This window comes from Chryseobacterium nakagawai, from assembly GCF_900637665.1.
GTDB classification, from domain to species: Bacteria; Bacteroidota; Bacteroidia; order Flavobacteriales; family Weeksellaceae; genus Chryseobacterium; species Chryseobacterium nakagawai.
In genome coordinates this window covers 2,594,973-2,652,643 of the sequence record NZ_LR134386.1, presented here as the reverse complement: position 1 = coordinate 2,652,643, position 57,671 = coordinate 2,594,973, and the positions used below count along the sequence as shown (strand labels likewise).

Here is a 57,671-nt window from a genome sequence, read left to right as displayed (position 1 = left end):
AGTTTAATTAAAGGGATATGATTGCTTAATACAACAGAGATCACGTCATGAAACCCTACCAAAGGAATATTTCCAGCCAAAATCAATCCTATTCTCTTGGAAATTTTTGAGATTGAATAATTTTTGAGCCAGTCTTTAATATTTTCTTCGGTAAGAAGATCCGACCATTGTTGCAAAGCAAATTTCTGATTATCAACAGTAAACCATGGATTTTCTATTTTAGATTTCTTTAATAATAATTCAATATTTACATCATCTTCATTGTGATCTTCCGTTTTGTTCGCTAAAAACGCCTTTATATAATCACTTAATTTAATAAGTCCTAAAACTTGATTTTCGGTATTCATAATTACTTTAAAATTGGGGAATATTTTGTAATTTTGTGCAAATTTAAAAAAAATTAGCGATGGCTATTAAAATAACTGATGAATGCATTAATTGTGGGGCTTGTGAACCGGAATGCCCAAACAATGCAATATATGAAGGAGCTGTAGATTGGAAAGCTTCTGATGGAACATCTCTTCAAGGGACGATTACAATGCCATCAGGACTTACTGTAGATGCAGATGCAGCACAGGAGCCAGTGAGTGATGATGTTTATTTCATTGTAACTGATAAATGTACTGAATGTAAAGGTTTCCATGAAGAGCCACAGTGTGCAGCAGTATGTCCGGTAGACTGCTGTGTTCCGGATGAGGACCATGTAGAATCTGAAGAAGCGCTTCTTAATAAAAAAGCATTCTTACACGGTGAATAAAAATAATTCCGTCTCATCATCTGTGAGGCGGCTTTTTTTGATCGAAACCCAACCTAACCAAAAAAAATAAAGCGACAGGAATTTAAATTTCTAAAGCAACCAAAAAATAAAAATATGAACAAAAAGCACAACTTCAGCGCAGGGCCATGTATCTTACCACAAGAGGTATTTGAAAAATCAGCACAGGCAATCTTAGACTTTAACGGTATCGGATTATCTCTTCTTGAAATTTCGCACAGAAGTAAAGATTTCGTTGCAGTAATGGACGAAGCACGTGCAATTGTAAAAAGACTGATGAACCTTGGTGATGATTATGAGGTACTTTATTTAGGAAGCGGAGCAAGCATGCAGTTTGCAATGGTGCCCTACAACCTAATGAAAGTAGGTGGAAAGGCAGCTTATCTGGATACAGGAACATGGGCATCCGGAGCCATAAAAGAAGCAAAGAAACTAGGAACTGTAGATGTAGTGGGTTCTTCAAAAGAAGAAAACTACTCTTTCATTCCTAAAAATTATACGGTAGGTTCGGAATATGATTATTTCCACTGTACCTCCAACAATACAATTTATGGAACTCAGATGAAATCTTTTCCTGATGTGGATACACTGATGGTATGTGATATGAGTTCTGATATTTTTTCAAGACAACTGGATTTTTCAAAATTTGATCTAATTTATGCTGGAGCTCAGAAAAATATGGGACCTGCAGGAGTTACTTTAGTAGTGATCAAAAAAGAAATCCTGGGAAAAACAGGAAGAGAAAACATGCTTTCTATGCTTGATTATTCTCAGCATATTTCCAAAGAATCTATGTATAATACTCCACCAGTATTTCCAATCTATGCATCTCTGTTAACCCTGCAATACCTTGAAATCAATGGTGGAATTGCTGCTGCAGAACAGAGAAACGAAGCAAAAGCTAAGCTTTTATATGATGAAATTGACAGCAACCCATTATTTGAAGCGTTCTGCGTAAAAGAAGACCGTTCATTAATGAATGTTTCTTTCAAAATTACAGATGAAAGTAAAAAAGAGGAGTTTGACAATGCCTGGAAAGCTGCAGGAATCAGTGGACTAAATGGCCACAGAAGCCTTGGAGGTTACAGAGCAAGCCTATATAACGCCTTATCAATTGAAAGCGTACAGGTATTGGTGGATGTAATGAAATCTATCAAATAATTAAAGCATAAAAATTCAAAGATTGAAAGATTTAGATGCGACAAATTTAAATTTCTTAATTTGCGCCTAGTTTTAAAATTTTGAAAGATCCAAATATTTCAATCTTTAAATCAAATAACACATGAAAGTTTTAGCAAACGATGGAATCTCAAAAGCAGGAGAAAAAGCTTTAAAAGATGCCGGAATTGAAATTCTGGACAATAGAGTGGCCCAAGATCACGTTATTAATTTTATCAACGATAATAATGTAGATGTTCTTCTGGTAAGAAGTGCAACAAAAGTGAGACAAGACCTGATTGATGCATGCCCAGGACTTAAGATCATAGGTCGGGGCGGTATTGGAATGGACAATATTGATGTTGAATATGCAAAAAGTAAGGGTATTAAAATAATCAATACTCCAACAGCATCTTCAAAATCTGTTGCAGAGTTGGTTTTCGGACACTTCATCGCATTAGCCAGATTCCTTCACGAATCAAACAGACTGATGCCTTTAGAGGGAGATACTCATTTTAGTGCCATGAAAAAGTCATTCAGCAATGCTTATGAACTTTCAGGAAAAACGTTAGGAGTAATAGGTTTTGGAAGTATTGGCCAGGAAGTCGTGAAAATAGGAATCGCTTTAGGAATGAAAATACAAGTTTTGACTAGAAGTCCAAAAACAGAAGTTCTTACACTAGACTTCTTTGACGGACAATCGCTGAACTTTGAAATCACTTCCACCAATGATATGGATGCATTCCTTAAAGAATCAGATTTCATCAGCATCAATACTCCGAAAACGAATGAATACATTATAGACACGCCACAGTTTGAAAAAATGAAGGATGGTGTTTATATTGTAAATACTGCAAGAGGCGGTGTGATAAATGAAGTAACACTAATTGATTTTATCGATTCAGGAAAAGTAGCAGGAGCTGCATTGGACGTTTTTGAAAGCGAACCCAATCCTGAACTTCCTTTACTGATGAACCCGGCACTATCGCTCTCTCCTCATGTAGGTGGGAATACGGTAGACGCGCAAGAGAAAATCGGTATCGAACTTGCAGAACAAATTATTAAGCTACAAAAAGAAACTATAAGATAAATATGCCTGTTTTTAAACCTTTCCGTGGAATAAGACCTCACAGAGACTTTGAGGATACTTTCCCTACCCATCCACTGGATAATTTTACCCAGGAAGAAATTGCAGAAAAAGCTCAAGTTGAAAATACTTACATCAACATGATAAAGCCTTATGTTGTAAGTAAATCTAAGGATGTAGATCGAAATCTGAGAAAGATCCGTTCCACCTTTGAAGAACTTCTGGACGAAAAAAAACTCGTTCAGGATAATTCTGCATACTATCTTTATGAACAAATATATCCTAATAAGCAAATTTTCAGAGGCCTCCTAGGTCTGGCGAGTATTGAAGATTTCTGGAATGGAAAAATTAAAAGGCACGAAAGTACCATTCCTCAGAAAAAAGAAAAACTAGCTCATTACCTTGAAAAAGTAAATCTTCAGGCTGAACCGGTATTACTAACCTACCCGGCCAATTCAAAAATTGAGTTGCTGATGAACCATGAGGAAAAGAATGTTCCAATCTTCAATCATGTAGATACTATTGGTATCAGACATAAAATCTGGAGAATAGACAATCGTTTAAAACTTCAACAGTTTAAGGAAGTAATTGATCAGATCGATTCATTCTATATTGCCGATGGACACCATAGAATTGGCTCTACAGCATTAAACGCAAAAAAACATAAGGACAAAAACAAAAGACACAACGGTACAGAACTTTATAATTTTGTATACAGCTTTATCGTTTCAAACCAATCCATCAAGATTCACGATTACAACAGAATTCTACATGATCTGAATGGCCTTTCCAGCGAACAATTTCTGAAAGAACTGGACAAGTATTTTCTAATTCACGAAAAAGGAGAAACATCATACTTCCCTTCTCAGAAATTCCACATTTCAATGTATCTGGATGGTAAGTTTTATTCTCTTCACGTAAAACATGATCTTCGCTCAAAAGAAATGTCTTTAGATAACCTGGATCACCATTTATTAGACAAATACATTTTTAAAGGTATTTTAAAAATAGATGATCCGGATAGCTCTGATCTTATTTCTTATGTAAAAGGAACCTCTAATATCAGCGGAATCAATATTTTAAAAGAAAAGGTAGACAGCGGAGAAGGAAAGGCAGGATTCGGAATTTATCCTGTAAGTTTTAATGATATGATTAAAATTTCAGACTTAAAATTAAGCATGCCTCCAAAATGTACATTCATTGAGCCAAAATTGATTACAGCACTGTTAATGTACGATATGAAACCTTAATAAATTCCTATTTTTTTCCTACTTTTATCATTGGAAAAAGAAAGGTAAATAAAAAATGAAAAAAATATTCATTATACTTCCACTCTTTTTGAGTGGATTTTTATTTTCTCAAAAAAAAATCCAGAAAAAGCCTGCCGGTAGAACAGCAATTCCTGTAAAATTAAATTATCACGATGAATTCAAAAAGATCTCAGATGAGATCATGACTAATGGTAGGGCTTATGAAAATCTTGGAGAACTCACAAAAGGTATCGGACCTCGTTTCAGCGCCACTCCTGGCTATACAAAAGCGGTAGAATGGGCTGAAAAAAAATTCAAGGAAATTGGTATTAATATGATCTGGAGACAAGAAGCTAAAGCTCCGGTCTGGATCAGAGGAAAAGAATCTTTACAGATAAAAACAGAAAATGGAGATTGGAAAAGCATCAGAATGCTCTCCTTCGGAAACTCTGAAGGAACAGCTGGAAAAGATCTGACAGGTGAAATTGTTTTAATTAATTCTACCTCAGAACTTAATGCCATGTCAATAGGACAGTTAAAAGACAAAATAGTCTTCGTCAATGTTCCTATGGATCCAAAAATCATTAACACCAGTGATTCTTATTTACAGACTGCAAAATCAAAATTAATTTCTGCTTCTGTCATAGCTAAAACAGGTGCAAAAGCTTTAATTATAAGGTCATTAACAACAGCTAATGATGATACGCCGCATGCCAAAATGATTTACTACGAACCCGATGATAAAGTTAAAATTCCTGCTTTATCAATAGGCGTAAGATCAGCAGATGAATTGGAAAAGACGTTAAAGAAACAAAAAGTTACTGCTAAAATCAACATGACTGCTGAATCCAAAGGCAACACCACTAATCCAAATATTATTGCTGAAATTCAGGGTAAAAAAGATGCTAAAGTTATTGTTTTAGGCGCTCAACTTGATTCATGGGATGTAGGTGAAGGTGCAATTGATGATGGAACCGGAGTTGCTCAGTGTATTGAAGTTTTAAGAACATTGAAAGCGCTTGGATACGAAAATAACCACACCATCCGGGTAGTTTTGTATGCTAACAGTGAAAACGGAGGACAAGGTCGTGAAATGTATGCTGCTTATGTGAAAAAGAGAGACGAAAAACACATATTTGCCTTAGGAACAGATGCAGGAGGATATTCGCCACGAGGTTTTTCTTTGGATATGTCCCCTCAAAGAAGAAGGCTTATCTCTCCCTGGAAAGAATATTTTCTTCCTTACGGTGTTTATGATTTTGACCAGACAGAGGCAATTCAGGACATCTCGCCATTAAAAAAATTGGATATTCCTTTAGCAGAACTTGTGGTAGACACTCAAAGATATTTTGATTATCATCATTCCGAACAAGATACTTTTGATAAGGTAAATAAAAGAGAACTTCTTCTTGGAGCAGCTGCAATAACACAATTGATTTTTATGGTTGATAAAAACTGGTAATATGAAAAAAATCATAAACATATCATTACTGACTTTAGGAATTACTTTTATATCAGGACAAACTAAAGAAGATTCTATACAGTTTAGCAAAATATCCACAGAAATTTTAAATAACGGAAAAGGATATGATGAACTGCAGGAACTTACTAAAAATATAGGTCACCGTTTAAGCGGCTCCGAAGCCTATGAAAAATCTGTGCAATGGGCTGCACAAAAGCTTCGTGAAGCAGGTGCGGATAAAGTATGGCTTCAGGAAGTAATGATCCCGGTATGGGTAAGAGGAAAAGAATCCTTGCACATCAAAACCTCCAATGGAAGCTGGAAAAGCCTTAAAATGCTCTCTCTAGGAAATTCCGAAGGAACAAATGGGAAAGATATCTTTGGAGAAATTATTATGGTTAAATCTCTGGAAGAATATGACAAACTCCCCGCTGAAAAGGTAAAAGGTAAGATTGTCTTCTTTAATTATCCTTTTAACCAAGGAAATGTACAGACTTTTATTTCCTATAGAGAATCAGGAGCTTATAGAAGAACAGCAGCTTCTTTAACAGCAAAGAAAGGTGGTAAATTTGCAATCATCAGATCTCTTTCTTCAGCTTTTGATGATGTTCCACATACAGGAAATATGCGATACGAAGAAAATATCGCCAAAATCCCAGCTGTAACCATCGGAAATACAACAGCAGATGAGCTGGAAGCTTTATTGAAAAATCAGAAAGTCACAGCAAAGCTCAATTCCCACTGTGGGATGAAAGGAGAAAAACTCTCCCACTCAGTCATTGGTGAAATTACAGGTAAGAAAGATCAGAGTGTAATTGTTGTAGGCGGCCACCTTGATTCATGGGATGTAGGTGAAGGTGCTCATGACGATGGATCCGGAATTGTTCAGAGTATTGAAGTGTTAAGAACCTTCAAAAAATTAGGACTCCAGAATAACCATACCATCAGAGCAGTCTGTTTCGCCAATGAAGAAAATGGAACTAAAGGAGGAAAGCAATATGGAAAAACAGCAAAAGATAACAATGAAAAACATCTTTTTGCTATAGAATCTGATGCCGGAGGTTTTTCTCCCCGCGGAATTTCTCTAGAAATGGATGATACAAACAGAAACCAGATCAAAAGCTGGGGAAAACTATTTCTACCTTATGGGGTGTATAACTTTGAAGGAAAATATTCGGGTTCAGATATTGCCCCACTTCATGAAATGGGGGTACCCACGGCAGAACTCGTTCCGGAACCACAACGTTATTTTGACATTCACCACACTGCAGAAGATACTTTTGAAAAAGTCAACCGTAGAGAATTACTTTTAGGCTCAACGGTAATGACACAACTTATTTATATGATTGATAAAAATTGGTAACCATGAAAAAGATACTAGGAACCTCATTATTACTTTTTGGAATGGCAGCTTTTGGCCAGGCTAAAGAAGATTCAATACAATTCAGCAAGATCTCCCTTGAAGTTTTAAATAACGGAAAAGGATATAAAGATCTACGCGAACTCACTAAAAATATCGGCCACCGTTTAAGCGGTTCCGAAGCCTATGAGAAATCTGTACAATGGGCAGCGCAAAAACTTCGTGATGCCGGAGCAGATAAAGTATGGCTTCAGGATGTGATGATCCCAGTTTGGGTAAGAGGAAAGGAATCCTTACACATAAAAACCTCCAACGGAAGCTGGAAAAGTCTTAAAATGCTTTCTCTCGGAAACTCTGAAGGTACAGGTGGAAAAGATATTTCAGGGGAAATCATTATGGTAAAATCTATGGATGATTACAATAAGCTTACTCCAGAACAGGTAAAAGACAAAATACTGTTCTTCAATTACGCTTTCAAACAATCATTTATAGAGACATTTAAAGGATATGGGGATGCTTCGAAATACAGAACAACTGCGGCATCATTAACCGCTAAAAAAGGAGGGAAATATGCTATTATTCGCTCTCTTTCATCAGCGTTTGATGACGTTCCTCATACAGGAGCGATGCGTTATGAAGAAAACGTTTCTAAAATACCAGCTGTAGCCATTGGAAGCACTACAGCAGATGAACTGGAAACCCTATTAAAGAACAAAAAAATTACAGCAAAACTGAATTCCAACTGTGGAATGAAAGGAGAGAAACTCTCCCACTCTGTCATTGGGGAGATTACAGGTAAAAAAGATCAGAGTGTAATTGTTGTAGGTGGTCACCTTGATTCCTGGGATGTAGGAGAAGGGGCTCATGATGACGGTGCCGGAATTGTCCAGAGTATTGAAGTTTTGAGAACATTTAAAAAACTAGGGATACAAAACAACCATACCATCAGAGTTGTTTGCTTTGCCAATGAAGAAAATGGTGTGAAAGGCGGTATCCAATATGGAAAAACAGTAAAAGAAAATAATGAAAAGCATCTTTTTGCCATAGAATCCGATGCCGGAGGCTTTGCTCCAAGAGGAATTGCTCTGGATATGGATGATGCCAAAAGAAAACAGATTCAAAGCTGGTCCAAACTATTCCTACCTTATGGAGTATATAACTTTGAAGAAAAATTCTCCGGAACAGATCTTTACCCACTTCATGATATGGGAGTTCCTGCGGCTGAGTTGATGCCAGATTCTCAACGTTATTTTGATATTCACCATACTGAAGAAGACACCTTTGACAAAGTTAACAGAAGAGAGCTTTTATTGGGAGCCGTAGCCATGACCCATATTATTTATATGATTGATAAAAACTGGTAGTGAAATGTCAGTTTGATATAAATGAACCCATTAAGTCTTGATAAGATTTGATGGGTTTTCTTTGTTTTAAAAACACAAATCCAAAATTTGATACCACAAAATTGCACCAAGATTTCCATTTAGACCAGGTCTGAAATTGAGTTACTGTTTTAGCAAAGTCTTTGTCCTTCCGTAGGAATCCAAATAAAGATATTGAATATGGTTGTTAAGATTCTTACAGAATGACAAACCAAGTTTTATCCAAGAATTAAACATTTAATATAAAAGTATTTATCCTGTACTTAATTTGACCAATAAAATGATTACAGAAATACCTTAATCCACCTGATTCCCAATTGACATCAAATTTATTATCACTCCTGCCATAATAGGGTTTTGAGATTTTAGAATGAAACATAGGTGGACTATCTTTCACCATAGCAAAATAGTTAGTTTTAAAATTTGATTTCCTGTAATACTGAATTTCAATTACAGTTTCTTTTTGACCCGCTTTAAAAATATATAATGTAACATCATAAAGATCATGATACTCCTTGTTTAAAATGTCTATGGCTATATCTAGAGCGAGTGTTGTTTTAGATTTATTTATTTTATTTCTTACCTTCCTTTGTGTAAAAAAATCTGGTCTTTCAAATTCATTGAAATCAGACACAATAAAAACACAATTAGGAGATATCTTATTCCAACAATTCATCTTTGCCAATCGTTGAAGATTCACAATACAAGTCTCAATCTTTTCTTTTAAATTTTCCTTGTTCACTTTTCGAAAATCATTCTTTTTTACAATTATTCTAATGCAGTAGTTTAAAATTTCACGTCCTAAAAGCTCAATAGAAATGTACAATCCTGAGCATAGTCGAAGGATAGCTCGTTCATATCATAAATTAATTTCCATTGATTTAAACCAAACCTATATCTAAGAATTCCACAATTAAGATTTATTTTTCTTTTATAAAAATCAGTTCATCAATATCAGGGATTTCCAATCCATTATCTGAACCAAAAGAACAATCCGAAATCTCAGAATGATAGCTAAAAGAAATAGCATTATTTTCAAGCTTTTTAAGGTCAATGACAGCATCTTTGATGGTACAATCTTGATACTTTTCAAAAGCAGCTTTAATAACTTTTAGTTGATATTCTGATGGTGCAGAGGAAGAAATTTTGCTTTCATTCACTATGAATTTTTCTCCGTTTATATTAATTAATACAATTTGAAAATATTCTTTCTCTCCTTTCTCCAAGCTTATGATTAAAGATAGTGAACTTCCTTCTACCTCAGTTTTCCAGATTCCTACTAATTCAGTCATTTTTCTTTCTGTTTCCGAAAGCTGCTGTCCATATCCTAAGCTGCTGAAAAGTAAAATTAACCCAATATATATTCTATTCATTTCAAACAATTATAATCTAAAAATAAAGCTTTTTTCTTCGTTTAAGGAAATAAATTAAAAAACACCCTAAAATACAACAGTATACACCCTTCAAAAATAAAGTGTTAATTGTGAAATAATCACTTTGGCATGATATTGGCATATCTTTTTGTGAGAAAAAATTAAAAAAGCACTAAGGATGAGAAAAAAGGTTTTCTGTGGATTTTCAGTTTTCCACTGATTCAAAGTTCATATCTTGTATATGAATCCTTTTTTTTCTACGATGCCGTAAAAGATACGGAAACGTGATTGATTAGCCCCTTGGCTGATCTTTCACAGCAAATTTATGCGCCGTATCTAACTGGTATCATCAATAAAACCGTGAGTCATTTATTGATTCTAAAACGATTATCAATCCCGGACTTTAAAGCCCGGTATCATAATATTGAATAAACGGCAAGTATCATGAACCTTAGCCCAGTAAAGAAGTATGCTTTCTTTATACCATGATCACTACACCCGATTTATTCTCAGTTAATTAATGTATAACCCTTAAAATGTTAGTAATGATGAGAGCCTTTTTTGAAATGATTTTTAAGAGAAATGAAGATGCTGCAAAAATGCATATCTGGAGCCTGTTAATGGTGTTGAGTTTTGCTGCCTTTTCTGTACTGGTATACAGTTCAAAACCAAGTTTTAATAGCTTAATAGTATATCTTACCGCCTTTGCTGCTTATATCGGCTTTGGTCTTGTGTTCATCAGCTCCCTTGCAGGAACAGGTATGAAAAAAAGATAAGGTAGAAACATATAACTTTTATTTCACTCTTTTACTGAAAAACCGCCCTTTTATTGAAGGGCGGTTTTTTTATACATTGCTTTTCTACAATTTCACAAATTATTCTTTAAAAATATCTTTCATCATTTTCTCAAGAAACTGAGTCGTTTCCTCTTCAACCATTTTTTCAGATTTCGTTACTAGTTCCTTATGAAAAGGTTCACAACAGGCTTTTATTCCAAATCCATCATCTGTTTTTACAAATTCCGGATGTAAGTTATGTTCTTTACAAACTTCAGCCTCTATTGTCTGTTTTATTAAATCGTAATTAAGATCAAACATACTTTTAATTTTTGTTTCATTGGTGAGAGATAAAGATAAGAATAATTTGTTTTTACAGAAAACCGTATTTTCACGGTATATATCATATATTCCCTAGTTATCAGCCTTTAAATAAACTTTCTTTTTAAGGTTTACATTCATTTCAGCTCCGCCTCTTTTTATTTTCAAATCGATAGCAACAGCATCCTTTTCTACTCTGTTCAAGAAATAATGACAAACACCTTCTTTGTCAAGATTATCAAGGTTTATATTATTAATACTAATGATAGAATCTCCCACCTTTAAAGGAAAACTTTCTTCCTGAAATACATAAGCAACAGTTGGTTTAGAGTCTATAAAACGATATCCAAAACCAAAAGATTCCAACTTGTGGGAAAATTCCTTAATCTGTTTCATATAAACCTTATGTCCTTCCCAATCCAGAACAAATACAAAGTTCTTCAAAAAATCATTTCCTATTAAACTTGAACTTCCTGTTGCTACCACCACATTGTTAAAAATCTTATTTCCAAAAGTGATATTGGAAGCTTTAAAAATATGCCCAAGCACAGGGCTTCCGGTACCAAAGGCCCCTACAGAACTATTTCCGTAAACATCTACTTTCTCTGTTATTTTTTTGAAGTTGTAATTATTATTGGTCATCTTTATATTTCCTGAAGATCCCGTATCAAATGTAAAGTTCATTTTCTTATCAAGAATACTGGCTTCAATAATAGGGGTTTTCTGATCTTTTACATCAAAAGGAATCACAATATCATAGCCTGTAAGATCAAACTTAGAGAGATCCTGGGTTGCTTCCAATGAATTTTCATTATAATTTAACCTCCAGAAAAGTTTAGCCATTTGATTAGAACCAAGAATTCCATCCACTTTAAAGCATTCGAATTCAGTTGCCGTAAGGTCCATCACCATAACTCCTATATTGTTAAAAGCTATATTATCTACAATCATTTCAGGTAATACTGTAAATATCTGGTCCTGTTTATTTTTCTGTGAGTCCTTCACTCTGCTTTTATGTTTCTTTTCAAGACCCAAATCTGTATAAATTGCCGTAGAAATGACAGTTGGAGCTCCGGTATCTAAAAGAAAATTATATATTTTTCCATTAATATTTACCTTCACAAAAGGTAAGTCCATGGAATATTTTAAATTTACTTTTTCAACTTTTGACCTTAACTGAACGTCTCCATTTTCAAAGAATTTTCTCCCCTGAGCAATAAGGCTAAGATTAGAAAAAATAAAAAGAGCATAAAAGAAATTTTTCATGAAGTAGTTTTCACTAAAATAGTCATTTTTAGAGTGTTGACAAAGTCACTATTAATAAAAGTAGCATTTACATATAATTTTACACCATTATCATTGGCTACGCCGAATCTTTAATTTCTAACGCAGGAAGAGTTTCATTCATGCATTTAGATTCTTCATTTCACTTCTGAACTACGTTCGCAGACCTTCAGTCTGTATTCAGAATGACAGAATGAAAAAATAGCTTAATCTAAAATTGTATATAGTTGCTATGAAATAAATAAAAAAGCCGTCCTTTTCAGGACGGCTTTCATATCTTAAAGATTCAATTATTTTACTTTTACAAGCTCAACATCGAAAACTAACCAAGAGTTTGGTGGAATTACTCCTCCTGCTCCTCTTTCTCCATAACCCATTGCTGGTGGAATTAATAAAGTAGCAGTTTCACCTTCTTTCAATAATAGAATTCCTTCATCCCATCCTTTGATTACTCTTCCCATTCCGATTGGAATATCGATAGGCTCGTTTCTTTTGAATGAAGAATCAAATTCAGTTCCGTCTACTAATTTACCTGCATAATGTACAGATACATTATCACCTGCTTTTGGAGCTTTACCGTCAGCAGTTTTAGTGATTTTATAGTAAAGACCTGATTCCGTTTTTTGCATTCCAGCTTTTAAGCTTTCCACTAATTTTTCCTGGTTTGCTTTGAACTCTTCTTCTTTTTTCTTTTTTTCCGCTTCTTCTTTAGCGATGAAAGCTTTATTATTTTCTGCGATTTTAGCTTTTCCTTCGTTAAAAGTTTTAGCTGCATCGTAGTTTTTGTATTCATCACCTTTACTGAAGATAGAAACTTTTTCTAAAACAATATCAGTCTTAGGCTTATCCTGAGCTCCTTTTTCAACATTAGCAATAGTATCAATTACATCATTCCCTTTTACTATCTTTCCAAAGATCGTGTGTCTTCCGTCTAACCAAGGGGTAGCTACTTCAGTAATGAAAAACTGAGACCCATTTGTATTCGGTCCTGAGTTTGCCATAGAAAGAACACCTTTTCCTGTATGTTTAAGATCGTTTCTTTCATCTTCAAATTTATATCCAGGATCTCCCATTCCTGTTCCCTGAGGATCACCCCCTTGAATCATGAAATCTTTGATTACTCTGTGGAAAATAGTTCCGTCATAATAAGGAACTCCCTTAGCCTTAGCTTTGTTGTCGATTTTCCCTTCTGCAAGACCAATAAAGTTGGCTACAGTTACTGGTGCTTTCTTGTCCTCAAACTTCACAATCATGTTACCTTTTGTAGTTTGAAGATTGGCATAAAGTCCGTCATTAAGACCTTCGTAAGTTTCTTTGTCTACGTTCATTTTTTTATAAATTGGGGTACAACTCATCAGCGAAACACTTGCCGCTGCCAGAATTATATTCTTGTTAAACAATTTCATGTATTATAAAGCTTTTAATTTTATGATTAATGGTATATCATTGTCTATTTTCTTTTCATCTCCAAAAGTTCCATAAGCCAAAGAAGATGGTACCAAAAGCGTCACTTCCTCTCCATCATGTATAAAACGCAAAGCATTTTCCACCGCTTTCAGTTCATCAAAATGCCCAAATTTAGCATCTCTTCTTTCAAAAGGCTGATCATAGATCTTGGTCTGGTCAAAATCATACAATTCATAAGAATAGGAAATCAGAGTATTATCTGCTCTTCTTTCTCTATGATCAAAACCATCAACTGTTACCCAATAATTAAGCTGTGTAGGATAAAATTTTATTGTTTGTCCGTTAATCCAATCCTGGATCTGCCCTCTTTCAATGGTATTCAGATTTTTCATCCTGTTCTTAGAAACATCCAGATCTTTCTGGCTCAAAACGCCTCCTACTGGAGGATGTGCCGTCTGTGCATTCCTATTACAGCTCAACAGGCTTATGGCTGATATGAAGAGTATTTTTTTCATAAACTTTTGCGAAAATACACATTTCGTGAATCAATTACAAAACTTGAGAGAGAAATGTAGTAATGTATTAATTCCGCAATATAACAATAATGTCTAAAATAATATTAAAACCATTTGAGTTGTTCAATATTTTAATGTATTAAAATAAAAAAACCGGGAAATTCCCGGCTTACTATAATGTATTTAGATACTATTAAACTGTTTCAAACACATGATCTACAACCACTCTCCATCCGAATGGATCTTCGGAAAGGTTGTTTTGAAGATCTACTAAATCTTTCTTAAGAATCGCTGCATAGCTTTCTTCGTCTGATAATCTTGGAAGGGCTAATTTTTCACCTTCATATCCTAAAGCCTGGAATTGAGTGGTTACCACTGCAGTACCTACTCCCCATACTTCTTTAAGAGAACCGTTTTTCAAAGCTTCAATTACTGTTTTTACCGGAATTGGCTCAACTTTTACTTCGATTCCTCTTTTCTTAGCCAATTGAAGGAAGCTGTCTCTTGTTACTCCGTCAAGGATTTTCTCAGAGGTTGGAGGTGTATAGATTGTATCGTTGATTCTTACAAATACATTCATTGTACCACTCTCTTCGAAATATTCGTGAGTTGCATCATCAGTCCAGATAATTTGCTCATACCCTTCTTCAATAGCCAATTGAGTTGGATAGAAAGAAGCCGCGTAATTACCTGCCGCTTTAGCAGAACCTACTCCACCGTTTGCTGCTCTTGAATAGTGGTCAGAGATTTTTACAGAAACCGGCTCTGAATAATAGCTCTTCGCTGGTGTTGCTACAATAGCAAACATATATTTTTCAGAAACTCTTGCTTTCAAAGCTTCTTCTGTAGCAAAAATTAATGGTCTGATATATAAAGACATTCCTTCTCCCTGAGGAATCCAGTCTCTGTCGATATCTACTAATGCTTTTAATCCGTCTAAAAACATTTCCTCAGTCACCTCAGGCATAGCAAGACGCTTCGCTGACTTGTTGATACGTTCAAAATTCTTTTCAGGCCTGAAAAGGAAAACCTGCCCATCTTTGTCTTTATAGGCTTTCATACCTTCAAAACAAGCTTGTCCATAGTTTACTCCCATCATAGCTGGGGTAAAAGGTATTGGACCGTAAGGAACTAATTTTACATCACCCCATTTTCCGTTTTCGTACTCACATATAATCATATGATCTATGAAAGTTCCGCCAAATGAAAAATTGTTAGGGTCAAATGTAGAAATTCTGGAGTTTTCAGTTTTTTGAATTATCATTTTTTAAAATTTTTACGATGTTCTACAAATTTAATATAATTTTCTAAATATAAAAATTTTAGAGTAAATTTGACAAAAAATTAGCTTGAAAAGAGAAATTAAGACCACAAACGACGGAAGTAAAACACTGTTTATCAATGATTTAAATGAAAATTATCATTCTCATCATGGGGCTCTTCAGGAAGCAGAACATGTGTTTATCAAAAATGGATTAAACTTAATCAATGATTGCGAAATTAATATTTTAGAACTAGGTTTTGGAACAGGTTTGAATGTTTTGGTAACAATTAATGAATATTTAAAAACTGACAAAAATCATGTCATCAATTATTTTTCGCTCGAAAAATACCCAATAAATGAATCCGAAGTTAACGATTTAGCCTATTTTGAACTTTTCGATAACCCAGAGTTTAAAAATATTTATCAGAAAATTCATCTGGCAGAATGGGAAAACTCAGTAGAAATCATTAGTGGATTCAACCTTAAAAAGATAGAATGTGATTTTTTTGATCTAAAGAACATAGATTTGCCTGAAATCAACCTTGTTTATTTCGACTGTTTCGGGGCACGAGTACAGCCAGACCTATGGGAAAAACCATTATTTGAACTGATATCTGACAAAATGGCCATTAACGGATTATTAACAACCTACTCTTCTAAAGGAAGCGTAAGAAGAATCCTTCAGGAGTTGAATTTTCAGGTTGAGAAAAAACAGGGACCTCCAGGAAAAAGAGAAATGATTAATGCAATAAAGCAGTAAATAACAAAAGATATAGAACGGTTTACTTTTTCAATATTTTCATCCTTTGAATCACTAAACTCCTCCCAAAATTGCTTACCTTAGCTATACAAAATATGATACATTATATATATGATAGACAAGATCAACATTAGAGTGTATGGCTGCGTGGTAAAAGAGAGAAAAGTACTCACTTTATTTGAAGAATATGCCGGCGAACCTTTAGTGAAATTTCCAGGCGGCGGATTAGAGTATGGTGAAGGGACCTTGGAATGCTTGCACCGTGAATTTGATGAAGAACTGAATGTGAAAATAGATTGTATAGAACATTTTTATACTCAGGAAGACTTTCTTGTTTCCCGATTCAGGGAAAATGAACAGCTTCTGACTATCTACTATCTTGTAAATATTGTTGATGAAAAGGAATTCCTTATTTTGGATCCTTGCATTGAAAAAACGGAATGGATGGATATTGACACACCGGATAATCCTTTCCCACTTCCTATAGATAAAATCGTATTTGATAAACTAAAAGAAAAATTCCTGTAAGATCACTTACAGGAATTTTTCTTTATTATTTCTTTACTTTAAAATCGCTTGCTCCGGGGTAAGGTTTCAAATACCCTGAATTCCAGTTAGACTGTAATAACGACTCTACAAATTCATCGGTTCTGTTTTTATGGGGATCATATCGCTCTTTCAAATCAATATCTGCCATTTTCCCTTTAAGATTCCACCAAAAGGCACTAAACCCACCTCTCATCTCTTTAATGATCTCATATACATTTTTACCGGTTGCCCGGTTCATGAGCTTCGCAAAAACCTGTCCTTCGGTAGTAGTTAGATCTCTCAATTGTTTCTCATATTGATCAGCAAGCATATTTTGCCTTTCTCTTATGAACTTTCGTTTGGCTTTATTATCCATATCATTCATGTCTACCTGAATGTCTCTGTATTGCTGTAAGGCAGTTACAAATAATGGATATACTCTATATAACTTCTTATTTAAGAAATAGTAGTAATTTTTATCCAACTGATTATTAAATCTCGGCTTATTAACCAAAACCAACTCATCCATTACTACTACAGGCTCTCCGTTTACTTCATAGATCTTAACCTTCTGCTGTTCGTCGTAATAATACTTATTGCCGAATTCATCTACTTTCAAAGATTCAGCGGGGTATTGATTCAATGGTTTTGCGACCACAGTATCATTCTGCCCAAAAACACTGACTCCAAAAAAGAACATAAAAAGACAGATAATCTTACTAAAATTCATTATTTTTACACTTATAAGAACAAAAATTAAACGCAAAAATCATTCCTTTTTATGAAATTTGAAAAGAAATCTTTAAAATTTTTAGAGAAATATTTAAACACTTCATCTCCAACAGGATACGAACACAAGGGACAGGAAGTTTGGATGGACTACATCAGACCTTATGTAGACAAGATTGAAGTGGATCATTACGGAACGTGCTACGGTATCATTAATCCTGAAGCAGAATTTAAAGTAGTGATTGAAGCTCATGCTGATGAAATCTCGTGGTATGTAAACTATATTACGGATGATGGATTGATTTATGTAATCAGAAATGGAGGCTCAGACCAAACTATTGCTCCATCAAAAGTAGTGCACATTCATGGAGAAAACGGAATTGTAAAAGGAGTATTCGGATGGCCGGCTATTCATACAAGAACAAATCAGAATGAACCTACACCAAAAATAGAAAACATCTTCATTGATTGTGGGGCAACTTCCAAAAAAGAAGTGGAAGACATGGGAATTTTTGTAGGATGCATGATTACCTACCCTGATGAATTCTTTGAAATGAACGACAGATATTTTGTATGCAGAGCTCTTGACAACAGAATCGGAGGTTTCATGATTGCAGAAGTAGCAAGGCTTTTAAAGGAGAACAAAAAATCGATTCCATTTGGTCTTTATATTACCAATTCCGTACAGGAAGAAGTAGGCTTATATGGAGCAGATATGATTGCCGACACAATCAAGCCTAATATTGCTATTGTAACTGACGTAACGCACGATACTACCACTCCAATGATTGAAAAGAAAAAAGAAGGAGACCAGAAGTGTGGTGCAGGACCAGTAGTATTCTTTGCACCAAGTGTTCACCACACTATAAGAGAGTTAATTATTGATACAGCAAAAACAAAAAAGATTCCTTTCCAAAGAGCTGCAGCAAGCAGGTCTACGGGGACTGATACTGATGCTTTTGCTCACTCTAACGGAGGTGTACCAAGTGCGTTAATTTCCTTACCTTTGCGTTATATGCACACAACAGTGGAAATGGTATCTAAAGAAGACGTAGCCAATGTTATTAAATTGATTTACGAAACAGTTCTGAAGATTAAGCCAGAAATGAAACTGAAATATCATTAAGATGAAAGCTTTCTTTTATCATTTAGTCCGAAAACCGACTTTTATATCCATTTTAAGTGCACTTTTTTTTAGTTATATAATATTTTTAAGTATATATAAACTGTTTGATCCACCGAAAATAGGTTCGGGATACAATATGATTCTTGAAATGTTACTTATTGTAAGCATTGTACCTTTAGGACTATTTATAATTGATAGAGTATTAGTTATTAAAATGAATAACATCAAACTAACAATCATAGAAATAATTCTTCTTGGGAGTATTTCCTCATATTATTTTTTAGTTGTTAACCCCTCTTAAAAGAGAGAAATCTAAGTAAAAGTATAAAAAGTAAAAATGAAAACGAAGCTTATTGCTCCATCCCTTTTATCTGCAGACTTTGGGAATCTGCAAAGAGATATTGAAATGCTAAACAGATCTCAGGCAGATTGGTTCCATATTGATGTAATGGACGGGAGATTTGTCCCTAACATTTCATTTGGTTTTCCGGTAATGAAAACTGTACAGCAGCACGCTAAAAAATTTGTAGACGTTCACCTAATGATCGTGGAGCCTGAAAAATATGTTGATGAATTCATCAATCATGGTGCTGACCTTGTATCTGTACATTATGAAGCATGTACTCATCTTCACAGAACCATCCACCACATCCAAAGTAAAGGAGCAAAGGCAGGGGTTGTTTTAAACCCATCTACTCCTGTTCTCATGCTTGAAGATATTATTGCAGATGTAGATCTTGTTTTATTAATGAGTGTAAATCCCGGATTTGGAGGACAGAAGTTTATTGAGAATACTTACAAAAAGATTGCCGAAACAAAAGACCTTATCTTAAGCAACAATTCTACAGCACTTATCGAAGTAGATGGCGGAGTGAATCTTGACAATGCTTCTAAACTTTTCGAAGCCGGAGCTGATGTATTGGTTGCCGGAAATGCAGTATTCTCTGCAGAAAGTCCGGAAAGAACCATTGAACTTTTGAAAATCTAAAAAAGATATAAGTTTAGACATATCAAAGGCAGCTCTATTAGAGCTGCCTTTTTCAATTTGAATCTGAGTCGTCCTGGTTATTAATTTTTTTTCAAAATTTCTATATGTCTAAAATTTCTTCTTACTAACAATACAAAGTTCTGTATAAAATAAACTCCAGTCAATCCGTAGAAATACGGAATTTAAATCCTAGTATTTTCACCTAACATAAAAATTACCTCTATAATTGTTTATGCCAGATACAAGCACAAACCAGTAATATTATACTGACTACTGAAAAACCAGTTCTTATATTGTTCAGAAAATTCCATCTGCTTTCAAAATTTTCACGCATTTGCTTAAGCGCTTCAACAGCAGAACCGGAAATATCAAATTGATCCAGTTGGTCATTCATAGGAACATTTCCTACCACTGTAACCCCAAAAACTCCGATCAGATAAGCCAATGTAGCCAATAAAAGAAAAATAAAAACCGTTTGTTCTCCCCGAAAAAAGAAAGTAGACACAGGGAGAAGAATTGCAGTCCCCATAAAGCTCATAAAAAATACAGGATTCAGTATTTCTCGGTTGATATTTTGCATTGCCTTCAGATATTCCGCATCAGGCAATTTTCCTAATCCTAAGACTACAGAACATGAATATGCATAGAAAAGCCCAGCGATAAGTGCTGTCAATACGGCTGTTATGATTAATAATAGAGTTGTCATTTTCATATAATTTGGTTTGTGGTTACTAGAGATCTTTTTTAATAGGGATTCCATTTTTTAATGATATTCTGAGCGGTAAGAATCATCTCCGGGTCCCAGTCTTTTGTTCTAAAGTAATGGAATTCATGATTTTTAATAGAGGCAACTCCAGCATTGTCAAATAAAAGTTTTGTTAACAATGTTTGTTCTTCATGCAGAATCATATCTTCTAAAGGAGCTTTTTGAAATTGCACTTTTTTCTTATTCCAGAGGTCTTCATTCTCTCTCTCCCAACCTGATGAATCAATCAGTGTTCTGACCTGCTCAAAATCATCCAGGAAACTTTTCTTTTTTTCTTCTGTATTAATAGTATGTCCCAGCCTTTCAATGATAATATATTCCAAATTCTTACACTGGAACACAACCGAAGAAAGTATAGACAAAATTTCTTTAGGAATTGCATCATCATGAGTATCTCTCCTTACTGGTGTCTTACTGTATACACTTTCCTGCCAGCTGCCTCCTGAGAGATGAATTTCCCTGACTTTATCCAAGGGATACAGTTTGATAATATCCTGCATATCAACATTGAAATTACAGGATTGACAATAGATATTGTGAAGATCAAGAATCAGGAATCCATCAATATTTTCCGTTAATTTATCAAGAAATACGCCTTGCTCAGTTACGTCATCTAATGAAAATGCAAAAGCAAGATTTTCTATTCCTACAGGAACTTCTACAGCATCTTGTAACCTGTACAGTCTGTCTTTTCCAATTTCTAATGTTTTAGAATGCAGAGATACCGGCAGTGGTACTCCCTGATGAAAATTTTCGGTATTCATGAAACCGAAATGTTCCGTAATATGTTTGTATTTTCTTTTATGAAACTCTTCTTTTAGTTTTTCAAGCCAAAGTTCTTGCCTTTCAGTCCATAGAGCATCAAATAATGAATAATAGACTCCATGCCCGACCAAACGATTGTTTTCAGAATAAAAATTAAGCAACTCACTCAGCCAAACGGGTTCTTCCGTATTATAGAATGTATCAAACGACCATTCAAGCACTTCAATAGAATTGCTTTGTAATAATGGCAAAACAGCTGAAATAAACTCAGATTCTGCCATCATGGATAATCCTAACAGTGGCCTTCCCATATTTTACCCCATTCCACAGGCTGGACAAGAAAAATGACTGAGCTTAACTGTATCTTTTTTAACAATAGCTTTAGGGGTAGTTGGTTTAGGTTTTTCCGGGCTTTCAGGAGCCGGAGCCACTTTTTTAACTTTCTTTATGGGCTTTTTAGTTTTTGCAGCAGGTTTTGTAGTTTGCGCAGAAACCCCTACCGCTAATAAACTTGCCATTAATAATGCTGGAATTTTCATAATGCTTTTTATTAGAAGAATTTTACAATAAACGTTCCATTTATAAAAATACAATAATAAGAAACGTTTTAATAACAATTATCAGTAAATATTAGAAACTATTCTATACTGTAATGTTTTCTTTATTTATATTTAATGGTAAAATAAATCTATATATGAGAAACAGTCTGATTAAAGCTGTTTTCCTGGGATTGATATTATCTGCAAATAGTATTGATGCACAGGACCAAACAGTGGACAACAGCAAAAAAATGGAATGGTTTAAAAATGCAAAACTGGGCATTTTTATTCATTGGGGCATCTACTCTGTTAACGGAATTTCCGAATCCTGGTCATTTTTCAATAATTATATTAATCACGAAAATTACATGAAACAGCTGAATGGTTTTTCAGCTTCAAAATATCAGCCAGAGCAATGGGTAAATCTTATTAAGGAATCGGGAGCAAAATATGCTGTCATTACCACCAAACATCATGATGGAGTTTCACTTTGGAATACTAAAGCAGAAAAAGCAACAAGCATTCCTCAAAATTCCCTGGCCAAAAAGGATGTTTTAACTCCTTTTGTTTCTGCTTTGAAAAAATCAGGATTAAAAACAGGGCTGTATTTCTCATTGCCAGATTGGAGTCATCCCTATTATGACATAAACACCCGGACAAAAAAACGTTATGAAATAAAAAGAGAACCAACCCGCTGGCAAAATTTCCTCAGCTATTACCAAAGTCAGCTTCATGAACTTTCCGTCCAATACTCCCCGGATCTTCTTTGGTTTGATGGAGACTGGGAACATACTTCTGAGGAATGGAAAGCTACTCAAACCTTGGATTTACTCAAAAAATACAATCCTAATATTATCATCAACTCAAGGCTCAACAATCATGGGGATTATGATACACCGGAACAGGGTATTCCGGTAGTTCCGCCACAAAATCCATATTGGGAACTTTGTTATACCATGAATGATTCCTGGGGATATCAACCATATGACAAAAAGTACAAGACCTCCAATATGATTGTCAGAACGCTGGCAGATGTGATCAGTATGGGAGGAAATTTTTTGCTTGATATTGGTCCGAAATCAGACGGTACCATTCCGGAGGAACAAATTGAAATTCTTAAAAACCTTGGACGCTGGACATCCAAAAATCAGCATGCCATCTACGAAACGACCCGCGGAATTCCTTTTGACAACTACAAAGGAAAATCATCTCTGTCAACTTCTAAAAAATCTTTATTTCTTTATCTTGACGAAAGCAAAACCTTCACAAAGATCTATGGATTGGCAACAAAACCTCTTTCAGTACAAATCATTGGAGACCCATCCGCTGTTGTTAAAATAGATTATAACACTGAAAAAACACTGACTTTAACCTTCTCCAATGTAAAATTTGACAAAGATGTTACTGTGGCAGAAGTTATTTTCGACAATCCTCCTGTATTTCTGAAAGATTTTAAGAAGGAAGAACATTCTCTTGCTGAAATATTGGAAATGAAAAATACTCAGGAAGCCGTTTATGATATAGCCAATGCCCTGAACGATAATCAAAATTTATTAACCCATAATGGACTGACCCAGGACGGACTTGACATGGAAATTAAAAAAACGCCTAAAGCAAACCCGGAAACCCTGCAATGGATAAGCAAACATGCAGAGGCTTTGTTTGAGACAGGAAAAGGACTACCTAAGGGTCATTTCTCAGGAATGAGTGCCATATCAAAAGACAAACAGACGCTTTATCTTTTTGTGGAGGGAACTCCTACCGGTCCTATTGCTCTAAAAGGAATAAAAAATGACATAGCCAGAATAAGAATCGTAGGCGATGGCAGCATGCTTACTCATACAATTTACAATAAACTTTACTGGAGCGACCGACCGGGAATTATCTACATTGATATCCCAAAAGAAAGGCTGGATCAACAGATGACTGTCATAGCAATTTTGCTTAATAAGCCAATGGAGTTGTACAGAGAAAATGTGGGTGCCATTGAAAACAACCTTTAATAAATTATGGAATAAGAATTCATATAAAAACAAAATCCGGAGAATAGTTTCTCCGGATTTTTTATTTTGTAAGAAATTTTCTTAGAAAATCTCTCTTCCTGAAAAATGGAACTGAGCTTCGATTAATGCATTCTCGTTAGAATCTGAACCGTGAACGGCATTTTCTCCGATGCTTCTAGCAAACATTTTTCTGATTGTACCTTCTGCTGCTTCTGCAGGGTTAGTAGCACCGATTAATGTTCTGAAATCTTCAACTGCATTGTCTTTTTCTAAAACTGCAGCTACAATTGGACCAGAACTCATGAACTCTACTAATTCACCATAAAATGGTCTTTCAGCGTGTACTTCATAGAATTTTTTGGCGTCAGCAACTGTAAGCTGAGTTAATTTTAAAGCTTTGATTTTAAAACCACCTTCAGCAATCTTACCCAATATTGCACCGATATGTCCGTCAGCAACTGCATCAGGCTTAATCATAGTGAATGTAATGTTAGACATAAATGTATATTTTTTTAATGGTGCAAAATTACAAAAAATATCTTTGATTTTTATTTTAATTTTTTTTTAACATAAAAATAACTTTTATTAAGAAATCATGAACCGATGTTTGGCACAGTAATTGTTAATTCTATTACGATTCTCATGTTTAATTTGAGTTTTCATGGTTATTAGTTTTTACCCAGCTTCGGCTGGGTTTTTTATTTGCAATAAATCAATGTTTTTATTGATAATTTGATAAATTTGAAAACCATATAAAAGTATATTAATATAGTATTGCTTCCATTTCAATCAATGAAATAATTGATATTTTTTTATTTTTTTTTGTTCTGATAGATTTTTAACATAAAAAAGTAGAGTTATTAAACAAATACTCCATACCAAAAAGTAGAGTTATTATAACAACGCATTAATTTTTTACTCTTAAAAAATGAAAAACAGGTTTCTGAAATTATCTTTTATATGTTTTTCAAAAAAATTTAAGAATTAAAAATTAGAAAAATTATGAAGATTGAAACCTGACGTAATTTTATAGAATCAGTACAATAATAAAAACCTTCATATTTTAAACATGAAGGTTTCTTATTTGACAAAGATATTTTGCAATTATTTTTGAGCCGCTTCTTCTGCTTCGTCCATCAGCTTTATATAGGTTGCATAACGGGAGTGTTCAATTTCTCCAGTTTCAAGAGCATCTATTACGGCACATTTCGGTTCATTGATGTGTAAACAGTTATGAAACTTGCATTCTTCTCTTTTTTTGAATATTTCGGGGAAATAATGTTGTACTTCTTCCTTTTCAATATCTATCATCGCAAATTCACGGACCCCTGGAGTATCAATAACATTTCCGCCAAAATGCCAGAAATGCATTTGCGCAAAAGTAGTGGTATGTTTTCCTTTGAGATGGGTATCTGAAATTTCAGAAGTCCTCAAGTTTAATCCAGGTTGTAAAGCATTAACCAGAGTAGATTTACCACATCCTGAATGTCCGAAAAATACAGAAGTTTTATCTTTTAACATATCCTGAAGCTGATCCAGGTTAAGTTTTGAATATGATGAAATTTCTAAAGTATCATACCCTATTTTTTGATAATCAAACTCAACCTCTTTTATAATCTCAATTTCCTCTTTATGTAAAACATCAATCTTATTGAAAAGAATTAAAGGTTTTATATTATATGCCTCACAGCATGCTAGAAATCTATCCAGAAAACCTAACGAGGTTTCCGGATGCTTCAAAGTGAAAATAAAGCAGGCAAGGTCAATATTGGAAGCAATAATATGAGCTTCTTTTGAAAGGTTAACAGACTTTCTAATCAGATAATTCCTGCGTGGTTCAATCTTCGTAATCCATGCAATATCATCTTGCTCCAGTTGAAATTCTACAAAATCTCCTACAGCAAGCGGATTGGTAAGTCTTGTTTTAATCAATTTGAATTTCCCCCTGATCCTGGCCTCGAAAATTTTATTTGTTTCCAATTCCAAAACCTGGTACCAACTGCCTGTAGATTTAATGATTTTTCCTTTCATAGATAATATGGTGCAAATATAAGGAATTAGGGCTTAGGGTTGAGAATATAGATGAAAACAAATGTTTCGATTTCCTAAATTCTTTTTCCCTAAGCCCTATCCTAATTATCAGCAAGTATGATTTAGTTCTTATCAATCATGATACTGTTCTGTACTTCAATAGATTCTTCGTGAATCGCTTTGAATACTTTCTCAATAAAGTCTTGAGACATTCCGGTCTCCTTTGCTTTTTGAGTTGCGTATTCTGTAATTACTTTCCAACGTTCAGGCTGGAAGATCGCGATATCATTTTCCTTTTTAAGTTTACCAATTTTCTCTGAGATTTTCATTCTTTGAGAAAGAAGCTCAATTAATTGGAAGTCAAGATCAGAGATCAGGGTTCTGTGTCTTCCCATTTCTCCTTCGAAACCGGCCAGGTTTGTACTTCTTACTTTTAAGTTACCAATTAATTCTGCTAATACTTCAGGAGTGATCTGTTGTGCGGCATCGCTCCAAGCTTCATCAGGATTAGAGTGAGTTTCGATGATTGCCCCTTGGTATCCTACGTTAAGAGCTTCCTGAGTAATATCTGCCAATCCTGTTCTGTTTCCACAAATGTGAGACGGGTCAATCAGCATTGGAATATTAGGGAACTGGCTTTTAAAATCAAGAGCGATTTGCCAGTTAGGGTTATTTCTGTACTTTGTTTTCTGGTATGTTGAGAATCCCCTGTGAATCACTCCCAGGTTTTTAATATCCTGACCTAAAAGTCTTTCTAATGCTCCGGCCCATAAAGCAAGATCCGGATTTACAGGGTTTTTAACGAATACTGGCTTATCTGTTCCTCTTAAAGCCATTGCTATTTCCTGTACTGTGAAAGGATTTACCGTAGAACGAGCACCAATCCAAAGAACATCTACATCAGCCTCTAAAGCGGCAAATACGTGGTGTGCATTGGCAACTTCAGTTGCGGTTTTGAAACCATATTCTTCCTTTACTTTTTTTAGCCAGTTCAAACCGATTACTCCTACTCCTTCAAAACCATTAGGTTTGGTACGAGGCTTCCAGATTCCTGCACGAAATACCGATACCTGGGCGTTGGATTCTTTAATTCTTCTAGCTGTTTCAAGCATCTGAGCTTCACTTTCTGCACTACATGGTCCTGCGATCATTAATGGTTGTGTAAGCCCATCAATCCACTCGTTTTTTAAATCTACTAAATTCATATTCTAAATTTTATTGTTTTTATATTTTTTTGTTAAGTTCACAGCAATAGCCCTTTGATTATAAAATTTAATTTATAATTCTTTTCAAAAAATGCCGTTCAAAATTGTTTAAAGGAATCAGGAAAATAAAAGGGCTCTACTTCTCCTGTATTTTTTGGAAAGAAATTTTATTAACAGTACCAATAAAATCGGTAATAGGTTCTAAAATTTCTATAATAAGAAGCAGAAAAGCTAAAATAACCGCTAAAATAATTAGCGGGTGCAAAGAAAGACAGATATGTATTAGATAATTTTTCCATTTTGTTCTGGAAATGTCTTTGTTTTAGCGTTTCTTACTATAATTTGTTTTTGTTGAAAAGTTATTTTCAGCAGAAAACTTTGACAAATATATAAAAATTATGTCAAATCAAACTTCATTAAATCATCAAGATCTTTCAAAAGTGGATTTTTTTCTATAAATTTTTCGTAAATTTTTCTCTTCGTTACTACCTCAATCTTCAGATTTTCAACGTCTCGCACGTATTCTATCACAATTGAATAGTTTTGAACTTTTCTTCTGAAATGATTAAAAAATTCTCCACTTATTTTATCAAATTCTACTTTTGCCGAGTCGGAAGGGAACAAAACTCTGATCTTATTCTCTTCTTTTTTCTCTAGCTTAAACGTTTTTACTGCATTAAAAACAAAATTGTTTTTTATCTGTAGCTGTTTAAGCAAAATCTTCCATTCAGCAAGAAGATCTGTATCTGTAAAATGGTTTTTGGGAAGATGATCGGTCTTCACGGCAACATCTTCTGCCACTTCAGTTTTCTCTTCTTTATTTAAAAAGGAATTGATACTAAAGCCTGAAGAGACTCCGGGTCTGGATAATGGTTTTGTGGTTTTGCTAATAACAGCAGCCTGAACACTTTCTACCTGTGCGGCTTGTTCTATTTTAACAGACTCTTTTTGCTGCTGAACTTTTTCAGGGATCTTCACTTCCTGTTTCTCAGTGAGAAACGGAGCCAGTATCAGGAATTTTTTTTTTTAGTAACGTCTGAATTAGCAGTCAGCGAAGCCAATTGCATTAATGCAATCTCAACAGTTAATCTTGGGTTCTTGGAGTTCTTATAATTAATATCTGCATGGTTGCAAATCTCAATACCATCAATCAGCTGTTGAGCTGCCCATTTTTGTCCTTGCTCCACAAACTTAGATTTTGTTTTCTCTCCTACTTCAATAAGATCTATGGTTGAAGCATTTTGAGCCATCATTAAATCTCTGAAGTGATTTCCTAATCCGGCTACAAAGATATGAGGATCAAAGCCTTTTTTAACAATATCATTAAAAGCGGAAAGAACTTCAGGTATTTTATTTTCCTTGGCGAGATCCACTATATTAAGATATTGATCATAGTCCAGAATGTTCAGTACTTCTGCTGCTTTTGCCAGTGTAATATTTCTCTGGGAAAAGGTAGAAAGCCTATCGAAAATGGAAAGAGCATCTCTTAATGCACCATCAGCTTTTTGGGCAATCAGATATAATGCATCATCTTCATATTGAATATTTTCTTTCAGAGCTATATTTCTCAAATGTCCCTGAATATCTTCAATCATGATTCTTTTAAAATCATAGATCTGACAACGGGATAAGATGGTTGGAATAATTTTATGCTTTTCAGTAGTTGCCAAAATGAAAATGGCATGAGCTGGTGGTTCTTCTAAAGTTTTAAGAAAAGCGTTGAAAGCGGCAGAAGACAGCATATGAACCTCATCAATGATATATACTTTGTATTTACCAACCTGAGGTGCAAAGCGTACCTGGTCTATCAGTTCCCTGATATCATCTACAGAGTTATTGGATGCTGCATCCAATTCATAGATATTATAAGCAAAGCCATCTTCTGAAACAGAGCCGTCTTTCTCGTTTATTTTTCTTGCTAAAATCCTGGCACAGGTAGTTTTACCCACACCACGAGGACCGCAGAAAAGCAATGCCTGAGCAAGTTGGCTCTCTTCAATTGCATGTTCTAAAGTATCCGTAATATGGGATTGTCCTACCACTGTGTCAAACTCCTGAGGACGATATTTTCTTGCAGATACTATAAAATTTTCCATTGGTCAAAAATAAGAAATATAGTTTTAATTTGAAAATTAAAAGTTTTCAAATTATCCACAAAAAACTCATTTTGGTCAAATCAGAAAACTTTTAATTATCATTTTTTTGTATTGTAGTAATGATCTATAATTTCTACGATAACTTTTTTCACTTCATCTCTTCCTTCGTCAGTTCTCATATCAATACCACAAAATTCTGTCCCATTGTATGCAGGGAATAGGTTCAGATAGTAAACACCTGCTGCTATTAGAGCCAACATTGCTCTAACATTTGTAGCATTTTCCCCAAAATAAGGATCTGTTACATTTTCGAAGAGATTAGCAGCTACTTCTTCTCTTTGCTTAAGAATATTTTTAAGGATTGGCTTACTTTCAGAAAGTTCCCAAAGAATGATTTTCTGGAGCTCTTTATTTTTTTTCAGATTCTCGAATTGAGTAAGAATTCCCTGGGTTAAGACTTCTTTACCTTTACCTATATGTATCTCTTCTTCAATATCTGGACTGAATTTGCTCCAATAATCCTGAGATTTGATGTATTCATCAATAAGTTTATCCGTACTTCCAAAGTACTCATAGATAAGCTTTTTATCAAAACCGGCTACTGCAGCAATCTTACTTACTTTCAGACCAGAATAGCCTTTTACTCTCAAAATTTTACCCACTGCCGCCAGCAGCTTTTGTTTGGTTTTTTCTTTGTCCCTAATTGGGCCCTGCACTACTTTTCTAGGCATAATTTATTATTTTTTTGCAATATGCATTTTTTTATTAATATCATCAAAGACATTAAGTGTTTTGTCGAGATGTTCTTTCTCGTGTCTTGCCGTTACGCTCATTCTGATACGCGCATCTTTTCTGGCTACAGCCGGATACATAATAGGATTTGTATACACTCCATTCTCGAGTAGTATTCGTCCTATATCCCACATTTTACTCTGATCTCCTATTTTCACAGGAATAATGGCAGAACAGGTAATACCGGTATCCAAACCTAAGTCATTAAGGCCTTTTTTAAAGTAATTGATATTATCCCATAATTTCTGTTGCCAGAATGGTTCTTCATCAATCAAATCAATTGCTTTTAAAATTCCGAAGGAAGATGGTGGAGGCGTCACTGAGAAAATATGCTGACGAGACTGGAACTTAAGAAATGATGCAATTTTTTTATTTGCAATCACATACCCTCCCAGGTTACCGAAAGTCTTGCTGAATGTTCCTGTTATAAAATCTACTTTATCAAATAGAGCATCATCTTCGAGAGCTCCTCTGCCGGTCTCACCTAAAACCCCTACTCCATGTGCATCATCTACCATTAGATAAGCATTGTATTTTTTCACAAGATCACAAATTTCCTTAGCGCGTGAAGTATCTCCTTCTTGAGAGTACACTCCATCCACGATAACAAGCTTTGTACGGTACGTATTTTCAGATACCTTCAAAATGTGTTCCAAAGCTTCCAAATTATTGTGAGGAAATGTTTTTTTATTTGTAAAAGCACATCCTTCATGCACACTAGCATGTACCCCCATATCTAAAATGGCAATATCTTCCTTCTGCATTAAAATCTGCAAAGTCGCACTATTAGCCGTATACCCGGAAGTAAAAAGCACAACTTCATCATCATTTCTTCCAAAAAAATTCGCAATCTTTTTCTCTATTGCGTTATGATAATCAAAATATCCTCCGATAAGGGGCGATGCTCCTGTACCTGTTCCATATTTCTCTATCCCATCAATAGCAGCCTGTTTTACTTTTGGGTGCTGCGTTAATCCCAAATAATCACTGGTCACAAAACTTACATACGGTTTATTCTGGTTGGCAATATCAATGTTTAATATTGCATCAGTACCTGATGTATTTTTTAGTCTGTAATTCATGTGACCTCTAGATGTCATTTCATCTAGAAATTCATAAAAATAATCTGCTCTTTGAGCAATATCATAATCAGGGATATTCTCAAAGTCTTTAAATGTTGCTGTCGCAAAATCAATATTCATCCTAAGTTATTTAGTGGTGTTCTGTATAGCAAATATATAACTATTAATGGGGCATTAAGAGAATAATATGATTAAAAAACAATTAAAGACATATTATTTTAGCCCAATTTATCTATATACCAGCAGTTTTTTCAATTTTTAATTTAATTAATTTTCTAGATTTAAATTTAACAAAAAAAAGAAATCCATAAAGCAATATAAATAAAGAAATCGTAAAAAAAAACTACCTACAACACAACTATCTCATTTATAAAAGATTATTTTTTCAAATGATTTATAAAGTGAGCAATATTATACTAAGTGACGATATTAATCACTACACTTTTCATATTTAATCACAAAATAAAGAAATAAATTATATAAAACCATACTATATAATTGGTTTTTTCGAAGAAATTAAAACTTACCTTTTAGACAACTTCCTAAAATCACCAGGTGTTTCACCTGTCATTTTTTTAAAAAACTTTGAAAAATTTGAAGGATCATAGGTGAATATCCGGGCAATTTCTGCAACAGAGTAGTTGGAGTCCGTAAGCATTTTCTTGGCTTGCCGTATAATTTCTTGATCATAAAAATAACAAGGATGCTGCCCTGTTTCTTTTTTAATAGTATCAGTAAGATGTTTGTGGGAAACTGCAAGCTGACCTGCAATTTCATTGACTTCCATAAACTCAGGCACCACTCCCGAAATTACTTGCTGAACATGATTTCTTAAGAAATCAAAATACTGATGAGTAATCTCTTCACTTCTTTTCATCTTGTTTTTTATTTATAATTTATTGAAACTATAAAACTAAAAATATGAATTAAAATCCACGTGGTGAACTTTTCGGGTAAGTATATAAACCAAGAGGCTTACTTTTTTAAGACTTTAAACACAGAATTGAGTTTCAATATTTCAATTTACATATATTATATTCTAATGTTGTGATAAAAGAACAAAAGATCCCCTGAAGAGACCTTTGTTTTTTGAGATAAAATCGTTTGTGTTTTTAGAATCCTATTGCAGAAAATAACTACTTTTCATCATTGCTGGAACTGTTTGCAAAAGTAGGTAACCTGTTATAGCCCATCAAAAAAAAACTGTAGAATAAACACAATATTATTGTAAAACTTTTACTACAAATCCCTAATACATCAAATGTCATTAATAACAACCTATACAGAATAAAAATCAAGTATCAATCAAGAAAACTTATCTCATTGTATTTCAATAATTTTAATTTATCAAAACATAATCATTCAACCCCTGAAATCCTATATCTATTATCAATAAAAGATTCAAATTCTGCAAAAAATGTTTTTTTATAAACAAATACAGAAATTAAGAAGTCCTTCTGAAGCAATTTTATAAAACAAATTATCACAGCACGTAGAATTATTACTACAAAAAAGCAGACTAATATCAGTATCACTATCAATAAATAAAGACAAAACTCATAATAAAACAAATCAAAACATGCTGATTTATCTCTATAATTTCATTATTTTTACAGCATCAAACGAAACCATTTTAACGCTTAAAAACACAGAGACAAAAAATTAATGACAAAAATTTATTTCCAATCGTTCCTACCTATTAAAAAAACTTCGACTTGTACAAAAACTATTATTAACCGTTTTTTGCTTTAAAGCAAGAGACACAGATCAGTTTTGCATGAGAGTTTGGGCATTGTTTTTTACTTGCTTATATTTCAACATATACGGACAACGCTATACATCTACCTGGTATAATATTGACAATGGACTTCCACAAAGTAGTGCAAAGGCTATTGTTAAGGATAGGTATGGCTTTATATGGATCTCCACAGAAAACGGTCTTGTACGGTATGACGGGAGTTCCTTTATTACTTTCAATAATTTCAAAATAAACAATCTTCACTTTGGTGAATTCATTGGCGACCCTTCTCAGGATAGTATTACAGTTCTTAATGATTTTCAGGAGAACAAAATCATCATTAAAAACAGATTCCCTAAGCTGACAAAGCTTCATCGTAGTGACAAAATAACCTTCACAACAGGAAATGAATTCGTACACCGGGTTGCAAATAATATTCTGGCGTGTAATTTTTACAATGATATTCAGTATTTTGTAAAGCTTAAAAATTCGACTTACAGTTTTACTGAAAATAGCCTTATCACTTATAAGGATAACAAAGGAAATGAAACAAAAATAGCTATCCCTTTTTCTAATAAGGACCTGAACAACATGTTTGTCTTCAATGAGGTTCTTTTCATTAATAATACAAAGCACAGAAAAACCTATTCCATAGACAATGGGCACGTTTCTATTCATGATGAGCCAAATCTTTTCAATGATCCGAATACAAGAATTTATTGGCAACAGATTACCAATCAAACCTTTGTCATCAATCACAATGATATTTATATTGTAGTAGGCAGCCAAAAGAAACCTTCCCTTAAGTTTCTGGTGAAATATAATGAAATAGGGAGTCACTCTTATTGTTCTATGTTTTATGGATGGAAATTCAATAAACTTTATCTCGGTACCCTAAACAACGGGTTAAATGTTCTGAAACTTTCTGATTTCTATGTAGCGAAGAAAAAAGAGGACTTCTCTAATAACGTTTATTATGCTTCCCTACCCTTGAGTAAGAATACCATTGTTGCAGAAGACGGAACTGAATTCGGGAGAAATGGAATTGTGAAAAAATATCCTTTTGGCAATAATGACAACTATCTTATGATGTATGACAAAGCCGGAAATATATTAATCCGGAAACGAAACAGCGTCATTAAGTTTTACAAAAACTCTGGTTATAAAAAGAAAGATTCTACTTTTATAAAACAGGGATTTCAAGCTTTCTTACAGAGCGGAAGTCTTTATGGGGCATCATTTTCAGACTCTTCAAAAAGCCAGCTTCAAATCTTTAAGGAAGATCCTTTCTCAAAACCTGACTATACTTATGAATTTGATAGTTTTGTCAATACTTTTTTTCAATATAGTGACAAAGAAATCTTAGTGGGTAACAGTGATGGTCTGTATTCCGTAGTCTTGGGAAGCAAAACTATTATTCCTATTCATAAAGACATCCATATTAAAAGCATTATCAGAACAAAAGATAATCTGATTTGGGTTATGACCAATAAAAACGGATTTTATCTTCTCAAAGACCGGAAACTCATTAAAATGCCGACCGACAGAAGTAATAATCTGGCGTCTGCCCACTATATTCTGGAGGATAAAAAGGGGTTTTATTGGATATCTTCCAATAACGGACTTTTCAAAATTCCAAAGAAACAACTGTTACAGTACGCAAAGGATAAGAAAAGTCCTGTTTATTATTATCGTTTCACCAAAAGAGATGGTTTTCTGACCAATGAATTCAACGGGAGTTCACAACCTAATGCTTATGCCTTGGAAAATGGAGATTTTGTATTTCCTTCCATGGATGGGTTTGTCTTTTTCAATCCTGATCATGTAAGAACCTTCTATCCGGACAAAAATAAAATTTACATTGAAAGGGTAAAGATTGGAAATTCTGAACCTCAATACTTTCATCATACTCTTGATCTTCAAAGCAATTATAAAACTGCGGAAGTCTTTATTGATATTCCTTATTATTCCAATCTGGAAAACCTTTATCTGGAGGCTAAAATATCAGGAAAAGAAAATTCTGAATGGGAACCCATCACTACTGGAAAGGAACTGAAATATACCATTAGCAATCTTGCCCCGGGAGAGTATACATTGAAGGTAAGAATGTTGATTTCTCCAGATGGACAATTTGAACAAAAATCGATCAGATTCAAAATTCAACCGCTTTTTTATCAGACTTTGTTGTTCCGTGTTTCCGTATCTATCATTATTCTGGTTATCATCATTGTGATTGTTCAGTTGATGACTAACTTTTTAAGAATAAAAAATAGAGTATTGAAGCAGATTGTACATAATAAAAATTCAGAATTAAAAGAAACATCTCTTACTCTTGAAGTGGTAAAAAGTGATTTGCGAAAGGAAACTGAATATCAGAAAAAGTTGGTAGAAACCATTAGCCATGATATTACCACTCCTATCAGATTTATAGCAATGCTTTCGCAGAAACTTCATGAATCTGATGATCTGGAACTTCAGAAAAAGTATTTTGACAGTATTTATAAGTCATCTGAACAGCTTTACCAATTCACACTGAATTTAAAGGAATATACTGAACTCTATAAGGCTGAGAATATTTTTGAAGAAGAAAAGTATCCTATCAACAGGATTTTGGAGATCAAGAAAAAACTTTTCTGTGAAATTGCAAAAGAGAGAGGAACCCAAATCATTAATACATCAGAAAACAATGTGTTGTATTCCTACGTTAATGAAAGTATTTTAACCGCCATTATCCATAATATTCTTGATAACGCAGTAAAAAACACTTTTGATGGGAAAATATACCTCAATGCAATAGAAATTAATCAGAAAATCACCATAACAATCTCTGATACGGGAACAGGAATGCCGGATGAACAGATTAACATGTACATGAATTTATTTAAAAACCCTAAATTAGACACCCCAAGTTTTAAAGGAAAGGGGCTTGGGTTGCACATGGTTATTCATTTGGTCAAAAAAATCAATGCTGAAATCAGTTTCAGACATAACCAACCTCAGGGAACAATTGTGGAATTAATGCTCAATAAAAACTAATTTACTATGAACGAAAGAATCTTAATTGCTGATGATCACTATGTAGTCAGGGCAGGTACCGCATTGGTCCTGGAATCCGGATTTCCGGAACTGAAGATAGATTTTGCAGAGAACTATGGGCAGGTAAAAAAAATGCTGGAATCTTATGATTACAGTCTTATTATTTTAGATATTGATATGCCCGGAACTCAATATAAAAAGATGATTTCTGAGCTCAAAGCCATTCAGAATGATATAAAAATTCTCGTGTTTTCAGGATATGACAAAGATGTAGCCATACAATATATCCGGGAAGGTGCTGAGGGCTACCTAAATAAGCAAAGCAGTGAGGAAGAGATTAAAAATGCTGTACGAACCGTTATTGAAAAAGGGTATTTTTATCCTGCAGAACTGATTGGGCTTATCATTCAGAATAAAAAAAGTAATCCTGCTGAAAAACTGTCATCCAGGGAATATGAAATTTTTAAGCTTTTGGCCGATGGAAATGGAAACCTTGAAATTGCTAACAGGCTCAACATTCAGATGTCAACGGTAAGTACCTATAAAAAAAGGATCTTCCAGAAGCTTGATGTAGCTAATATCGCAGAGCTTATCAAAGTGTATGAAATGATGCATTAACAATTGAGAGACAGGAAGCTGGAAGAGGAAGGTTAACAAGTCTTCAAAAGCAATGTCATTTTATTTTATTAATTGGGAAAAGCACCTGATTTAATTGGTCGTGATTTATCCAATTTAAGCTTCCAGCTCCCCTATTTTAGCATCCCTACTCTATCATCTGTTCCTATTGCAATGATTGAGATAATGATTTTTATAATTAAAAAATAATCAGGAAATTTACAGAACTTTATTTTCTATGAAACCACTGCATCTCAAATGCACAAAATCATGAATCCATTGGAAAAAGCAGATCAGGGAAGCCAACGTTTCCGAAATATAAAACTTTGTATTTTCTTTTCAGGACTTTCGGTATTTGCACAGCTTTATCTTTTTCAGCCGATGCTGCCTATGGCTGCGGAACACTTCAATGTATCTGTTGGAGATACTTCCCTCCTGGTCTCATCCTCCACTATTGGAATGGCACTTGGATTATTGTTTTTTGCCTTTAAAGCAGACAGTTATTCCAGAAAGGGACTAATGACCTTTTCATTAATTTCATCTGCTTTACTGACTATTATTTCAACATGGATCCCTAGCCTCAGCCTACTGATTGCTATTGGGATTTGTAAAGGTTTTGTTGTTTCAGGAGTTTCAGCAGTTGCTCTGGCCTATCTCACAGAAGAAGTAGGCACTGCTGTAATTGGTGCAGCTATCAGTATGTACCTTAGCGGAAATACCATTGGTGGCATGAGTGGAAGGATACTGGCTACTATTTTAGCCGGAGAATTTGGTTGGCGTAATGCGGTTTTGGCAATCGGAATAGAAAGCCTTATCCTGGGAACTGTCTTCTGGAAACTCTTTCCTGAGTCCAAATTTTTTAACCCTCAGAAAACAGATTACCATCTTAAGGTAAAACAAATGAAGTTTTTCCTCACCAATCCTTACATGCTTCGGTTGTATTTTATAGCAGCCCTTCTCATGGGAGTTTTTGTGAGTGTCTATAATTATCTTACTTTTCGATTAGAGGCTCGGCCATTTTCGTTAAGCCATTTTATCATCGCTTTCATATTCCTGATGTATACATTCGGGGTTTTGGGAACAATGGTGGTGGGGCGTCTTTCTAAAAGGTTTCCTGCAAACATGATTCTGAAATGTGCTATCCTTTCTATGGTAACGGGTGCTTTATTATTACTCTCAGAGAACCTTTATATTCTCATTTTTGGTCTTGGATTATTTACGTTTTCCTTTTTTGCTGCACACACTATGGCAAGCCAGATGGCTGCCCTTTATGCCAAACGGGGAAAGTCTTCCGCCACGTCTATTTATTGGCTGTTCTATTATTTTGGATCAAGTATTCTGGGAAGTGGTACCGGATATCTTCTCCATTCTTATTCCTGGAACGTTTTTATTGCTTTTCTTGTTATTTCTGTACTCATTGCCCTTCTCCTGGCAACAGCGAATGCTCCATTAAAAGATAAAAAAAATTGATACCACATGTGTACCACATTTTATTTTAGAAGAAAAATACTACAAACCGTAATCTCTTTCTATTTTAACATATTCTTAATCATTTATATTGAAAATTTAACCTAATCTTCACGGAAACATAGTCTCACAATGTGATGCGAGGCATAGTATTTGATATTTATAAAGTTCCATATCATCCTTAAAATTCAAAATATTATGAACGCAGCAGATCTTAAAATCAAAAACTTAGTCGAGTACAAAAATCAGATTTATACGATCACTGAAATTTTTCAGAGTATAGAGCAGGCATATTTTGTTAAAATTGAAAATAATATTCACAGTATTTCAGTACCTACTGATGCTATCAAGCCTATTAAAATAACAGAAGAATGGCTTGAGAAACTGGGATTTTCAAAAACGTACAGTTCTGATCAAAGCATCAGATATGAAAGACCGGAATCTTTTATAAAATATGACATTGACCTGAGTTCCAGAAAAATACTGGAAGGGCTGAAAATTTATGGTAATGCCATTAAATGTAAATATATTCATGAGTTTCAAAACATTCTCTCATGCTTATTCGGCAAAGAGCCTGCGTTACATTTTAGGTACATGAAAATAGAATCATAGTTAAATAGTTCTTAGTTATTGAATACCACAGTTTAGTTACATAAACTGTGGTATTCTTTTTTTAGAATAAGAAAATAGTAATAATTAATCTGAAATTGAGAAGATAAAAGCTATTATACTTTAAAAAAATCTTATCGAGAACTCTGGTATCGTGAATGGATTTTAAAATTCCGAAAACCTCACCATATGTACATCATTCATTTCATTCATATTTGTATTAATCTATTATTCCAATGAATATAAAAAAGCACTTGAAATGATTTTAAAAATTATTAACTCCATCCTTATTCTTACCGCTGTTTTCATGGGTTTTAAACAGGGTATTGCCATGTTTTCCAGTAAACCAGAAATGACTGCCATGTTTGGAAAATGGGGAGTTGATAAGACCGGACTCATGATGAATGGTGCCATTACTATCCTCGCCTCCATACTTATCCTATTTCCTAAAACATTTATCTGGGGAAATTTTTTAATGGCTGCAGGCATTTTGTTAATTATCTGTTTTCATATTATGGATAAAGATTTTAAAGGAGTGTGGATAGAACTCCCTTTTATGTTCCTTAATCTGCTAATTATTTATCTTCAACATCCTCTTAAAAATTAGCCTTGATATGAAATACTCTGATCTTGCGATCTTATTGGTGGTAGGATTTTCCTATACAGCTTGTGGCCAGAATATACTCAAAGAAAGACACCCCTCAACACTAACTTCAAAAAACAACAGACAATGGATGTATCAAAAATAACAGATCCGCAGGTAAAACAGGCCATAGAGGCCCTTCAGGCAGGAGATAAAAGCTGGTATAGTTTCTTCATTGAAAATCCAGCCATGACTGATGACAGCAATAAAGTGAATTTTAAATCCTTCTTTGACAATGCTCTCGGCAAAGAAATCTTCCTCACCATAGACCGTGTTGAAAATAACGGTAAGGATATTTATGGAAATTTTAAAGCCGGACAATGGGGAACGTTTCCTGTGTTCTTCAGATTTCATAAGAATGCTGAAGGAAAGTTTGACCGCCTGGATATTGGGCAGGATAAATAAAGAAAATTCTTTACAACAGAAAAGGCTGTCTCGCTTTGAGACAGCCTTTAAGCGCTTATGTCTAAAATCAATTGTGCTTTGACTAATAAAGATTTCTTTTTAGCTTTTAAAAACTACCTTTTTTGCCAGTCTTAATGTATAAGCATTCTTGTTTTTTGTAAGAGTATACTGCCCTTTTTTATAGATCACTCCTTTTTTAGAAGCAATTTTATCGAGCACTAAACTTCCATCAGATGCAGGCAGGAATATTTCTGCTTTTTTGCTGTCTTCACTAAGAATTACGGCTGCATTAGAAGTATAGGATTTTTTAGAATCTACTTCTTTCAGCTGTATCTTTTCATCAAAAATCCTTACACAGTCGTTTTTTATTACGGAAAATGTATATCCTGCAGATCCTTTACAACCGTGTTTATCTTTATCTGAACCGGCACCTTTGGGACTAAGTTGAGCTGAAACTCCTGAAGCGAACATTACAACTGCCATTGCTGTAATAAATTGTTTTACATTTTTCATATATGTTTAATTTAATTGAATGAATTTACTTATTTTTTCTCACATTTATTTCTGTTGGTTATTAAATTTACCTTATAATTTTCCAACATTATTTTTACTCAAATTTCCTCAATATAAAGAGGCATCAGCATTGCGTTTTTAGAATCTTCATTGTCTTTTAAGGTTTCTGTCTCTACCCTTCTTTTGGTTTTGTAAATTTCAAAAACTTAATTAAAAAAGCAACAATTTTATCATACTACATTTATACCACATTTGCTATTTTTCTTATAAATAAAACATTTATCGAAAAATATCTATAAAAAAGATTGAATAAAGTTTACAAAATAATAAGCATTCTATTTCTGCTGTAGGCTAAGGAAAATGTGGGAAGTTGAAGATTATTTCTCCTTTAATATTTTATAAAAAAGTATCTCAAAGTTGAAATAACTTCGGATAGTGTATATTTTCCTCGCTTGTTATTTAATTTTTTTAAATTCAACATTAGATATATTTCCTCCAGAGAGCATAAATCCACTAATCTTATTCTTTTTATCATATTTAAAATCAAGCTGTCCAAAAAATGATTTCAGAGAATATAGCTTTTTTGAACTTAGTGGATATAATCTGACATCACGATTCACAGGATGCCTGGCTACCAACTTATTACCTTCTATGAACAATTGATAAATGATATTAAATTCTTCATTTTTATAATATCCGGTAAATTGGTTCAAATCAAGCTTAACTTCTTCTCCTATAAACTTTAATGCTATTTTTTTGGAGTTAAATACAAAGTCTCCGATACTGAATTTTAATGATCCAGAATGAAAAGTAAGGCTTGCTGTTGGAATGGCAGGAATCCCAAATTTGTTGTCTCCAATCATGGCAAAAGGAACTTTATCTCCTTTCTGATAAAGGTTTTTCCCGTCTGATATGATCTCAAGATAATTTCCGGGATTAATTTCATATACTCCTTCAAAATTCTTTAATTCGATGGGAGTATATGATGTCTTCTTAGGCATAGGCGGCAAAGTTTCCTGATCTCCAAGAAAGAGGTCAACCAACTTATAGGCGATCAGTAAACCGTCAAAAACACTTTTATTTCCTGCTAAAACAATAGATAAATTATAGGCAGGAATGTGAAGAATATATGCTCTATATCCAGCTGTTCCTCCGCCATGAAAAACAATATCCAGACCTTTATACTTTCCGGTTTGCAGCCCCAAACCATATTCTATCTTTTCACCTGTAGTCAACAGAGTATTTTGCTGCATTTTGTTATAAATCTCACGGCTTCCAACAATAGGTTTTTGAAAATTGATAGCCCATATACAAAGATCATTTAAAGTGGTAAAAATATTTGAAGAGCCATTTTCCATTTGTCCAAGTGGATATCTAAAGAAAGTTCCATGTTTTTCCTGATAGGATTCTGCTTTATTCGGAATTATTTTTTCAGGGTCATCTATAACCATAGTATGGTTCATCTGCAGCGGCTTAAAAATATATTCCTTAAGGATTTCATGGAATTCTTTTTTATAGATCCTGTGAAGAATTTCAGCTAATAACATAAAACCTGTATTATTATAACTGTATTGTTGCCCCGGAGAGAAATTTATACTTCTGATTGCCAAAACTGTTTTCACCGCTTCAGCATTGGTTACTTTGAATTCATCTCCAAATCCTTGTAGTCTTTTAATACTCGTAAAATCAGGTAATCCATGGGTATGATTAGCCAATTGTCGAATGGTAATCTTATAAGGCAAGTGTTTGAGCTCCGGAAGATATTTCCTGATGTCATCATTAAGAGACAGTTTTCCTTCCTGTTCAGCAAGAAGAGCTACAAAGGCTGTAAACTGCTTAGAGATAGATGCTATATCAAATGCTGTAGAATCTTTTATAGGGATGCGGTCTTCAAGGTTTGCCATTCCATACATCTTTTTATAGATCACTTTGCCTTCCCTTATAATTCCCACAGCCATTCCCGGAGTATTTTCCTGAGCATAATTGTGTATTACAGAGTCAACTTTCCGAATTTCGTTTTCCTGGATGGATTGCCCATAGCATATTCCAAAATTTACAATGCAAAAAAGGAATAAAATAAATTGAATTGATAGCTTCATTGTATTTAATTTTAAATGATGAAGCAAATCTGGAATTTTGTATCCATTTAAATATCCGATTACCGTAAATCGGACTCTTTTATATAAAAAAATCAGTCCGATTTAAATTCGGACACCGATAAACTTACTGATTTTCTGTACTCTGTAGGTGTTTGCCGGGTTTCTTTTTTAAACGCTGTATAAAATGATGATTTGGAATTAAATCCTACTTCATACAAAACTTCCAAGACAGTCAAATGAGGTTGATCTTTTAAAAGTACTTTTGCATCATTAATTCTGAACTCATTGATAAAATCAAAAAAGTGTTTACCTGTATATTGATTAATCAGTAAAGAAAGTTGCTTTTCCGGCATACTCATCTGCTCTGCCAGTTTTTGTAAGGTAAGCTTATCATCCAGATATGGTTTTTCTCTTTTCATAAAATCAAGAAGAGCTTTCAGTTTCTCTGGTTCGTTTCTGATTTCGTTTACCGGTTGTACAGGAATCAGATCCTTATCAATTCCAGTAAACAAGTTAGGACGATATAAGGCATTCAACACAAACCAACAGATTACAAATAGTACAAAAAGAGAGGAAAAGGCATACAAGCCTATAAAAATCACATTGTTATCTTTTACAAAACTTCTCAACAGCACAAAAAAATTACCGATCACAAAAATTACAGTGGTCTGAAACAGCCATTTATAAGTAAGGTGATGATTGTTTGAATAATTTTCCCGGTACACTTTCCTGAAAGTTCTCAATGTCCATAATACAGCAATGATATAGCAATAATACTGAAGAGTGGAAATAATATCAAACCCTTGATCACTTTGCTTTGAGATCCCGAAAATACTGAATAAGCAAAAAAAGAATAAAAATGGTAATCCGTGCAACAAATGTTTTTTTTGAAGCTTAAAATTATAGTAACATGCGGAATTTACATACAAGTAATACAATGGCATCTGCAATAGAATACTGGACACTTTCAATCCCTGAATAATTCTGTTATGAGAAGCCGGCAGAAAAAAACCAGACAGGTCTATCACAGAAACCAAAAGAAATGCAGCGAATAGATAATGAGGTAGTTTTCTTTCTGATTTCGCTGTAATCAGGAAAAAACTCAGCAACAGGAACAGGAAAAATATAATTTTACCTATATCGTTTATTAATGCCATACTCATCTTATAATCATTTATAAAACTAAAATATTATCCTTTCAAATTCTCCATGTGACCAAACCATTCTTCATATACATCCTGCGCTGTTTTCGTTGTATAATCTATATACGCTTTATTATAGTTAAAATCGCTATTGAATTTCTCTGTTTTAGGATGATATGACAGCTTCAGCATCACCGGAGCTTCTCTCCCTTCACTTTTGAAAAGTTCTTCAATATTCTTCAATATCCGATTACCTTTATTCAGCACCTCAACAGCCTTTTCATTACTGATGTCATATTGCATATCAGATACCTCATTTACTTTATGGGATTTCACCAGATAGCCATTGATTTCATAAAATGCTTTATAAAAATAACCTGATTCTATCAATCCGATAGCATAAACAGTATCAACTTCTTCTGAATTATTATTAACGAATTCAAAGCCAGTTTCAACCAGTTCTGCAAGATATTTCTGAAATTCATTATCAAAATGATTCATATTTCAATGATTTACAATTGCATCCGTTAAGATAATAAAATTTGGGCATCCTATCTCCAATATATCTGAAGGTCTACACTCGAGACAAATCATGCTTCATATTTGCCATAATATTTACGTAAATTTGGGCATTATCTGCCTGTCTGTACGCAAAACAGGTGATATCACAACTTCATTATGGATACAGATATTATTATTTCGCAGCTAACAGAACATTTTCAGGAAATGGTTCCTTTAAAAGAGATAGAAATTGATCTTGTGGCTCAAAAACTGGAATTTATTAGGCTTAAAAAAAAAGAATATCTGCTTCGGGAAGGACAGGTTTCAAGACATATGCGTTTCATTGCCCAAGGAAGCCTTTATGCTTATCATATTGATGAAAAAGGCAAGGAAAACATAACTCAGCTTGGTATTGAAAACTGGTGGATCAATGATTTATACAGCTATCTGAGTGAACTTCCTTCCAGAATGTTTATCCAGGCTAATGAAGAGGCAACGATCGTTCAGATCAGTAAAACCAACCTTGAACTATTATACAAAGAAATCCCTGCTATCTCGGAATTCTGGCGCCTGAAAATGCAGTCAGCTTATGTCACTCTACAGGAAAGAACTTTTGAACACTCAAGAGTAGACGCCTACACCAAATACAAAAATTTTGTAACAGGTTATCGTAATATCGAACAGCGTTTTCCTCAGTATATGATTGCTTCTTACCTGGGAATCACCGTAGAATATCTGAGCTATTTAAGAAAAAAACACTTGTCTGACGTTTCTTAAGATATCTTAAGTTTATTCCGTTCGTGCCTGAATAATTTTGCTCTCAGAAATTTAATGAGTGCAATATGAAGGCAAAAATTATCGCCATAACAGCTCTTGCATCAGTCTCTTTAAGTCTGAATGCACAGAAACTAAACTTTACCCCGGATCTTGTTTTAGGACACCGTTCCTATACCTATATGCATAATGTCAATTATTATTTTAACGATCGGCTAAAGCTCAACAATCTCACTTTATTTGATACAGAATATACCAAAGACAAAGAAAATATATTCTTTATTAGAAATACACTTGCTTACAATCTGACCAAAAGATTCAGCGTAAATACAGCATTAGGAATGAAAAATCCGGGGGCGTTTTTCAGTTTTTATGTACAGTACCGCATTGCAAAACCCAGTTATTCCCTATCCTATTCCATTGGGACCACCTATCAGAAAGGATTTTCTCTTGAACAGTCTATATCATTTGAATATACTCCTTACCTGCAGGAAAACCTACAGGGATACTTCAGTGTGCTAGCCATTGGTAATCTGGATGACAGTGGTTATCCGAGAGGCCTTCAGTTTATCCGTCTGGGAGTAAAACAGGACAAAATAATGTATGGAGTGGCTTCCAACTTCGACCAGTTCAACAACGCTAAAAAGACCCTTGAAAATGTTGGGGCATTTGTAAAATATAACTTTTAAATAATAATAAAATGAAAAAAGACATTGATTTAGGACTATTAATCAGCAGAATCGCTATTGGGTTTCCCATGTCAGTTTATGGAGTTAACAAGTTGATCCACGGGGTTGGATTTATTGAAGATATGATGATGATGCATGGCTTACCTTCATTCTTCGCCTACGGAGTATTTGCGGGTGAAATTATTGCTCCAATTATGCTGATTGTAGGTTTCAGGGCCCGTCTGGCAGGTTTAATCTTTGCTGCCAACTGTTTTACAGCCACTGTTCTTGCTCAAACGGCTAATATTTTTAAACTTAACGATTTTGGTGGATGGGCGCTTGAATTATTAGTGATCTATATGTTGGTGGGTATAAGTTTTTTCTTTACCGGAGCCGGAAAATATTCAGTTTCTACAGTCAATAAATGGGACTAAATATTATTTCGTAAAGACACTATTTTTTCTTTTCAATACGTTTTTAAGGCGCAAGAATTCTATCTGCGATAAAATTTGACCGCTTATCTTTATTTTATGCCACGGATGTACGAATGATTTTATTCGTGTATCCGTGGCATAAAATCATCTTAATCTTTCTATTTATACTTATCTTTATCCTGTTTTTAATAAGATATGATGAAGGAAGTAGTCGTGTATCAAATTGATTCTTTTACAAAGGAGAAATTCAAAGGAAACCCTGCAGGGGTTGTATTAGGTGCTGAAAACCTAACCCCTGAGGAAATGCAGCTTATTGCAAGGGAGCTCAATAATTCTGAAACAGCATTTGTACTCAAACCTGATCAGAATGACTATTTTGATTATCATGTACGTTACTTCACCCCCACCACTGAGGTTCCTATCTGTGGACATGCTACCATTGGTGCTCTGTATGCAAAAGCGATAGAAGATAAATTAGATTCCTGTACCATCAAAATCAACACTCAGGTTGGTATTTTACCTATTGATATTTTAAAAGAAAATAATGACTATCTGATTACGATGACTCAGGGAAGTTTTAGTCTGGAACCAGCTTTTGATCCTTCAATCACTCAGAAAATTATTGAAGCCTTAGGATTAAAAATGGATGATCTTAACAAAGATTGTCCAATACAGATTGCTTCAACGGGTCACTCTAAAGTCATGATTGGTATTAACAACAGAACTCTGCTCAATAATCTTACTCCTGATTTTACTGCTTTAGCCCATCTTAGTAAAGAAATCAGCTGTAATGGCTACTTTGTATTTACTTTTGATTCTGATGATAAGGATATTTTAACGTATGGAAGAATGTTTGCTCCTGCTATCGGTATCCAGGAAGATCCTGTTACCGGGAATGCGAATGGACCTTTGGGAGGATATCTTATTCAGAATAAAATTGTAAAAGTTTCTGATGAAACATTTGAATTTACTGGAAGACAAGGAGAAACTATCAACAGAATCGGACAGATGAAAGTTGAGGTCACCATACAAAATCATATTCCTGAATTGATCAGAATTACAGGGAATGCTGTAACTGCATTCCGTACAGTGATACAGGTCTGATATTTATTCTGAATCCAGTTTGGTTTCCTCCAATCTCTTCCTGTAATTTTTCGGAGTGGATCCGGTTTTCACTCTGAATAAATACGAAAAATGAGAAAAGTTTTGAAATCCAAGTTCAAACGCTATTTCTTTGATTGATTTATCTGAGCTGTGAAGTAAATTTTTGGCTTCAAGAATAATTCTTTCTTTAATAAACTCAAGAGGGGAAATATTATACTGTTTTCTGCAAATAACTCCCAGATAATTAGGGGTTATGCAGAGTTCGTCGGCATAAAAAGACACATTTTTCTGCGCTTTATAGTATTTGTCCACCAGCATGTGAAAACGAAAGGCAAGATTATCCGGCGTGCTTAATGCTTTATTCCCAAAAGCATGCTCTACCCATAAGTTGATAATAAGTGCCAAAAGACGCACCCGTGCATTAATAAGTTCCGGAAATACAACATCAGCTGCAATTTCTTTCCTGATGGCATTAAATTCGAGACTGAATCTGTGATAGGTTTCATCATCAGGCGCTATCATTTCATATTTACTATAAGAAGAAAAAGTGAATTTAAGGGTCGGAGAAAATGTCTTCAAAATAGCATCATTAATAATCAGTCGTCTTCCGATAGTATGAGGAGCCAGCTCCCATTTGTATTCTCTTTTAGGAAGATGGATGAATAATTGCTGAGCTTTTAAACCATATTGATTCAGACCGGTTGTACATTTTCCACCCTCACATTGATCCAATAAGATAATGGTAAAACAGTTTTCAGGAAAAAAGTTGAGTGAATCACCACTGATCTCATCCTGAAAAACAACGTCAATTCCTTTATTAAACACTTCTTCTACTGAATTTTTATTAATCAACTCTTTATCTATTATCATCCCATTCTTTTCAATACTAATTTATGAAAATACCTCATATATTGTTTTGTGTTACCATTGCAATATATTTTATTTCCTATTATTTTTAGCAGAGTGCAAAGATACACTCTTCTTCTCCGTCCGGAAATATCATAAACTGTGATAAGAATATCATATTTTCATATCGTTTATTATCAATAAGGCCATTAAAAAACAATCAACCCTAACTCTATCATTCTATATATCTTGCTTTTAAAGCCAACATCTCTACTCTATCATGCTTCATTTTCAATATTTATATTTCTAGTTTATCGTTAAAACAATAAGTATATTTGTGTAAGGTTCTTTTTCCTATACTCATATGTTAACAGACAAATTCGGAAGACATATCAATTATCTAAGGCTGGCCGTTGTAGACAGATGCAACCTCCGATGTACGTATTGTATGCCGGAAAACGGGCTTGCATGGATCAAGCAAAATGACCTGATGACTGATGAAGAAATGCTTAGAATATGTTCCGTCTTTACCCATCTTGGTGTAGACAAAATCAGAATAACCGGAGGTGAACCTTTTGTCAGAAAAAACTGCATCAGTCTTATTGAAAAAATATCGCAGCTTCATGGAATTACGGATATAAGTTTAACGACAAACGGGCTTCTTACCGAGCAATATATTCCGCAGCTAAAAGCATTCGGAATAAAATCGGTTAACCTTAGCCTTGATACATTGGATGCAGACCGTTTCTTCAAAATAACCCGCCGCAAAAGCTTTGATAAAGTGATGAAAACATTGGATGGTTTATTGAAACATCACATCAAAGTAAAGATTAACACAGTAGTGATGGACAATCAAAACACTGAGGATATTATTCCTTTGGTTGAACTTACAAAAGAGCTTCCGGTGGATGTCCGTTTTATTGAAGAAATGCCATTCAATGGAAATGATAATGCGGATATAGTTCCAAAATGGAATTATCCACAAATTTATACTTACATCAGCAATCATTTTCCTGAGATAGAAAAAATAGAAGATCCTAAAAGTTCCACATCTTACAATTACAAAATACCTGGTTTTATAGGAAATATCGGCATTATTGCCGCTTATACACGTTCTTTCTGTGGAGATTGTAACAGAATACGGATAACTCCTTCCGGTATATTGAGAACCTGTCTGTACGAAGGGGGTGGAATTAATTTAAAAGATATCATTCGTTCAGGAGCAACCAATAGCGAATTGAAAAATATAATTATCAACAGCATACATCATAAACCCAAAGACGGATGGGAAGCAGAACGACAAAGTCTGAACGCTTTATCCATTCATCAGTCGATGGCAACAATAGGAGGATAACTATGGAAATGATTACCGTACAACAGGCAGAAGAGATTATACTTTCCCAAACGAATAACTTTGGAACAGAATATATTTCTTATGACCACGCATTAGGAAGAATTTTGGACGAGGACCTCAAAGCCGATCGGGATTTACCTCCTTTTGACCGTCCTACTGTAGATGGAATTGCCATTCAATATAGTGCTTATGAAAAAGGAATCCGCTCCTTTCCTATTAAAGCTATACAGTCTGCAGGAGAACCTTCTGTAGCTATTGATTCAGAAACCGAATGTGTAGAAATCATGACCGGGGCTGCTTTAGACCGTTCAGTAGATACTGTCATCCGATATGAAGATCTATCCATCAATAACGGGGTCGCAAGTATTATTATTGATATTAAAAAAGGACAGAATATCCATCTGAGAGGCAGGGATAAAAAAGAAGGTGAAGTTCTGGTAAAAGCCAATCAGACAATTACTCCAGCGATCATTGGAATAGTCTCATCTATTGGAAAAATTACTATAGCTGCTAAAAAATTGCCTAAGATCATTATCATTTCTACGGGAGATGAAATGATAAGCCCAGAATTAACCCCATCTCCTTATCAGTTAAGGCGTTCCAATGGAATCACCGTACAATCTGTTTTAAAAAAATACCATATTGAAGCTGATACTCTTCATCTCAACGATGACTATGAAGAGGTCAAAAAAGAAATTTCCCGCTGCATTCAAGAATATGATGTTCTCCTGATGAGTGGCGGAGTATCTATGGGGAAATTTGACTATTTGCCTCAGGTTTGTGAAGAGCTTGGGATAGAAAAGCTATTTCACAAAATAAAACAAAGACCAGGAAAGCCCTTTTGGTTTGGTAAAAATAATGCTCAGAAACTTGTTTTTGCATTTCCGGGAAATCCGGTTTCGGTATTTATGTGCCTGCATCGGTATTTTATCCCATGGTTGGAAAGGTCTCTGGAAATCTGTGGAAGTTCGCCTCAGTTTGCGGTTTTACAAAATGATATCGAAGTTCCCTTTTCCTTGCAATATTTTGTTCAGGTGAAACTTGGGACAAATCAATTGGGACAACTGACTGCTGAAGCAGTTAATACCAATGGTTCAGGGGATTTTTCTCATCTTGCAGATACCAATGCTTTTATGGAGCTTCCTTTGGAAAAGAATAGCTTTAAAAAGGGGGAAGTATACCGGGTATGGAAGTATAATAATTAAAATAACGTATACAATATCACAAATAAAATTAATGAGTTCCTAAAAAGTTATGAGCCTATGTGGTTACTTTTTTACCACTGGACTATAATGCAAAAGACATTAAAAAAATTCGTGCATTCATAGCTAATAGAATTTATATCTGTGGTTTAAAAAAGAATATATGTCAGAATTTAGCCATCTTAATAAAAACGGAGAGCCAGCCATTGTAGATGTTGGCGGAAAAAGTGTAACCAAGAGAAAAGCCGTTGCACAAGCCATTATTTCTTTACCAAACAATGTATTAGAGGCTTTACAACAAGACGATTTCAAAACCAAAAAAGGTTCTGTCTTCCAGATTGCTATGATTGCAGGAATTATGGGTGCTAAAAAGACGAGTGACCTCATTCCTCTTTGCCACCCAATTGGACTTGATAATTGTAATTTACACATAGAACTGAACGACCACAACGAAATTGTCATTGAATGCACTGCAAGTATAGAAGCTAAAACCGGTGTGGAAATGGAAGCATTAACTGGAGCATCTGTTGCAGCATTAACCATTTATGATATGTGCAAGGCACTGAGTCATGATATTGTCATCAAAGAAATTAAATTAATAGAAAAATCAGGTGGAAAAAATGATTTCAGACGAGCTTAATACAATTCCCAGAATCAACGGTCTTGTTCTCGCCGGTGGAAAAAGCGTAAGAATGGGAAAACCTAAAGATCTTCTTCAATGGCATGGAAAAGAACAGCGTTATTTTGCTGCAGATCTTGTGGCTCCATTTTGTGATGAAGTTTTTATTTCCTGCCGACAGGATCAGCTGGAAAACTTTGATCCGGATTATAAAGCTCTTACCGATACTTTCCTGAATATGGGTCCTTTTGGTGGAATACTTTCCGCATTACGGGCTCAAAGAGATAGGGCATGGCTGGTGGTAGCCTGTGATCTCCCGTTATTGGATCCAAAATCTTTGGAGTTCTTAGTACAGTCCCGGAATCCAGAAAAGGCAGCGACCACTTATGAAAGTCCTTTTGACGGATTACCAGAGCCTTTAATTACGATTTGGGAACCTAAAAGTTATCCTTTGCTGCTCAACTTTCTGGGTATCGGAAATACCTGTCCGCGAAAGGTTTTAATGAATAGTGATACACTTATTTTAAAACCGGATAATCCAGATGCTTTAATGAATGTGAATACACCTGAAGATGCTGAAAAAGCACAACGAATTCTAAAAAATTAATTTTGTTGGAAACGCGAAGGCAAAAATTGCTCATCTGTATGTTTTAAGGCACAAGGAGTTTTTCTCTCGTTGATTACGCCAATTAGGCAGATGATTGTGGAAAATATTGAGAGCCACGAATACACGAATAAGATTCTAAAATGTAGTGATTGGAATTGATAATAAAGATTAGGCTTTTTATAGATAAATTAAAAGGAATAAACTGAATCATAAATATTAAAAAATTCGTGCATTCGTGCTAGAAGAAAAGTGAAAAAAGAAACAAATTATGAGTACATCATTTGAACGTTATCAATGTCAGATTGCTTTACCCGGATTTGGCATCGAGTCCCAGGAACTGCTTAAAAATGCTAAAGTTCTTATTGTAGGCATGGGAGGTCTTGGATGTCCTTCTGCTCAATACCTTGTCTCTTCCGGTGTAGGTACTATTGGTATTGCAGATGATGATATTGTTTCTTTAAGCAACCTCCATCGTCAGATTTTATATACACCTGATGATGTAGGAGCCTACAAAGTAAATATTGCAGCCAAAAGATTACAGCAGCAAAATCCTTCTGTTTCCATTATCCCCTATCGATTACGAATTACTTCTTCCAATGTGATGGAACTGATTTCGGGATTTGATATCATCATTGAAGGAACCGATAATTTTGAAACGAAATGCCTGTTGAATGACGCCTGTGTTTTAGTGGGAAAACCTTTGGTATATGGAGCAATTTACCAACATGAGGGCCAGGCAAGCATCTGGAATGTTTTACAAAAAGACGGCACCTATTCTCCCAACTACCGTGATGTTTTTCCTAACGCAGAAGAATCTCAGGTTCCTAATTGCAGAGAAGGCGGTGTCATTCCTACTTTAGCAGGGATGGTAGGTTGTATGCAAGCTAACGAAGCTATAAAATATCTCATCCGATCTGAAGAAACTTTAGCAGGAAAACTATGGATGATGAATGTGATGACAGGGAGAGTACAAATCATTAAGTTAAGGAAAACTTCCGTTCAGATTACAGGCTTGTCTCAGACGATCCAGCTTATAGATTTTGAAGAGTTTATGAAGGATCAGAACAACTTTGAAACGATAGATGTACGTACAAAGGAAGAATATCAGAATTTTAATATTGGTGGAAAAAATATTCCGTTGGATGAACTGGAGGGTCATTTCTCTTTTATTTCTTCAATTTCAAATCCTATCATTATTTACTGTCAATCCGGTAAACGAAGTATGGAAGCTGCGAGAAAAATTAAAAAAGAATTTCCTGAAAAGGAGGTGTTTTCTTTACAAAATGGTCTTAATGGAATACTTCCATAGTTTATTTAAACACAAAAGTTTTTGTTTTACCACTTAATTTCATTTTAGAAGCTGGTAACAACATGGTAAAGAACTGCACAGAAGATGAAAAATCAAAGATTTTCAAAAAACTTAAGTATCCTTAGCATTGACAAATATTGTAACCTACTGCCCTAAAGTACTTAAAGACTATATCAATCAAACAAACTCGCATCTGAATAAAAAACTTTGCCATTGGTAATTCTTGCAGGGGCAGTATAAGGATGTTCCTCAGCTTTTCCAATATTCATAATATGTTTCACATCCCAGCCTTTCGCTTTGAGATAATCTGAGATCATAGACCTGTGACAGCTCCACCATACCGCTTCTGAGCACATAAATGCAGTTGTTTTTGTTCTTGCAATGCTTTCAAGCTTTTCAACAGCTTTGGCAAACTCTTCAGTTTGCATATAATCAGCATACCCACGGAAAGATTCATTTCTCCAGCGGCTATTGACTGAATCAGGCTGAACTTTTCTCCTTCCTCCTAATTCTTCAAAATGGATATACTCAATCGTATGTTCAGGCAATACCTTCTCTAGGTTTTCTTTACTAAACCACGGATATCTTTTTGAACCTGCAAATCTCCGTACATCAGCAAGAACTTCAATATTGAATGATTTCAACATTTTTAAAAATTCTTCCAAAGGATGAGTAGAATGCCCAAGTGTATAAATAATCGAATTTTCCAAATGTTTTATAAGTTTATCAGTCTATGATCGTCTGTTTTTCTTTGTGAAAAGTTGTAATCTCCTCTCCTGACATTTCATGAATCGTCTCTTCAATCATTACACTCATACTGTTTAAAGCCAAATCGTTAGCTTCTGTACCGAATGGTTCTTCAATTTCATCAGCTATCGCTTCAAACGCTACAAATGTATAGGCTACAAACACAACAATAAGTGGAGTAAACCATCGCAATGAATCAACCAACCCAAATGGTAAAAGAAAGCAATAAATATAGACGGTACGGTGCAGCAAAACACGATAGCTGTAAGGAAGAGGTGTGGAAATAATTCTTTCGCAACCTCCTACAATATCGGAAAGTTTATCAAAATTTTCATCAAAACGGGCTTGCTGAATCGTATCTATGCTTCCTTCCTCTTTTGCTTTCTGAACCCATTCTGCCAATAACCTCATAATGACAGCAGGTTTATACTTTGCTGCAGAAACTATTTTTAGCTGATTTTCACTCAATCTTTCTTTTAAATCTTCATATGCATCTGTTCCTCTAAGCTGATGTTTTAGTGCAAAAATAAAAGCACCTAATAAATTGATAAATTCAGGGACAGAAACATGGCTTTCTTTTATATTTTTCAAGGTTAAAGCCTGCCGGGTTAGTGAACGGGCAGTATTTAATAAAGCACCCCATAATTTACGCCCTTCCCAGAATCTGTCATAGCTTGCATTATTTCTAAACCCTAAGAATAAGGCGAGAACAAAACCAAATAATGTTAATGGGGCCGGATTAAGGGGAATTTTAAAGGAAAAAATAACCCCACGCAGATACACTACGCCCAACGATAAAATAAAAAGTAAAAAAAGACGTGGCAACAGCCCAGGTAATACTGAACCATGCCATACAAAAAGCATTTTAAACCAATGTTCCTTCTTCCTTATAATCATACTGTTTTTGTAAAGCTTTTATTTTAAATTTATTTCTTAATCTGGCCTATCACTAAAGATTCCAGCTGATAAGAGCTGCGAGCAGGTTTTTTCTCTCCTTCTGCCACAATACGAAGCGGACCCTTTGACTCGGACAATGGTTTTCCATCCATGGTATCTGCCACAATAACATTTTTGTCTGCAATGGAAGCATCCAACTCTGCTAATGAAAATAAAACCTGATACCCGTCTGCGCACTTTGCCAATACATACTTTGATATATTTTCTCCATGAAGCTCTTTTCCGGAAGGAGCTCCGGCCTTTGCAAGAATATCCTGAACGGCAACTCCCGTATACCTGTGAACACTTCCATCCTTGTCTTTCAGGGATGCTTCTTTTCTAGGCATCTTCGATAAATCTGTGAGGCTCAACTCTAAAGGTGTGGAAACGTCCCCACTCACTTTCAATTTGAATCCGGATTGACAAAATGCCCAGCCGGAAAGCAATAACAGCGTTATAGGCAGTATCTTTTTCATAGAACAATATAAGAATAATTATGGTTTTTGAATCGCTCCCCGGTACAGCATTTCGTCTACTTTTTTATAGACTTCAGGATCGTGTTTTTTAATCTTGATTTTTACATACTTGGAAGCGGGCATATTACTTTCTTTTACCACATTATTTACCGAGACCAAAACATTGGTTTCCGGGAAATAGGTAACGGTATTCTTTTCAGGAATCTGATAGGAAACAATAATAAACAGAGGAGCAACTCTTTCTATATCGTCATCATAGTTGAAAAGATCCACTTTATCACCCGCTTTAAATCCGGCTTTATCAATATCTTTTTGGTTCATGAATATAACACGACGTTCGTTTTTAATTCCACGATAGCGATCATCCAAGCCGTAAATCGTTGTATTGAATTGGTCATGAGTTCTGGTGGTAGCCATCATATATTCATCGGAAGCCAATGTATTGTCTGGAATTTCTGTTAATGTAAATGGCGCACGGCCGCCAAGCTCCTTTGAAAAGCTTTGTTCATCTCTTGCTGCATTGGGAAGATAGAAGCCTCCTTTTTGTCTGACACGAACGTTATACTCTGTAAAACCTGGAATACATTGTTCAATATCATCTCTTACCGCATCATAACTATCATGGAAACGCTGCCAATTCACTACAGCACGGTCCCCTAGCGTAGCCATGGCCATGCGGCATACGATCTGCGTTTCATTGATAAGGTTATCTGAAATGGCATCCAGCATCCCTTTTGAACTCTGAACAACCCCCATTGAGTTCTCTGTTGTAATAATTTGCACTTCTCCATTGACGATATCTTTATCACTTCTTCCATAAGTGGGGAGAATGAGAGCTTCTTTACCATGTACAAGATGTCCTCTGTTCAGTTTAGTGGAAACACATACCAGTAAATTAAGTTTTCTCAAGGCATTGGCAGTAAATGTAGTATCTGGTGTGGCAGAAAGGAAATTCCCACCCATACAGAACATTACTTTTATTTTTTCTTCGTGAATTGCCTTTATGGCTCGTACCACATCATATCCATGTTTGCGGGGAACTTTAAAGCCGTAGAAATTTTCAAGGCGATCGAGCTGTTCATCTGTAGGTTTTTCATCAATCATCATCGTTCTGTTTCCCTGAACATTGCTGTGACCACGAACAGGACATACTCCAGCTCCCGGTTTACCAATACTTCCTTTCAGCAAAAGGATATTCAATATTTCGCGGATCATATCAACTCCATTAGGCTGCTGGGTAAGCCCCATTCCCCAACTGACGATAATCTTTTTTTTGAATGCCATCATTTCAGCGGCCTGATGAAGTGCTTCCTTGGATACTCCTGAAAGTTCAGCCAACTCATACAGTTTATACTGGTCAAATTGCTTCATGAAATCCTCATATCCTACTGTTTTATTTTTAATGAAATCTTCATCAAAAACCTTACCCGGATTTTGTTTTTCAAACTCGATTAAAAGGAGTTCCAGCGCTTTCAATAAAGCCATATCCCCATTGATTTTCACTGGTAAATAAAGGTCTGCCAACTGTACACCACCGACAAGTATTTCCCTCACACTCTGAGGGTTAATAAATCCCATCAATCCTGCTTCCGGTAATGGGTTAATGGCAATAATTTTAGCTCCATTTTTCTTTCCTTTTGCCAAAGCACTCATCATTCTTGGCGCATTGGTTCCAGGATTTTGTCCTATAATCACAATCACTTCAGCATCATAGAAGTCTTCCAAGGTTACAGTTCCTTTACCAATTCCAATGGTTGGACGGAGTGCAGAACCTGAAGTTTCGTGACACATATTGGAACAATCAGGCATATTATTTGTTCCGAATTCTTTTGCAAATAGCTGATAAACAAATGAAGCTTCATTACTTGTTCTCCCAGAGGTATAAAAAGCGGCTTCATCCGGAGATTCCAATGCATTGAAATGTTCGGCTATCTTTTTAAAGGCATTATCCCAACTGATGGGTTCATAATGAGTGGCTCCGGGAGCCAGATACATAGGATCGGTAAGTCGGCCCATTTTTCCAATCTGATAATCATCTAATTTGGCAAGATCATATACAGAATTCTGTTTGAAAAACTCTGGAGTCACTCTTTTGGTTGTAGCCTCTTCTGCAAGAGCTTTTGCTCCATTTTCACAATATTCTCCAAGAACGGAACGTTCATCGTCAGGATCAGGCCAGGCGCAGCTTGGGCAGTCGAAACCATTCATCTGATTCATTTTGAATAGAGCTCTCATTCCCCGAATAGGTGCTTTTTCTTCAAATAAATCACTAAAAGCTGCCAGTACCGCAGGCATTCCCGCCGCTGATTTTTCGACATGGGTTAACTTAAGGTCAAGTAAAGTGAATGGATTCTCAGCATTAGGTTCTCTGCTGATTTCTTCTTCTACTTTCTTTTTATTATTTTCTTCCATAACCTTCTATTTTGTAAAGTGATTAACATTTAAGATTGGGATTCGGATAATTATCGCTTTGATCTTCCATCGTATTATCTATACATACAAAATCTTTTTCTACCAAAAGCTTTACTAAACCCACCTGCCCATCAAAACCAACAATATCAGTAGAAACCAATTCTTCTACCATGGCTTCAGGCATTTTCAATACAATTCTATTTTCAATGAATGCTGCAGACAATGTAGCGTCTTTTGTTTTCTCTATAGCGTAGATAAACGGTCGGTCTACAAATTCTGTAAAACTTGAAATAATTCCGGCCTTCCCTAATTCTGATACTTCGGATTGGGTTAAACGAAATCTGATGGAGTTGTCTTTTATTCTTATTTTCATTTGTTTCTTTTTAATGATTAATTCTTCTTATCTATGTACCTGCGTGGTAAAATTATTTTTTAAAACCACATAGATACATAGGCTTTTAGCAATGGTTTATTCTTATTCGTCCATTGATAGGGATTACTTTTCAACGATGTTATGAAAACTACTTTCGTTATAAATATTAAACCGGTTGCCTCGAAGAAATCCTAATAACGTCATATCAAACTCTTTTG

The 57,671-nt window shown here is 34.7% G+C and carries 60 protein-coding genes (2 of these 60 cut by a window edge); 29 read left to right on the top strand and 31 right to left on the bottom strand.

Features of this window, described 5'->3' with window-relative positions; genetic code table 11:
* Positions 1 to 347, bottom strand: the 5' end (the start) of a protein-coding gene (locus EL260_RS12040; RefSeq protein ID WP_123860507.1) for an acyl-CoA reductase. 688 nt of this gene lie to the left of the window's left edge; 347 of the gene's 1,035 nt are visible here — the first part of the coding sequence; the start codon lies at positions 345 to 347; the stop codon falls past the left edge of the window.
* 59 nt (positions 348 to 406) lie between these two features.
* Here EL260_RS12040 and EL260_RS12035 point away from each other — a divergent pair, with 59 nt between their 5' ends.
* From EL260_RS12035 to EL260_RS12005, 7 genes are all read left to right on the top strand, one after another.
* Positions 407 to 757, top strand: coding sequence for a 4Fe-4S binding protein (locus EL260_RS12035; RefSeq protein WP_123860506.1), 351 nt, complete (start codon positions 407 to 409; stop codon positions 755 to 757).
* A gap of 114 nt (positions 758 to 871) precedes the next feature.
* Positions 872 to 1,936 carry a 3-phosphoserine/phosphohydroxythreonine transaminase gene (serC, locus tag EL260_RS12030; RefSeq protein WP_123860505.1) on the top strand — a complete coding sequence of 355 codons (1,065 nt, stop codon included), beginning with the start codon at positions 872 to 874 and terminating at the stop codon, positions 1,934 to 1,936.
* Between the two features lie 121 nt (positions 1,937 to 2,057).
* A complete protein-coding gene (locus EL260_RS12025) occupies positions 2,058 to 3,023 on the top strand; it encodes a D-2-hydroxyacid dehydrogenase (protein WP_123860504.1) in 966 nt (321 codons plus the stop codon).
* A 2-nt stretch (positions 3,024 to 3,025) separates the two neighbouring features.
* Positions 3,026 to 4,270 carry a DUF1015 domain-containing protein gene (locus EL260_RS12020; RefSeq protein ID WP_123860503.1) on the top strand — a complete coding sequence of 415 codons (1,245 nt, stop codon included), beginning with the start codon at positions 3,026 to 3,028 and terminating at the stop codon, positions 4,268 to 4,270.
* A 55-nt stretch (positions 4,271 to 4,325) separates the two neighbouring features.
* Positions 4,326 to 5,732, top strand: coding sequence for a M28 family peptidase (locus EL260_RS12015; protein WP_123860502.1), 1,407 nt, complete (start codon positions 4,326 to 4,328; stop codon positions 5,730 to 5,732).
* A gap of 1 nt (position 5,733) precedes the next feature.
* Positions 5,734 to 7,095: a M28 family peptidase gene (locus EL260_RS12010; RefSeq protein WP_123860501.1), complete on the top strand. Its 1,362-nt coding sequence runs from the start codon at positions 5,734 to 5,736 to the stop codon at positions 7,093 to 7,095.
* Between the two features lie 2 nt (positions 7,096 to 7,097).
* Positions 7,098 to 8,456: a M20/M25/M40 family metallo-hydrolase gene (locus tag EL260_RS12005; protein WP_123860500.1), complete on the top strand. Its 1,359-nt coding sequence runs from the start codon at positions 7,098 to 7,100 to the stop codon at positions 8,454 to 8,456.
* A 247-nt stretch (positions 8,457 to 8,703) separates the two neighbouring features.
* Here the strand turns inward: EL260_RS12005 and EL260_RS12000 are convergent, their stop codons facing one another.
* Positions 8,704 to 9,216: a hypothetical protein gene (locus tag EL260_RS12000; RefSeq protein ID WP_123860499.1), complete on the bottom strand. Its 513-nt coding sequence runs from the start codon at positions 9,214 to 9,216 to the stop codon at positions 8,704 to 8,706.
* Positions 9,217 to 9,394: 178 nt separating this feature from the next.
* Complete coding sequence (locus EL260_RS11995) at positions 9,395 to 9,847, bottom strand: hypothetical protein (RefSeq protein WP_123860498.1); 453 nt, start codon at positions 9,845 to 9,847, stop codon at positions 9,395 to 9,397.
* 545 nt (positions 9,848 to 10,392) lie between these two features.
* Between EL260_RS11995 and EL260_RS11990 the strand changes: the two genes are divergently transcribed.
* Positions 10,393 to 10,623, top strand: a complete 231-nt coding sequence (locus EL260_RS11990; protein WP_123860497.1) for a hypothetical protein — start codon at positions 10,393 to 10,395, stop codon at positions 10,621 to 10,623.
* Positions 10,624 to 10,722: 99 nt separating this feature from the next.
* On the opposite strand, the gene EL260_RS11985 is transcribed toward EL260_RS11990, so the two are convergent.
* The 5 genes from EL260_RS11985 to EL260_RS11965 all read right to left on the bottom strand — a co-directional run bounded on the left by EL260_RS11985 (position 10,723) and on the right by EL260_RS11965 (position 15,414).
* Entirely contained in the window at positions 10,723 to 10,944 is a 222-nt protein-coding gene (locus EL260_RS11985; RefSeq protein WP_123860496.1) for a hypothetical protein, read from the bottom strand.
* Positions 10,945 to 11,037: 93 nt separating this feature from the next.
* Positions 11,038 to 12,210, bottom strand: a complete 1,173-nt coding sequence (locus EL260_RS11980; protein WP_123860495.1) for an aspartyl protease family protein — start codon at positions 12,208 to 12,210, stop codon at positions 11,038 to 11,040.
* Between the two features lie 308 nt (positions 12,211 to 12,518).
* Complete coding sequence (locus EL260_RS11975; RefSeq protein ID WP_228445634.1) at positions 12,519 to 13,556, bottom strand: peptidylprolyl isomerase; 1,038 nt, start codon at positions 13,554 to 13,556, stop codon at positions 12,519 to 12,521.
* Positions 13,557 to 13,637: 81 nt separating this feature from the next.
* Complete coding sequence (locus tag EL260_RS11970; RefSeq protein WP_123860494.1) at positions 13,638 to 14,150, bottom strand: FKBP-type peptidyl-prolyl cis-trans isomerase; 513 nt, start codon at positions 14,148 to 14,150, stop codon at positions 13,638 to 13,640.
* Positions 14,151 to 14,343: 193 nt separating this feature from the next.
* Positions 14,344 to 15,414 carry a branched-chain amino acid aminotransferase gene (locus EL260_RS11965; protein WP_123860493.1) on the bottom strand — a complete coding sequence of 357 codons (1,071 nt, stop codon included), beginning with the start codon at positions 15,412 to 15,414 and terminating at the stop codon, positions 14,344 to 14,346.
* Between the two features lie 85 nt (positions 15,415 to 15,499).
* On the opposite strand from EL260_RS11965, the gene mnmD reads away from it, so the two are divergent.
* Positions 15,500 to 16,174, top strand: a complete 675-nt coding sequence (mnmD, locus tag EL260_RS11960) for a tRNA (5-methylaminomethyl-2-thiouridine)(34)-methyltransferase MnmD (RefSeq protein ID WP_123860492.1) — start codon at positions 15,500 to 15,502, stop codon at positions 16,172 to 16,174.
* A gap of 111 nt (positions 16,175 to 16,285) precedes the next feature.
* Positions 16,286 to 16,702, top strand: coding sequence for an NUDIX domain-containing protein (locus EL260_RS11955; protein WP_123860491.1), 417 nt, complete (start codon positions 16,286 to 16,288; stop codon positions 16,700 to 16,702).
* Between the two features lie 25 nt (positions 16,703 to 16,727).
* On the opposite strand, the gene EL260_RS11950 is transcribed toward EL260_RS11955, so the two are convergent.
* Complete coding sequence (locus EL260_RS11950; protein WP_123860490.1) at positions 16,728 to 17,432, bottom strand: DUF4294 domain-containing protein; 705 nt, start codon at positions 17,430 to 17,432, stop codon at positions 16,728 to 16,730.
* Positions 17,433 to 17,483: 51 nt separating this feature from the next.
* On the opposite strand from EL260_RS11950, the gene chrP reads away from it, so the two are divergent.
* Together chrP and rpe are read left to right on the top strand one after the other, a co-directional pair.
* On the top strand, positions 17,484 to 18,557 hold the full coding sequence (gene chrP, locus EL260_RS11945; RefSeq protein WP_123860489.1) for a chryseobasin maturation metalloprotease ChrP: 1,074 nt from the start codon (positions 17,484 to 17,486) through the stop codon (positions 18,555 to 18,557).
* Between the two features lie 337 nt (positions 18,558 to 18,894).
* Positions 18,895 to 19,545, top strand: coding sequence for a ribulose-phosphate 3-epimerase (gene rpe, locus EL260_RS11940; protein WP_065397539.1), 651 nt, complete (start codon positions 18,895 to 18,897; stop codon positions 19,543 to 19,545).
* Between the two features lie 220 nt (positions 19,546 to 19,765).
* On the opposite strand, the gene chrI is transcribed toward rpe, so the two are convergent.
* From chrI to chrA, 3 genes are read right to left on the bottom strand one after another with little or no spacing between them, the layout of a single operon-like run.
* Positions 19,766 to 20,251, bottom strand: coding sequence for a chryseobasin maturation helper ChrI (gene chrI / locus EL260_RS11935; protein WP_228445429.1), 486 nt, complete (start codon positions 20,249 to 20,251; stop codon positions 19,766 to 19,768).
* A 38-nt stretch (positions 20,252 to 20,289) separates the two neighbouring features.
* Positions 20,290 to 21,387, bottom strand: coding sequence for an MNIO family chryseobactin maturase (chrH, locus tag EL260_RS11930; RefSeq protein WP_123860487.1), 1,098 nt, complete (start codon positions 21,385 to 21,387; stop codon positions 20,290 to 20,292).
* A gap of 3 nt (positions 21,388 to 21,390) precedes the next feature.
* Positions 21,391 to 21,615 (bottom strand): MNIO class RiPP chryseobasin precursor ChrA, encoded by a 225-nt coding sequence (gene chrA, locus EL260_RS11925; protein WP_123860486.1) that lies wholly within the window; start codon positions 21,613 to 21,615, stop codon positions 21,391 to 21,393.
* A 155-nt stretch (positions 21,616 to 21,770) separates the two neighbouring features.
* Between chrA and EL260_RS11920 the strand changes: the two genes are divergently transcribed.
* On the top strand, positions 21,771 to 23,618 hold the full coding sequence (locus tag EL260_RS11920; RefSeq protein ID WP_123860485.1) for an alpha-L-fucosidase: 1,848 nt from the start codon (positions 21,771 to 21,773) through the stop codon (positions 23,616 to 23,618).
* Positions 23,619 to 23,699: 81 nt separating this feature from the next.
* Here EL260_RS11920 and EL260_RS11915 read toward each other — a convergent pair whose 3' ends face one another.
* The 8 genes from EL260_RS11915 to EL260_RS11880 form a co-directional block, all read right to left on the bottom strand.
* Positions 23,700 to 24,116, bottom strand: a complete 417-nt coding sequence (locus EL260_RS11915) for a nucleoside-diphosphate kinase (protein ID WP_076355787.1) — start codon at positions 24,114 to 24,116, stop codon at positions 23,700 to 23,702.
* Between the two features lie 606 nt (positions 24,117 to 24,722).
* Positions 24,723 to 25,649, bottom strand: coding sequence for a ribosome small subunit-dependent GTPase A (gene rsgA, locus EL260_RS11910; RefSeq protein WP_123860484.1), 927 nt, complete (start codon positions 25,647 to 25,649; stop codon positions 24,723 to 24,725).
* 122 nt (positions 25,650 to 25,771) lie between these two features.
* On the bottom strand, positions 25,772 to 26,854 hold the full coding sequence (locus tag EL260_RS11905) for a chorismate mutase (RefSeq protein WP_123860483.1): 1,083 nt from the start codon (positions 26,852 to 26,854) through the stop codon (positions 25,772 to 25,774).
* Positions 26,855 to 27,250: 396 nt separating this feature from the next.
* The gene (locus tag EL260_RS25975) at positions 27,251 to 27,832 is read right to left on the bottom strand and encodes a hypothetical protein (RefSeq protein ID WP_228445427.1); all 582 of its coding nucleotides are present in this window, start codon (positions 27,830 to 27,832) and stop codon (positions 27,251 to 27,253) included.
* A 32-nt stretch (positions 27,833 to 27,864) separates the two neighbouring features.
* Positions 27,865 to 28,950 (bottom strand): DNA polymerase III subunit gamma/tau, encoded by a 1,086-nt coding sequence (gene dnaX / locus EL260_RS11895; protein WP_123860482.1) that lies wholly within the window; start codon positions 28,948 to 28,950, stop codon positions 27,865 to 27,867.
* Between the two features lie 98 nt (positions 28,951 to 29,048).
* Positions 29,049 to 29,681, bottom strand: coding sequence for a TetR/AcrR family transcriptional regulator (locus EL260_RS11890; RefSeq protein ID WP_123860481.1), 633 nt, complete (start codon positions 29,679 to 29,681; stop codon positions 29,049 to 29,051).
* Positions 29,682 to 29,687: 6 nt separating this feature from the next.
* On the bottom strand, positions 29,688 to 30,944 hold the full coding sequence (locus tag EL260_RS11885) for an aminotransferase class I/II-fold pyridoxal phosphate-dependent enzyme (RefSeq protein WP_123860480.1): 1,257 nt from the start codon (positions 30,942 to 30,944) through the stop codon (positions 29,688 to 29,690).
* Between the two features lie 403 nt (positions 30,945 to 31,347).
* Entirely contained in the window at positions 31,348 to 31,701 is a 354-nt protein-coding gene (locus tag EL260_RS11880) for a helix-turn-helix domain-containing protein (protein WP_123860479.1), read from the bottom strand.
* Positions 31,702 to 32,601: 900 nt separating this feature from the next.
* Between EL260_RS11880 and EL260_RS11875 the strand changes: the two genes are divergently transcribed.
* The 7 genes from EL260_RS11875 to EL260_RS11850 all read left to right on the top strand — a co-directional run bounded on the left by EL260_RS11875 (position 32,602) and on the right by EL260_RS11850 (position 39,337).
* Entirely contained in the window at positions 32,602 to 35,598 is a 2,997-nt protein-coding gene (locus tag EL260_RS11875) for a sensor histidine kinase (RefSeq protein WP_123860478.1), read from the top strand.
* A 6-nt stretch (positions 35,599 to 35,604) separates the two neighbouring features.
* Positions 35,605 to 36,216: a response regulator transcription factor gene (locus EL260_RS11870; RefSeq protein WP_123860477.1), complete on the top strand. Its 612-nt coding sequence runs from the start codon at positions 35,605 to 35,607 to the stop codon at positions 36,214 to 36,216.
* Positions 36,217 to 36,483: 267 nt separating this feature from the next.
* A complete protein-coding gene (locus tag EL260_RS11865) occupies positions 36,484 to 37,683 on the top strand; it encodes an MFS transporter (protein ID WP_123860476.1) in 1,200 nt (399 codons plus the stop codon).
* A gap of 195 nt (positions 37,684 to 37,878) precedes the next feature.
* The gene (locus tag EL260_RS11860; RefSeq protein ID WP_123860475.1) at positions 37,879 to 38,292 is read left to right on the top strand and encodes a hypothetical protein; all 414 of its coding nucleotides are present in this window, start codon (positions 37,879 to 37,881) and stop codon (positions 38,290 to 38,292) included.
* A gap of 256 nt (positions 38,293 to 38,548) precedes the next feature.
* Entirely contained in the window at positions 38,549 to 38,896 is a 348-nt protein-coding gene (locus tag EL260_RS11855; protein ID WP_123860474.1) for a DoxX family protein, read from the top strand.
* A gap of 7 nt (positions 38,897 to 38,903) precedes the next feature.
* Positions 38,904 to 39,038 carry a hypothetical protein gene (locus EL260_RS26115; RefSeq protein ID WP_262697005.1) on the top strand — a complete coding sequence of 45 codons (135 nt, stop codon included), beginning with the start codon at positions 38,904 to 38,906 and terminating at the stop codon, positions 39,036 to 39,038.
* On the top strand, positions 39,020 to 39,337 hold the full coding sequence (locus EL260_RS11850) for a hypothetical protein (protein ID WP_123860473.1): 318 nt from the start codon (positions 39,020 to 39,022) through the stop codon (positions 39,335 to 39,337). The genes EL260_RS26115 and EL260_RS11850 overlap by 19 nt, the downstream gene beginning before the upstream one ends.
* Positions 39,338 to 39,436: 99 nt before the next feature.
* Here the strand turns inward: EL260_RS11850 and EL260_RS11845 are convergent, their stop codons facing one another.
* The 4 genes from EL260_RS11845 to EL260_RS11830 all read right to left on the bottom strand — a co-directional run bounded on the left by EL260_RS11845 (position 39,437) and on the right by EL260_RS11830 (position 43,592).
* Complete coding sequence (locus EL260_RS11845) at positions 39,437 to 39,850, bottom strand: hypothetical protein (protein ID WP_228445425.1); 414 nt, start codon at positions 39,848 to 39,850, stop codon at positions 39,437 to 39,439.
* Positions 39,851 to 40,305: 455 nt separating this feature from the next.
* Positions 40,306 to 41,949 (bottom strand): serine hydrolase domain-containing protein, encoded by a 1,644-nt coding sequence (locus EL260_RS11840; protein WP_123860472.1) that lies wholly within the window; start codon positions 41,947 to 41,949, stop codon positions 40,306 to 40,308.
* 92 nt (positions 41,950 to 42,041) lie between these two features.
* Positions 42,042 to 43,106 (bottom strand): helix-turn-helix domain-containing protein, encoded by a 1,065-nt coding sequence (locus EL260_RS11835; protein WP_164466635.1) that lies wholly within the window; start codon positions 43,104 to 43,106, stop codon positions 42,042 to 42,044.
* Positions 43,107 to 43,139: 33 nt separating this feature from the next.
* Complete coding sequence (locus EL260_RS11830) at positions 43,140 to 43,592, bottom strand: hypothetical protein (protein ID WP_123860470.1); 453 nt, start codon at positions 43,590 to 43,592, stop codon at positions 43,140 to 43,142.
* 177 nt (positions 43,593 to 43,769) lie between these two features.
* Between EL260_RS11830 and EL260_RS11825 the strand changes: the two genes are divergently transcribed.
* From EL260_RS11825 to EL260_RS11810, 4 genes are all read left to right on the top strand, one after another.
* The gene (locus tag EL260_RS11825) at positions 43,770 to 44,369 is read left to right on the top strand and encodes a Crp/Fnr family transcriptional regulator (protein ID WP_123860469.1); all 600 of its coding nucleotides are present in this window, start codon (positions 43,770 to 43,772) and stop codon (positions 44,367 to 44,369) included.
* 65 nt (positions 44,370 to 44,434) lie between these two features.
* Positions 44,435 to 45,055: a hypothetical protein gene (locus EL260_RS11820; RefSeq protein ID WP_123860468.1), complete on the top strand. Its 621-nt coding sequence runs from the start codon at positions 44,435 to 44,437 to the stop codon at positions 45,053 to 45,055.
* Between the two features lie 11 nt (positions 45,056 to 45,066).
* Entirely contained in the window at positions 45,067 to 45,468 is a 402-nt protein-coding gene (locus EL260_RS11815) for a DoxX family protein (RefSeq protein ID WP_123860467.1), read from the top strand.
* Positions 45,469 to 45,663: 195 nt separating this feature from the next.
* Complete coding sequence (locus EL260_RS11810) at positions 45,664 to 46,572, top strand: PhzF family isomerase (protein WP_185145906.1); 909 nt, start codon at positions 45,664 to 45,666, stop codon at positions 46,570 to 46,572.
* A gap of 3 nt (positions 46,573 to 46,575) precedes the next feature.
* Here EL260_RS11810 and EL260_RS11805 read toward each other — a convergent pair whose 3' ends face one another.
* On the bottom strand, positions 46,576 to 47,442 hold the full coding sequence (locus EL260_RS11805; protein ID WP_123860466.1) for a helix-turn-helix domain-containing protein: 867 nt from the start codon (positions 47,440 to 47,442) through the stop codon (positions 46,576 to 46,578).
* 340 nt (positions 47,443 to 47,782) lie between these two features.
* Here EL260_RS11805 and moaA point away from each other — a divergent pair, with 340 nt between their 5' ends.
* The 5 genes from moaA (at position 47,783) to EL260_RS11780 (ending at position 52,509) form a co-directional block, all read left to right on the top strand.
* A complete protein-coding gene (gene moaA, locus EL260_RS11800) occupies positions 47,783 to 48,772 on the top strand; it encodes a GTP 3',8-cyclase MoaA (RefSeq protein ID WP_123860465.1) in 990 nt (329 codons plus the stop codon).
* Complete coding sequence (locus tag EL260_RS11795; RefSeq protein WP_232534830.1) at positions 48,703 to 49,977, top strand: molybdopterin molybdotransferase MoeA; 1,275 nt, start codon at positions 48,703 to 48,705, stop codon at positions 49,975 to 49,977. Before moaA ends, EL260_RS11795 begins: the two co-directional genes overlap by 70 nt.
* Positions 49,978 to 50,137: 160 nt before the next feature.
* On the top strand, positions 50,138 to 50,614 hold the full coding sequence (gene moaC, locus EL260_RS11790) for a cyclic pyranopterin monophosphate synthase MoaC (RefSeq protein ID WP_123860463.1): 477 nt from the start codon (positions 50,138 to 50,140) through the stop codon (positions 50,612 to 50,614).
* Entirely contained in the window at positions 50,595 to 51,200 is a 606-nt protein-coding gene (locus EL260_RS11785) for an NTP transferase domain-containing protein (RefSeq protein ID WP_123860462.1), read from the top strand. The genes moaC and EL260_RS11785 overlap by 20 nt, the downstream gene beginning before the upstream one ends.
* A gap of 268 nt (positions 51,201 to 51,468) precedes the next feature.
* Positions 51,469 to 52,509, top strand: coding sequence for a HesA/MoeB/ThiF family protein (locus EL260_RS11780; RefSeq protein ID WP_123860461.1), 1,041 nt, complete (start codon positions 51,469 to 51,471; stop codon positions 52,507 to 52,509).
* 173 nt (positions 52,510 to 52,682) lie between these two features.
* On the opposite strand, the gene EL260_RS11775 is transcribed toward EL260_RS11780, so the two are convergent.
* The 6 genes from EL260_RS11775 to fdhD form a co-directional block, all read right to left on the bottom strand.
* On the bottom strand, positions 52,683 to 53,219 hold the full coding sequence (locus EL260_RS11775; protein WP_123860460.1) for a DUF488 domain-containing protein: 537 nt from the start codon (positions 53,217 to 53,219) through the stop codon (positions 52,683 to 52,685).
* A 16-nt stretch (positions 53,220 to 53,235) separates the two neighbouring features.
* Positions 53,236 to 54,153, bottom strand: a complete 918-nt coding sequence (locus tag EL260_RS11770) for a bestrophin family protein (protein WP_123860459.1) — start codon at positions 54,151 to 54,153, stop codon at positions 53,236 to 53,238.
* Between the two features lie 29 nt (positions 54,154 to 54,182).
* A complete protein-coding gene (locus EL260_RS11765; protein ID WP_123860458.1) occupies positions 54,183 to 54,668 on the bottom strand; it encodes a molybdopterin-dependent oxidoreductase in 486 nt (161 codons plus the stop codon).
* Between the two features lie 18 nt (positions 54,669 to 54,686).
* Complete coding sequence (locus EL260_RS11760; protein ID WP_123860457.1) at positions 54,687 to 57,080, bottom strand: FdhF/YdeP family oxidoreductase; 2,394 nt, start codon at positions 57,078 to 57,080, stop codon at positions 54,687 to 54,689.
* Positions 57,081 to 57,102: 22 nt separating this feature from the next.
* Entirely contained in the window at positions 57,103 to 57,453 is a 351-nt protein-coding gene (locus EL260_RS11755; protein ID WP_123860456.1) for a DUF7009 family protein, read from the bottom strand.
* Between the two features lie 123 nt (positions 57,454 to 57,576).
* A protein-coding gene (fdhD, locus tag EL260_RS11750) for a formate dehydrogenase accessory sulfurtransferase FdhD (protein ID WP_123860455.1) crosses the window boundary here: on the bottom strand, positions 57,577 to 57,671 show its 3' portion. It continues 778 nt past the right edge of the window; only the last 95 of its 873 coding nucleotides appear in the window; the start codon falls outside the window, past its right edge — the gene reads right to left on this strand; its stop codon occupies positions 57,577 to 57,579.

Bases quoted from the DNA above. Each gene is read 5' to 3' on its own strand.
- EL260_RS11810 (WP_185145906.1), top strand. From the start codon at position 45,664: ATGATGAAGGAAGTAGTCGTGTATCAAATTGATTCTTTTACAAAGGAG.
- EL260_RS11765 (WP_123860458.1), bottom strand. From the start codon at position 54,668: ATGAAAAAGATACTGCCTATAACGCTGTTATTGCTTTCCGGCTGGGCA.
- EL260_RS11795 (WP_232534830.1), top strand. From the start codon at position 48,703: ATGGGAAGCAGAACGACAAAGTCTGAACGCTTTATCCATTCATCAGTC.
- EL260_RS11880 (WP_123860479.1), bottom strand. From the start codon at position 31,701: ATGAAAAGAAGTGAAGAGATTACTCATCAGTATTTTGATTTCTTAAGA.
- EL260_RS12025 (WP_123860504.1), top strand. From the start codon at position 2,058: ATGAAAGTTTTAGCAAACGATGGAATCTCAAAAGCAGGAGAAAAAGCT.
- EL260_RS11885 (WP_123860480.1), bottom strand. From the start codon at position 30,944: ATGAATATTGATTTTGCGACAGCAACATTTAAAGACTTTGAGAATATC.
- EL260_RS11870 (WP_123860477.1), top strand. From the start codon at position 35,605: ATGAACGAAAGAATCTTAATTGCTGATGATCACTATGTAGTCAGGGCA.
- EL260_RS11805 (WP_123860466.1), bottom strand. From the start codon at position 47,442: ATGATAATAGATAAAGAGTTGATTAATAAAAATTCAGTAGAAGAAGTG.
- EL260_RS11990 (WP_123860497.1), top strand. From the start codon at position 10,393: ATGATGAGAGCCTTTTTTGAAATGATTTTTAAGAGAAATGAAGATGCT.
- rpe (WP_065397539.1), top strand. From the start codon at position 18,895: ATGAAAACGAAGCTTATTGCTCCATCCCTTTTATCTGCAGACTTTGGG.
- EL260_RS11780 (WP_123860461.1), top strand. From the start codon at position 51,469: ATGAGTACATCATTTGAACGTTATCAATGTCAGATTGCTTTACCCGGA.
- EL260_RS12015 (WP_123860502.1), top strand. From the start codon at position 4,326: ATGAAAAAAATATTCATTATACTTCCACTCTTTTTGAGTGGATTTTTA.
- EL260_RS11830 (WP_123860470.1), bottom strand. From the start codon at position 43,592: ATGAATCATTTTGATAATGAATTTCAGAAATATCTTGCAGAACTGGTT.
- EL260_RS11920 (WP_123860485.1), top strand. From the start codon at position 21,771: ATGAGAAACAGTCTGATTAAAGCTGTTTTCCTGGGATTGATATTATCT.
- EL260_RS11840 (WP_123860472.1), bottom strand. From the start codon at position 41,949: ATGAAGCTATCAATTCAATTTATTTTATTCCTTTTTTGCATTGTAAAT.
- chrP (WP_123860489.1), top strand. From the start codon at position 17,484: ATGAAATTTGAAAAGAAATCTTTAAAATTTTTAGAGAAATATTTAAAC.
- EL260_RS11875 (WP_123860478.1), top strand. From the start codon at position 32,602: ATGAGAGTTTGGGCATTGTTTTTTACTTGCTTATATTTCAACATATAC.
- EL260_RS11785 (WP_123860462.1), top strand. From the start codon at position 50,595: ATGATTTCAGACGAGCTTAATACAATTCCCAGAATCAACGGTCTTGTT.
- EL260_RS11890 (WP_123860481.1), bottom strand. From the start codon at position 29,681: ATGCCTAGAAAAGTAGTGCAGGGCCCAATTAGGGACAAAGAAAAAACC.
- EL260_RS11820 (WP_123860468.1), top strand. From the start codon at position 44,435: ATGAAGGCAAAAATTATCGCCATAACAGCTCTTGCATCAGTCTCTTTA.
- EL260_RS12005 (WP_123860500.1), top strand. From the start codon at position 7,098: ATGAAAAAGATACTAGGAACCTCATTATTACTTTTTGGAATGGCAGCT.
- EL260_RS11815 (WP_123860467.1), top strand. From the start codon at position 45,067: ATGAAAAAAGACATTGATTTAGGACTATTAATCAGCAGAATCGCTATT.
- EL260_RS11865 (WP_123860476.1), top strand. From the start codon at position 36,484: ATGAATCCATTGGAAAAAGCAGATCAGGGAAGCCAACGTTTCCGAAAT.
- EL260_RS11825 (WP_123860469.1), top strand. From the start codon at position 43,770: ATGGATACAGATATTATTATTTCGCAGCTAACAGAACATTTTCAGGAA.
- EL260_RS11975 (WP_228445634.1), bottom strand. From the start codon at position 13,556: ATGAACGTAGACAAAGAAACTTACGAAGGTCTTAATGACGGACTTTAT.
- moaA (WP_123860465.1), top strand. From the start codon at position 47,783: ATGTTAACAGACAAATTCGGAAGACATATCAATTATCTAAGGCTGGCC.
- EL260_RS11950 (WP_123860490.1), bottom strand. From the start codon at position 17,432: ATGAATTTTAGTAAGATTATCTGTCTTTTTATGTTCTTTTTTGGAGTC.
- EL260_RS11845 (WP_228445425.1), bottom strand. From the start codon at position 39,850: ATGAAAAATGTAAAACAATTTATTACAGCAATGGCAGTTGTAATGTTC.
- EL260_RS11915 (WP_076355787.1), bottom strand. From the start codon at position 24,116: ATGTCTAACATTACATTCACTATGATTAAGCCTGATGCAGTTGCTGAC.
- EL260_RS11955 (WP_123860491.1), top strand. From the start codon at position 16,286: ATGATAGACAAGATCAACATTAGAGTGTATGGCTGCGTGGTAAAAGAG.
- EL260_RS11855 (WP_123860474.1), top strand. From the start codon at position 38,549: ATGATTTTAAAAATTATTAACTCCATCCTTATTCTTACCGCTGTTTTC.
- EL260_RS12010 (WP_123860501.1), top strand. From the start codon at position 5,734: ATGAAAAAAATCATAAACATATCATTACTGACTTTAGGAATTACTTTT.
- serC (WP_123860505.1), top strand. From the start codon at position 872: ATGAACAAAAAGCACAACTTCAGCGCAGGGCCATGTATCTTACCACAA.
- EL260_RS11980 (WP_123860495.1), bottom strand. From the start codon at position 12,210: ATGAAAAATTTCTTTTATGCTCTTTTTATTTTTTCTAATCTTAGCCTT.
- EL260_RS11755 (WP_123860456.1), bottom strand. From the start codon at position 57,453: ATGAAAATAAGAATAAAAGACAACTCCATCAGATTTCGTTTAACCCAA.
- EL260_RS11995 (WP_123860498.1), bottom strand. From the start codon at position 9,847: ATGAATAGAATATATATTGGGTTAATTTTACTTTTCAGCAGCTTAGGA.
- EL260_RS11860 (WP_123860475.1), top strand. From the start codon at position 37,879: ATGAACGCAGCAGATCTTAAAATCAAAAACTTAGTCGAGTACAAAAAT.
- chrI (WP_228445429.1), bottom strand. From the start codon at position 20,251: ATGACAACTCTATTATTAATCATAACAGCCGTATTGACAGCACTTATC.
- EL260_RS11970 (WP_123860494.1), bottom strand. From the start codon at position 14,150: ATGAAAAAAATACTCTTCATATCAGCCATAAGCCTGTTGAGCTGTAAT.
- EL260_RS12020 (WP_123860503.1), top strand. From the start codon at position 3,026: ATGCCTGTTTTTAAACCTTTCCGTGGAATAAGACCTCACAGAGACTTT.
- EL260_RS11985 (WP_123860496.1), bottom strand. From the start codon at position 10,944: ATGTTTGATCTTAATTACGATTTAATAAAACAGACAATAGAGGCTGAA.
- EL260_RS11835 (WP_164466635.1), bottom strand. From the start codon at position 43,106: ATGGCATTAATAAACGATATAGGTAAAATTATATTTTTCCTGTTCCTG.
- EL260_RS26115 (WP_262697005.1), top strand. From the start codon at position 38,904: ATGAAATACTCTGATCTTGCGATCTTATTGGTGGTAGGATTTTCCTAT.
- rsgA (WP_123860484.1), bottom strand. From the start codon at position 25,649: ATGAAAGGAAAAATCATTAAATCTACAGGCAGTTGGTACCAGGTTTTG.
- chrA (WP_123860486.1), bottom strand. From the start codon at position 21,615: ATGAAAATTCCAGCATTATTAATGGCAAGTTTATTAGCGGTAGGGGTT.
- EL260_RS11770 (WP_123860459.1), bottom strand. From the start codon at position 54,153: ATGATTATAAGGAAGAAGGAACATTGGTTTAAAATGCTTTTTGTATGG.
- moaC (WP_123860463.1), top strand. From the start codon at position 50,138: ATGTCAGAATTTAGCCATCTTAATAAAAACGGAGAGCCAGCCATTGTA.
- dnaX (WP_123860482.1), bottom strand. From the start codon at position 28,950: ATGGAAAATTTTATAGTATCTGCAAGAAAATATCGTCCTCAGGAGTTT.
- EL260_RS11965 (WP_123860493.1), bottom strand. From the start codon at position 15,414: ATGATAATTCAAAAAACTGAAAACTCCAGAATTTCTACATTTGACCCT.
- EL260_RS11905 (WP_123860483.1), bottom strand. From the start codon at position 26,854: ATGAATTTAGTAGATTTAAAAAACGAGTGGATTGATGGGCTTACACAA.
- EL260_RS12035 (WP_123860506.1), top strand. From the start codon at position 407: ATGGCTATTAAAATAACTGATGAATGCATTAATTGTGGGGCTTGTGAA.
- chrH (WP_123860487.1), bottom strand. From the start codon at position 21,387: ATGGGAAGGCCACTGTTAGGATTATCCATGATGGCAGAATCTGAGTTT.
- EL260_RS11850 (WP_123860473.1), top strand. From the start codon at position 39,020: ATGGATGTATCAAAAATAACAGATCCGCAGGTAAAACAGGCCATAGAG.
- EL260_RS11760 (WP_123860457.1), bottom strand. From the start codon at position 57,080: ATGGAAGAAAATAATAAAAAGAAAGTAGAAGAAGAAATCAGCAGAGAA.